This is a genomic window from Paenibacillus sp. FSL M8-0228, from assembly GCF_038007385.1.
Lineage (GTDB): Bacteria > Bacillota > Bacilli > Paenibacillales > Paenibacillaceae > Paenibacillus > Paenibacillus polymyxa_D.
On record NZ_JBBOXA010000001.1, the window covers coordinates 588,701 to 645,030 of the forward strand.

The window sequence follows — 56,330 nt, forward strand, 5'->3', positions numbered from 1 at the left end:
CAGAGCAGGGTGCCAAGCCGGATGGTGTGATTGCCGATACATCGACTGTCGGCATTAACCGCATGATTTCGTTTGATGCCGAGGCTGTGCTGGGTGATACAACTTTGACGATGGAGGAACTGGAAAGCATTGTCGCCGCTAATTTGCCGTATGTACGTCTCGGAGGGGAATGGATCGAGGTCGATCCTAAGGAAATTCGTCAGGTGCTGCGCTTTATCAAGCGCGGTGAGAACGGTGAGATGAGCTTGTCCGAATGGATGCATCTGGCCGCAGAAAATGAAAGTGCAGGCGAGGCCTCATGGAAAGGCTTGTCCATCTTTGGCGCGGAATCCGCCGGATTGCTTGCGTCTTTGGCTGAGGGCGGCGTACTTCGTTCGGTAGAGCCGCGACCTGTGCCAGAGACGCTGCACGGCGCATTACGGCCCTATCAAGAGCGCGGCTTTCAATGGCTGGCCGCGATGCGTGGATTAGGTTTTGGCGTCTGCCTTGCGGACGATATGGGGCTTGGTAAAACGATTCAGGTCATCACCTGCCTACTCGACGGTGGCATCGGCGCAGATGATCAACGTCCGGCGTTGATCATCTGTCCAACGTCCTTGCTCGGCAACTGGCAGCGCGAGTTGAAACGCTTTTCACCGGATTTGTCACTGTATATTCACCATGGAAACCAGCGACTCCACGGCGAGCTGTTTCAGGAAAGTGTACGTGAGTATGATATCGTCCTCACTACCTATCATTTGGCGGGACGGGACGGTAGCGATTTATCTGCGGTATACTGGTCCTCCATCGTGTTGGATGAAGCGCAATATATAAAAAATGCACGAACAAAGCAAGCACAAAGCGTCATGAAGCTGTCTGCTCCACATCGGATTGCCATGACGGGTACCCCGGTAGAGAATCGGCTGAGCGAGCTGTGGTCTATTTTTCAATTCCTGAACCCAGGTTACCTCGGTACGGCGTCTTCATTCCGCCAACGGTACAGTCTGGCGGGAGAGGAGCGGGGGTCTGCGTTGCGTGAGCTTCATCGCCTCGTCTCCCCGTTCATGCTGCGTCGACTCAAAAGCGACCCAGATATACGCAAGGATTTGCCGGAGAAGCTGGAGTTGAAATCCTACTGTGTACTGACACCAGAGCAGGCCGGATTGTATCGGGGCGTAGTGGATCAATTATTGGGAACACTGGATGGGCAGATCGGTATAGCTCGCAAAGGGCTTGTTCTGTCTTCACTGACCAAGTTGAAGCAGATTTGTGACCATCCGGGTCTGATCATTCCGGGTCGGGCTGATAGTGGTAAAACGCAAAACTCGGGCAAAATGGAGCGACTGCTGGAATTGGTAGAGACGATTCGCGAGAACGGCGAATCGGCGCTGATATTCACCCAATATGTGTCGATGGGAGAATTGCTGGTCTCCCGTTTGGCCAAAATCTTCGGGGAAGAGCCGTATTTTCTACATGGAGGACTGGCGAAAACCAGACGGGATGAAATGGTTCACAACTTCCAGCAGGGAGAAGGGCCGAATATATTCGTACTTTCCCTGCGTGCAGGTGGTGTGGGCCTGAACCTGACACGTGCCAGCCATGTCATTCACTATGACCGCTGGTGGAATCCTGCAGTGGAAAATCAGGCGACAGACCGCGTATTCCGTATTGGTCAAAGCCGCAATGTACAAGTGCACAAGCTGATTTGTCAAGGTACACTGGAGGAGCGAATCGACGAGCTGATCGAGAGCAAAAAGGCACTTTCCGAGCAGGTTGTCGGCTCCGGTGAACATTGGCTCACCGAAATGTCTGATGATGAATTGCGCGGTCTGATAGCGTTGCAAAATGATGTATGGATTGAGTGAGCAGAGAAAGGATGAAGGCGATGACGAGGCCGCGAGTGAAGCTGAAAGTAACTGACGGTCAATGGATAGCGGAATTAGACAGAAATGGCTTGGAAGGCGAATCAACGGGTGTACCTTCCGCACATGCTGTCCAATGGATGGGTCCAGCGCCTGTACTAAACCCCGAACAGCGAAAGGCATGGCTGGAGCAGCTAAAAGCAGATCCTTTGGACATCTACCGCTTTTTGCAAGGGAAAACCTGTCTATCGCTGGATGAGATCGTTCAGCTAGCAGCTGAGACAGCCACTTCCAGCATGGAGGATGGCGTGGGTGTAGTCGACGATGTGAAGAAGGCTCTTCAGACCGGGATGGAAAGCGAGCCGCAGACCTGTCTGGAATTGATCGGAATGACGCGGGAAGAGCTGCTGGAGTACGTATTCAGTGCTTGGGCCGGAGAGTTATCTCATGTGCAGGGGACATCCCCCGCGCTTGAGTCTACCTCGCGGCCGGAAGGCGGACGCAGTGGATCGGCTGCGATTAGCGAATGGATTGCCGAGTCAGCGGCAGAAGGAGCATTACATCGTCCCGGTGCAGGTTTTCATGCGATTGAGATTCATCTGCCGCAGAAGCTTGTTCCTAAGAAGGAAGCGGATATTACGGCTTTGCTGCCGGGTTTACCCCGTGCGGAAGAGGCATTGAAACTCATACGTGAACGGGTAGCCGAGCGGGCCCGAGCTGCAATTCCGCAAAAACGTCATACTCCGTAACAATTCGGGTATATACTTCCTTTTTCGAGTCTATTCGCCTTCATCGAACGGGATAACGGCTTCGAAGAGTGTCCAAAGTTCAGTTACAATGGGGGAACGGAAAAGTCACTGCAAGTCATGTATCAATTGCAATATTGGAGGAGATACCAGCATGAAACGACATATACAACAGACGCGCACATCTCAGCGATGGACCAAAGCGCTCATTCCAGGGCTGATCCTGCCAGGGCTATTACTGGCAGCCTGCCAGCAGGGAGGATCAGGTGGACAGGAAAGCGAGCCGTTAAAGTCATCTACAGCGGTACAGGAGAATGTGCAGCCTTCCACCCAGCCGGATGCGGGCAATGGTAGCACTAGTGCTGGACAAGCCTCTGCGGGTACAGAAAGTGGACAAGCCGACCCAGTGATGGCGTTGCGGAGCCAGAGTGCGCTGCAAGCCACGGTTAAGGAAGAGGATGGAACCGCGATTGTCACCAATGCGACTTCGGATACAGTCGTTGTGAACAAAAAGCGCAGCTTGCCTGTGGGCTATGTCCCAGACGACCTGGTGGAGCCGCAGGTGCAATTTTCCTTCGAGGGACCGCACGAAAAGCGGCATTTGCGTAAGGAAGCGGCAGAGGCACTGGAGAAGCTGTTCGACGGTGCGAAAAAGGACGGCATCGAGCTGCGTGCGGTATCGGGATACCGTTCCTATAAGCGTCAGGTGTCTATTTTCGACAACAATGTAAAGACAAAGGGACAGGAATATGCCTCTAAAGTCAGCGCTGTACCGGGTACGAGTGAGCATCAGACGGGATTGTCCATTGATGTATCCAGCCCAAGCGTAGGTAATGCGCTGGAGCAATCCTTCGGAGCTTCCAAGGAAGGCGAATGGTTGGAACAACATGCACCGGAATACGGATTTATTATTCGTTATATGAAGGGTAAGGAAGATGTGACCGGCTACGTGTACGAGCCTTGGCATATCCGTTATGTGGGAATAGACATTGCGGAGGATGTAGCCAAGCAGGGGATGACGCTGGAGGAATATTTCGACGAGAACAATATCAAGCTGTAGCAGCTAAAATCAAGCCGTAATCCTAGGGATTGCGGCTTTTTGTCGTGTTTTTCTTCCAAATTGAACCTTTTCAAGGTAGAATCTCGTATAGTGATCAACGACAGAAGCGCTTTGATTTGTTGCAAACCTCATGACAGAAGCGTACAGGAAGGGAAGGGAATCATCATTTATTATTCATTAACGTATCGCGAATGGTCGGAAGACACTCAAAAGGAACTGCGCAGCCTGACACGGGAATCCGTATCGGGAGATGAGCTGTTTCTACGCAAGCTTGTAGACGCTACGCGTCTCCATGACAAACTATGGTCGCATATCTCGAATGAAAGTGAGGGACATACGGATCATTCCGTCTATGTGACTGAATTTACAGGGGAACGTGCAAAGCCTTACGGTGCGTCTATCACAGACCTCGTGCTTGCCAGTGAGGGAGGTTACACTTCCACATACAGTGCAGTGTACTGGATATGGCATGAACCTGCATTCCGTAGTATGGATCAGCGGGAAGGTTCGGTATTTACTTTGGAGTTGGCCCAACGGCTATTAGATCACTATACAGTACTGGGTGGCAAAACATATGAATTTATATATTCGGTACTGGACCCTCAGCTGAAAAAGGTGCATCTGTTTGTGAAGGAGGTCGATCTGTGATGGAGCATTCTTGGGAAAAAATGAAATCCAAGCCCGGCTCTCGTACACGGATGGCGGCCTTTGCCCTGATGTTGGCTGTCCCGGCCGCTCTGACGGGTTGCGGTGACGACGAGTATTATGACTGCGATGAGCTTCCTATATCGGAACAAACGGCGTGTCGGGATTCAGGCAGCAGTGGGTATTACTATGGCGGATCGACTTATTATAGTGGAGGCTCCTCATACCATAGCAGTCGTTCTTCTTCCAGCTCATACCGCAAAAGCTCATCCTCATCTTCCAGCTCACACAGCGGTTTTGGCAGCAGCGGCTCACGCAGCGGCTTTTTCTCTGGGGGTTAAGATGAGCATGCGCACGATTCGGCAATTGCCTTATGAACATGATGAGCTTTTTAAGGGTGAAATCAGCCGTATCATCCCGTATCACCGCATGTATGGCAAGTCCTATTGCGTGCCGGCCTTAACGGTATATCGGGAAAGCGAGCTGGCAGAGCTTCAGGTTGCTTCTGAGGCGGTACATCGTATTTATCGCAAGGTTCAGCAATTCGTTCAGCGCTATATGCCGGATGAATACCTGGTGGAACGGTTGGGGATTCATCCGGGCTTGCTGCGTGCTGCACGTATGGAGGCCGAGCCGGATGGGATAACCCGCCAGGACTGGATTGTGGGGGAAGCGGGTATCAAGTGCATTGAGAATAACACCGATACCCCAACCGGAATTCCCGAGGTGGCTTATCTCGAAGGAAAGCTGCTAGAGGTGCTGAGTAAGGGAGGAATGTCGGAGGATGACAATGCACTACATGGACCCTCAACTGGAATGGACGAGGCGATTCAGTCTGCCTTGACGGAGCTCATTCATTTTTATAGCCGCAAGGGATTAGGGACAAAGGTGTATTTCACTTGCTATGACTGGCACATCGAGGATCAGACGAACACCAAATATATTATGCGTTTATGTGAACAAGCCGGATTCGAAGTCGTTTATGCTCCTTTGGAAGAACTGGAGATTATCCCGAATGAAGGATTGTATCACCGGGGAGAGCAAATCCGCATTCTCTATCGCCTGTATCCGCTGGAGTATCTAATTGATGACCGGGAGGAGAATACGGGGCTTGAGGTGGGGCAGGCGCTAATGGATATGGTGGCAGACGGGAAAATAGGATTAATCAACCCACCGCAGCATATCATTACCCAGAGCAAAGGGTTCACCGCAACCGTATGGTCACTGTATGAGCGCAATGAGCAGACACCAGAGTTCTGTGGTTTTCGTTTGTTTGACGATCGCGAGCTGGAGGTGATACGAACCTACCTGCTGCCTACGTATTTTGAACCCTCGGTGTTTATGCAAAATAAAGAGCCCTATGTGGCCAAAGGTATATGGGGTCGGGAGGGTAAAGGGACGCACTTGATTGAACATACCGAAGACGAGGAGAGACTAGAAGGCGTCTTGGGAAAGGTTCAAAATGCGAAGACCGACCATCCTGATCTGCTTCACCAAGCTGATGCCCCACGAACGCCTGAGCAGGAGGAAGCCGCACATGTTGCCGCTTATTATGAAGGACAGCCTAAGATTTATCAGCGGCTGTGGCCGATGCAGACCGCAGAGGTACAGACCGAGGAAGGGCTATTTCACGGCTATGTGTTAACAGGCATATTTGTAATTGGGGGGCGTTTTGCGGGTGTCCTGCCGCGAATCGGTGAAAAGGTAACAGGTGATATGGCCTACTATTGCGCCGCCGCCGTTGCCACCGTACATCCTAATCCGCCGGTAGTATAAGCTAAATTGAAAAATATACAATATTCGAACATATCTGTTTCATTTTCACAAGTGAGGATTTTGCAAAATCCTGAAGTATCATAAGGAGGAAAAAAATTGGACTCTCATATCAGTTTGGGCAACGCACTGGGCAATGTAGGTATCGGCCTGCTTGTCCTGTTTGCCATCTTAATCGTAGGTTACTTTGTGTTCAGCTTACTGACACGTTATAACGATAATCAAGAAATCGCACACGGCAATGAGGCGGCAGGCATCTATATGGGGGCAAAGCTGCTAGGTCTGTGTATCATCGTGGGGATGGTGTCGTACAGCAGTCATTCATGGCTCGATATGCTGGCCTGGTCGGCTGTGGGCATTGTAGTGCTGTGTCTCGTCTATGTGATTTTTGATCTGGTGACGCCGCGTACCAAGGTGTGCGAGGAAATTGCCAAGGGCAATGTGGCTCTGGCACAGCTGCTGCGTTCAATCATCGTCGGGGTTTCTTTTGTGGTAGGTACATTTTTGATGTAGTCGATATAGAGAAGGAATACCAAGGATCTGCAACACCGGACAACGGAGCTGCAGATCCTTTTTTTATGAGACATTGTATTCACTACCGGCATCAGACTGTTGAATTAAGGGTTGCAACGATCACTTCCTGTGGGGACTATTCTACAAAGCAACGGGTGATACTGCATAGCAAAAGGAATTTGCTACAGAGTTCAAACCAAATTGAAGAGAAGGGAGTTCTGAACCTATGAGTACCACCACCTTCCCAACCAAACAAATTCGGATGGGTATCATTGGCCTGGGTCTTATCGCTGAATATCACATGAGATCACTGCACACCATCTCGGGGGTATCTATTGTGGCCGTTAGTGATGTGAATCCCCATCGCCTTCAAGCCATCGGAGAACAATTGCAACTGCCTACTTCCAAGCGGTACGCCCATTATGAAGCATTAATCCGTGACCCAGAGGTAGATGCGATTCTGTCGCTGACACCCAATGATGTGCATTTTGACATTATTCGTATTGCGCTGGAAAAACACAAAGCTGTACTGGCAGAAAAACCATTGACTCTCACATGGGAGGAAGCGGATCGGTTGAAAAAGCTATATACAGCGAATCCGGTGCCTGTGCTGGTTCACTATAAGCATCGCTACGGCGCGGCCTTCCAATATACCAAGCAACTGCTGGATGAGCAAAAGCTGGGTAAAATCTATAACATTCAATTCCGTTATCTAATGGATGCATTTGCGCCGTATCGTCAGCATCCGTATACATGGCGTCACAATTTGGCCAAGGCTGGTTCTGGAGTAGTGGGGGATACAGCCTCACATATCATTGATCTGGCCCGTTTTCTGGTGGGTGAATTTAAAAGTGTCGCAGCGCTGCTACATACCATTACACCCGAGCGGCTCGATCCGATCACGGGCCTGCCTGTAAAAGTGGATGTGGAAGATCTCGCTGCCTTTCATGGCATCATAGGCGACAATACCGTGGGAACCTTTATCACACATAAAAATGCCATCGGCATACGGCACGATATCGAAGTCGATATCTATGGAGAACTGGGTACGCTGCACGCCAGCCTCAGTAATCCGGAAAGTATCCGCATTGTGCTGCGTGACCTAGAACACCCGGATGCCGAATACGAGACTTGGACTGTCCCTGCAATCTATAATCATACGGCCTATGAAGATTTTGTTGAGCTGGCAAGGGGAGAGTCTGTGGATCGTGCCCCCTTATTCGAGGACGGCTACAAAAACCAGTGGGTACTTGAGAAAATACTGCAATCATGGAAAGAGAATGGACGTTTAGTAGAAGTGTAGGGACCCGCAAGAGGGTTCCTTGGAAAGAGCAGCCATCTTGCGGTTTAGCAATTCAATTACCTGTAAAGACATCTTTTTCATCATTTTCGCATCGCAACGCTTATAGGGCCTTCGCCTTCACACTCCTTTACCATCAATTTTGTTCCGCATGCATAGTAATGTTTCATGTGAGCTCCACCCTTGTATCCCATTTTTAAAATTGTAAATGTTACCTTTTATCCCTTTTCTTGCTGCGTTCTTACCCGTCTAGCCCCAATCAGCCGCCAGCCTGTTAACAATGCCGCCACAAGACAGATGGACGCAGACGTCATAAAGACTACATGCATGCCTGCCAGAAAAATTTCTGGATGACCCGGGACCAAGCCGGTGACCCGATAACCAGCCTCTTTACTCATAATATAAAAGAGGATTGATGTGGCCAAGGTGATCCCCACAACCATACCGACGTTGCGAACCAGCGAATTGACGCTACCGGCTGAGCCGAGCTGTGTGCGGGGTACCGTGGACATAATCAGCGAGTTGTTCGGCGATTGGAATAAACCACTGCCAATGCCCAGCATGGCAATCCACAGACCCACGAGCGGGATGGAGCTGCCTGCATGCAGTTGGGCCAATCCAATCTGGGCAATGACCATAACGACCAGCCCGGCGAATGTGAGCAGTTCAGACCCGATTTTATCGGAAAGCGCACCGCTGAGTGGGGCCACAATAACCATAGAGATGGGGAACAACATCAGCAGGAACCCGGCATGAAAAGGCGACAAGTTCAGCATATTCTGCGCATAAAAAGGTGAAATGATGTTAAAGCAAAAGTTAGCGACGAACACCAGAAAAGCACACAAAATACTGAGCGAAAATAACGGATTTTTGAATAGCGCGAGCTGTAGCAGTGGCTGTGGACGGCGAAATTCCAATCGAATAAACATGGCAAAAGCAACTACAGCCACCACCAGCGAAGCAACGATACGTTTGTCGCCATACCCGACCTGTTGTCCCAGCAACAATCCGACGAACAAAGTGAGAATAAAAATAGCAAATACCAAGCTACCGGGAACGTCAATTTTATCTTTCAACTTGATCAAATCCTTCGGCAGAAGCTTCCAGCCAAGAAAGACAGCGACCAACCCTATCGGTACATTGACCCAGAAAATGTACTGCCAGCCGAGTGAGGAGACAATAATACCGCCCAAGCTTGGCCCGGCGATACTACCTAGAGAAACGAAGGTTCCAATGAGGCCAAGTGCTTTGCCCCGTTCATTGGAGGGGAAGACATCTGTCACAATCCCCTGGCTGTTTGCCATGGTCATGGACGCCCCAATCGCCTGAATAATGCGGGAAATCAGCAGCATAGAGAGTGAAGAGCTAAGACCACACAATAGGGAGCCAAGAATGAATACGACTGTGCCGATTTTAAATATTTTGATTTTACCGACGATATCTCCAAGCTTGCCAAAAAATAAAATAGCGGTACATATCGCCATTAAATAGGCGGTTGTCACCCATTCAATCTGTGCTACGGGTAAATGTAATGTGCGAGACAACACAGGAAGAGCGATATTGACGATGCTTCCATCCAATGTGGACATAAATGTAAACAGATTCAAAACAATTAAAATCAGCCAACGTTTCTTCTGGACTTCGATATTCTCTTGATAGGTTGTAGCTGTTGTAGCAGTTGAACTCATCATTACACCTCGTTATCGTTGACAATTTTCATTTAGTTGCACGCGCAACTAAATGAACGGTTCTAGTGTACAGCAAATTAGTTGCGTGTGCAACAATATTATTGTAAACTTTGCTTTGGTCCCAACTGGGGATGTGTCATTTTTAAGCCAATGAGGTGTATTTGATGAGAAAAAAACAACCGATTGGAAAGCTAATTTCCCACCTGTACCGTCGTAATCAAAAAATATTGTCCAAAAAACTGACTCCTTACGGAATCGGCAGTGGAGGACAACACAGCTTTTTAAAGCTCATTTTGCAGCGGCCGGGCATTACACAAGAGCAGTTGACGAATGAACTTAAATTTGACAAGGCAACCACGGCGCGCTCTGTGAAACAATTGGAGGAATCAGGCTATATTGAACGGAAAACAGACCCAAATGACCGCCGTTCCCATCTTTTGTCTCCTACAGCCAAGGCGCTAGAGTTTTCCCCTGTCCTACAAGGAATATTGGACGAGTCCAATGTCAGCCTTGTCCACAATCTATCCGAAGAGGAAGAGGACCTTCTGATCGACCTGCTGCAAAAAATTAGTATAGACCCTGACGAATAAACAAATCAGGAACTAGCCAGAGGATCGTGGCAGGTAAAAGAAAAAGCAGCCCTCACAGAGGATACTCTGTGAGGGCTGCTTGATGCCACGTCATTCAGTCCAAGCCAATTCCTTTGAACGCATTCATGACTAATTGTCGTACATAGGAGTCGTCTAATGGATAACCGGTTACCAACAATCGATAAAAAACGGGCCCATAAATGAGATCGATACATAATTCAATATCGAGATCTTCCTTCAATTCTCCGCGCTCCATTCCGCGCTCAATAAGAAGCCTGGCCTCAAGTCGCCGAGGGTGGAAATATCGGGTCCGGTATGCCTCTGACAATCCTGAATCAAGTTGCCCTTCGCCTATTAACTCCGTAATGATTTTACCCTCTCGACTTATTAAGAACCGCACTAAATTCGTGGCATGAATGAGAATATCATCTAATACAGAGCCCGTGTCGGGCACGGGCAATCTTGCTATGGTGGCTGACAGGAAACCATCCATCACTACGGCAGCTTTGTTAGGCCACCATTTATAAATGGTGGCTTTGCTAACTTTCGCTCGTTCAGCAATTTTTTCTACCGTAACCGCCCCAAAGCCTTGCTCCAACAGTAAATCATAGGAAGCGTTAAGGATAGATTTTTGCGTCTCGACATTACGTGGACGTCCTCTTTTGCTCTGCACTGGAATGCTCACCTTCTTAATAGATATAAGTAACCACAAAAAATAAACTATACGTTCAGTATATCAAATGCCATGTAAAAATAAAAAGTTGATTTTGTCTATTTACAAAACGAAACGTTCAGTATATTATTCAACTATCGAATTAATGAACTATACGTTTAGTATTTAAATTAATGAGGAGGATTATCATGCAAAGAGAACAACAAGCCTTAGAAAGTAACCGTATCTCAAATTGGATGATGTTTTTGTTAGCAGCCGCATGCGGCCTTATTGTTGCCAACCTGTACTATGCTCAAACCCTTGTAGGACCTATTCATATTGCTATGGGCCTTTCTTCTACAGCCGCGGGCTTCATTGTCACCTTGACTCAAATCGGCTATGTGGTGGGATTGCTATTTATCGTACCGCTCAGCGACATTATCGAAAATCGACGGCTCATGGTCGTATCGCTAATCATTACAGTCTGTGCATTGGTTGTTGCCGCTTTTGCTACCAATGCCCCGTTGTTCCTGACCGCATCCTTGTTCATTGGAATTGGATCTGTGGTAGCCCAAATACTGGTGCCGTACGCCACCTATTTAGCATCCGAAGAGCAACGCGGCCGCGTTGTTGGGAATGTCATGAGCGGACTCTTGCTAGGCATTATGTTCGCACGGCCAGTAGCAAGCTTTATCACCAGCATCTGGGGGTGGCAAGCCGTATTTATTTTGTCAGCCATTGTCTTGACGCTGTTGACGATTCTGCTCTCGCGAGCTCTTCCAGAACGCAAGCCTGTGCCTACGGTATCTTACAGTAAATTGATTTTCTCGTTAGGTACTCTTCTAAAACAAACGCCTGCATTGCGTCGCCGTGCCCTCTATCAAGCCTGCCTATTTGGTGCATTCAGCCTATTTTGGACTGTTGTTCCTCTACGTTTGGCGGATGATTTCGGAATGTCCCAACAAGGGATTGCATTGTTTGCTTTAGTAGGCGTAGGTGGTGCAGTAGCTGCTCCGATTGCCGGGAGATTGGCGGATAAAGGTTGGAGTAAAGTATTAACCGGGTTAGCTATGATCATTGCAGCCTTGTCTTTTTTGCTCATCTATCTTTTTCAAAGTCATTCGACGGTTGCACTCGTACTTCTCTTTATTTCCGCGATTACACTGGATATGGCTGTATCGGGAAATCTTGTACTTGGACAGCGTGTGATTTACTCCTTGGGAAGTGAAGCGAGAGGGCGTTTGAATGGATTATTCATGTCTATTTTTTTCATAGGCGGAGCGATTGGATCATCATTAGGTGGTTGGTCGTATGCGTTAGGAGGTTGGAATTTCAGTGCTCTGATTGGAGTCGTCCTGCCTGTGCTGGCTTTGCTGTACTTTTTCACTGAGAAAGAAACGAGTGGAGACGTGCGAAAGAAACAAACCACCTGATAGAGGTCAGCTTTAAGCTATGCCGTACGCAAAAACATAATGATTAAAATGGCTGTTCCCAAGAGAAAACAAAGGGGCGAGTAGAGCATAGTGTCCCATTTTGCAAAAACGGTTCCTTTCTTTCTCTTGCAGAACCCTACCCATTTGAAATCTCCTATAGAACGTAAAATAAATACGCACGACAACAAGCCTGCACCGTAGGAATGAAAGGGCCTGAAAAACAGGAATTGTGTTACTCCACCTAGTTCTAGGACGAACCAAGCGGCTAAAGCTAGTAAGATGGCAACAATTGATGTCCCTATCTTGGAGGGGTTAAAGAGTAAATCCGTTCCCGTGCTTGGGATCGCTGCCTTAGCGCCTTTTTGTCCGCCGAATACCCAATATAAATGCATGCCGCTCAGTACCCATAGAATTCCGCCAACTGCCCATGTAAGTAATTCAAACATCCCACATCCTCCTTAATTGGGTTCATTCGAAATCCACTCTGTCCAAATCATGTGAATATGCTGTTGAATGGCTTCGTCACTTAATGTCTCTTGCTTGTGACGCTCATACCAGCCTAAGTAGTAATGGTACAACATCCATGATCTCTGAAAGGCTTTCTCTGGTTGCATTCCCTTCTGTATTAAAAGCTCTTTCATAAACTCCATTCTCATCTGTTCAACTTCATCGAGCAAGGAACGGTAACTATCATCCTTCAATGACAGTTTTCGCAGATAAAACAGAAAATCTCCTCGTTTCGTCTTCCCGAACATCTGGGTTAACAACTCTTTGATCCGCTCATCTGCAGCAGCATGGATGATGGACGCTGCAATCACCTGTTGTGTCGTCTGTTCCTTCCATGTCTCCACAATCTGTCTAATGTAGCTGCTGCGATTGTTAAAATACCAATAAAAACTGCTCTTACTGCACCCCAAAGAAACGGCCATTTTTTCAACTACGAGTTGATCAATTCCACCCTGTTCAAAACGTTCGATTCCTTTCCGAATCCATTGTTCTTCTGTGACAATAATTCTAGGCATCTCTCCTTCTCCCTTTCTGTACGGTGTCGTCTAGATAAGTGTATATTATAGTGTTTTCAGAGCTGTGTAAATATGGATACATAAACGCCCACTTGAAATACCTGCGAATTTGATCTATAATGCTGTAGCATATAGTGATATTCAAGGCATTGACCAAAGACATGATTTCCTTGAAGGGCCGTTCAGAGAGAAAAGACGAGGCTGAGAGCTTTTCCGGCAACCGCATGTGAAGTTACCCCTTTGTAGCCGTGACGTTGAACATGTAGCTGTGCAATCTGGCAGTGACATCAGTAAGCGCCTACCGCTTTATCCCCGTTAACGGATACCAATGGAGGGTCACGCATGTGTGCATGAGCATGTTCCGATGAACATGAATGTACGCACAGGAGCGGGCCGAACTAGGGTGGAACCACGAGCTGAACGCACTCGTCCCTTGAGGGAGAGAGGCGTTTTTTTGCGTTCAATTTTTGATATAGCACACAATTTGAATGGAGGCTTTAATCGTGAGTATTCAAGTGAAATTGCCGGATGGAGCCGTACGCGAGTACGAGCAGGGCGTAACGATCGCCGATGTGGCGGGTTCGATCAGCTCCGGGCTGAAAAAGAACGCCGTAGCAGGTAAAGTGAATGGGAAGGCTGTAGACCTGAACACCGTTTTGGACCAGAACGTTGACCTTGAAATCATTACGCTGGACGGTGCAGACGGTCTGGAAATTTATCGCCACAGTACAGCGCATTTGCTGGCACAGGCGCTCAAACGCATTTACGGTGAGAAAAATGTGAAGCTGGGTATCGGTCCGGTCATCGACAGCGGCTTCTACTATGACATTGATATCGAAAACCCCTTGTCCGTTGACGACTTGGCCAAGATTGAGAAGGAAATGACGAAGATCGCACAGGAAAATCTGCCGATTACACGTCGTGTGGTCAGCCGTGAGGAAGCCACTCGTATTTTTGGAGAGTTGGAAGACCCACTGAAGCTGGAACTGATTCGTGATTTGACGGAAGAAGCGGAAATTACAATTTATGACCAAGGCGAATTTTTTGACCTGTGTCGTGGCCCGCATTTGCCATCTACTGGCCGCATCAAAGCTTTTAAACTGTTGAGTGTAGCGGGTGCATACTGGAGAGGCGATTCCAACAACAAGATGCTGCAACGTATCTACGGAACAGCATTCCCGAAAAAAGCACAACTGGATGAGCACCTGCATTTGCTGGAGGAAGCAAAAAAACGTGACCATCGCAAGTTGGGTAAAGAGTTGGAACTGTTCATGTTCTCCGAAGAAGCACCGGGTATGCCGTTCTACCTGCCTAAAGGTATGGTTGTCCGCACTGCATTGGAAGATTACTCCCGTGACATTCAACGTCTGCATGGCTATGAGGAAGTACGTACACCGCTGATGATGAACAACCGTCTGTGGGAACAATCGGGACACTATGAGCATTACAAGGAAAACATGTACTTCTCCGAAGTGGATGAAACTACATTTGCGCTGAAACCGATGAACTGCCCAGGGCATATGCTTGTGTTTAAAAATGAGCTTCATTCTTATCGCGATCTGCCAATTCGTATAGCCGAATTTGGACAAGTGCATCGCCATGAGCTGTCCGGTGCGTTGAACGGTATGATGCGTGTTCGTACATTCTGTCAGGATGATGCGCATATTTTTGTCACACCAGGTCAGATTGAACAAGAGATTTCAGACGTAATTAAGCTGATTAACGAAATGTATAGTGTGTTTGGCTTTGACTTCACAGTGGAATTGTCCACACGTCCAGATGACTTTATGGGCGAGCCAGCACTGTGGGATCAAGCGGAACAAGCTCTGCAAAACGTGCTGGATCACCTGGGCATCAACTACCGTATTAATGCGGGAGATGGAGCATTTTACGGTCCAAAAATTGACTTCCACATTCTCGATGCGCTCAAACGCAGCTGGCAGTGCGGAACGATCCAATTGGACTTCCAAATGCCTGAAAAATTCGACCTCACTTATGTGGGCGAGGACAACCAAAAGCACCGCCCAGTCGTTATTCACCGTGCCATCTACGGTTCAATTGACCGCTTCATGGGCATCCTGACTGAGCATTTTACAGGTGCATTCCCATTATGGTTGGCTCCTGTTCATGCGAAGCTGTTGCCAGTATCCGAGAACTATATCGAGACTGCTAATGAGATACAGGATGCGTTGCTGAAAGCGGGTCTGCGCGTCGAAGTGGATACTCGCAATGAGAAGCTTGGTTATAAAATCCGCGAGGCGCAACTAGAGAAGGTTCCATATATGTTCGTTATCGGGGAAAATGAAAAAACAACCGGTACTGTAGCGGTTCGTAAACGCGGCGAAGGCGATCTGGGATCACTCAGCATTGCGGACATCGTTGAGAAAATCAGCACAGAAATCCGTGAGAAACAGTAATATTTGATCGAAAAAATGTGTAAAAGAGCCATCAAAACCATGATGAACGTGGTTTTGATGGCTCTTTTTTTGTACATTACAGAATTCAGCGTAAGACTGAACCAACGTTTTTGCAGCCTCGACGGAATTCTTAAGTTATCTTACACACAAAAACTTAGCAGGTTTGTGGCCGTGAAGTGGCGTGATCTGCGGGGAGGGAGAGTGTCTTCATGGACGACTCTTCGGATGGTTTCTCCGGGGTTTCCTCCGCATCCTGTTCCTCGCTAAGCGATAAAATTTCGCCGCGCAACTTCAGCATTTTCTGATCCAGCTCGTAGGTTGCACGTGCGGCTTCGGTCAATCCATTAACGACATGTTCAGGCACTTTCTTATCGAACTTATAATACAAAATATGCTCCATACTGGCCCAGAAATCCATAGCCAATGTACGCAATTGAATTTCAACCTTGATCCAACGTGTGCCCTCAAACAGGATCAGTGGAATTTCCACAATGACATGCAGGCTCTGATAGCCGTTGGGCTTAGGATGGGCTATATAGTCCTTGACCTCCAGAATACGAATGTCTTCCCGAGTGTGTAGATGATCCATCAGACGATAAATATCTTTCACAAAGGCGCATACCACACGCATCCCCGCGATATCATGAATTTCACGCAATATATTGTCCAAGGTCACTTCATGCCCTTTGCGCCGAACCTTTTCCACGATGCTGTGGGGCTCTTTGATTCGGGTTTTAATATGTTCAATCGGGCTAAAACCGTCTAACAGCTTCCATTCCGTCTGGATCAGCTTAATTTTATTCTTTAATTCTTCCAGAGCCAGCTGATAAAGGACGGGAATCTTTCTCCACTCCTCTAGTTGCTTGGCGTCAACACTGTTTTGATCCAGCTGTAGCTGAAATTCCTGCAAGGGTAATGGGACAGCATTCAGGTGCTTCCAATCCGGTTCATTCACAGAGCATTCTCCTAAATGAGGCTTATGATGTCCTCGATCTTTTTCGTAAAAATGCATTATCGTATACATTGTACACTATGTCAAAACCTACAGGCAAAGGAGAGACGGACAAAGAAAAAAAGAAATACGACAAGAATTATAGTGGTAAAACCGAGTAATCCGATGTATAATTACAAAAATGCTGATTTGGGGCATTTAATTCTTTGAAAAAAATCACAAATGTAGAGTATCCATCATTAGATTAAAAATATAAATTACAGAAAAGAGGAAAAGAAAAATGGCAAAAGTAGAAAGTTTTCAATTAGATCACACGATTGTAAAGGCTCCTTATGTAAGAGCAGCGGGAGTAGAGCATGACGAAAAAGGAAGCACAGTACAAAAGTATGACTTGAGATTTTTGCAACCCAATGAAGATGCACTTCCGACAGCAGCTGTACATACGCTGGAGCACTTATTAGCCACGTATCTGAGAGATGAAATCAAAGGAATTATTGATATCTCTCCTATGGGATGCAGAACGGGGTTCTACTTGATTTTATGGAATGAACATGAGCCTGAGGAAATTGCACTCGCTTTGGAAAAAACCTTGAAAAGAATTCTGGAAACGACAGAGGTCCCGGCTGTTACTGCTTTGGAATGTGGGAACTACAAGGACCACTCCCTTTTCTCTGCGCAGGAATATGTGAAAATTGTATTGGAAGCAGGCATTAGCCGCGATCCTTTCGAAAGAGTATTGTAAAATCTATGATTTCGATTGACCTATCTCATCAGACAGCGGTAGTGACAGGCGGTAAGTCAGGCATAGGCAAGGGAATTGTAGAGCTTTTCATTCAAAGCGGAGCTAAAGTGATTTCTGCTGATATCTCTTATGAAGAGCTGTATAGAGTGGTCAATCCACAGTTGGTTGAAACTCAATTGGACATATCCAAACCGGATGATATTGAAAGATGGTGCGATCTACTAATCAGCGAAGCGGGAGTTCCTGATATATTGGTGAACTGCGCGGGTACTTCTACGATGGATTATGTCATTGATAGTGAGTTAGCTGATTGGGAGAAAGTATTTTCGATCAATTCAACCGGATTATACGTAACGTCCAAGCGTTTTGCCAAAGAAATGGTGGCAGCTCGTAAATCAGGGCGAATTATTCAAATGGCTTCGCAGGCTGGAAAAAATGGATATCGGGCCATGGGCGGATACTGTGCTTCCAAACATGCGGTTCTTGGCTTGACCAAGGTGATGGCTATTGAGCTTGCCCGGCAAAATATTTTGGTAAATGCGGTCTGCCCCGGCATTGTAGAAACGCCGATGAAGCATCGTGAACGGATTGAAGGGGGCGTCATTCGCGGAATGACCGCTCAAGAAATATACGAAGAAGATTGTTCACAGGTACCTTTGGGGAGAACGGCCGAGGTGGAGGATGTCGCCAATGTGGTGCTGTTTCTGGCCAGTCCGCTCTCAGCATATATGACAGGACAAGCGATTAATGTTACAGGTGGAATGACGATGCACTAGCATACATGATCTGGGGGAAAACAACATGAAGAAATCGTTCGTTTTACTATTAGGGATTAGTTTATTATTGGTTGCCGCAGGATGCGGTAATAAAAGTTCAGACAGCAATGGCTCCAGCGCCGCTTCCGGTTCGGAAACGCAAAAAGTAGTCATCGGCTCCATGGGCTCTGACGCCCAGATCTGGAAGCATATTGCCCAGTCTCAGGCCGCCAAGGATGCCAAGCTGGACATTGAAGTGAAAGAAATTAACGGCGGAATCGAAACGAACAATGCGACCAAAGAAGGCGAAGTAGACGTGAATGCATTCCAATCGTGGGCGTACCTGGTTAGCTATAACAAAGAGAGCAAAGCTGATTTGAAGGCTATAGCCACAACCTACCTGGAACCCATGGGGATTTATTCGCAAAAATTCAAAAGCATCGATGAAGTGACCGACGGGGCTCTGGTAGCTTTGGCAGATAACCCAGCCAATACGGCAAGAGGTTTAAAGTTATTGGAAGCATCCGGTTTGATTAAGCTTAAGGCTGACTTTAATGATGCCTTGGGTACAGTCAATGATATTACTAGCAATCCTAAAAACCTGAAATTTGAACTAATTGATGACAAAACAGGACCACGAGTGATTCAAGATGTAGGCTTGGTGCTAATTGGGAATACGATTGCTTTAGAAGGGGGCCTAAATGTACTGAAAGATTCCTTGTTCCATGAGGAGATCAGTCAGGCAACCAAAAATAATATTAACGTTCTGGTTACTTCATCTGATAAGGCGAATGACAAAGGGCTGCAAAAGTTAGCGGATCTCTATCATAACGAGGATACTCAAAAATACATTAAAGATGAATTTGGCGGCACCAAAGTAGAGGTTAAAGAGCCGGTTTCTTATTTGGAAGGACAAACTACAACAAAATAAACTTATGAGATCAGCCAGTTTTTCTGGCTGATCTTTTTTGTTCGTAAGAGCCCCGTACCGGTAGTCGGGTAGAAGTCATCTCTGCTCTTAGACTCCACGCCGAATATGTGACAAGCGTTGAGTTGATGTCTCCCATCTTCCACATGAGCCAGTGATTGTATTTTTAGTAGTCGACTTGAGTTTGAGTATGGGTTTCGGTTCGATAATGTTTGGGGGAGAGTCCCTTTACCTTTTTAAAAATTTTTGAGAAGAGTAAAGGGTCGTTATAGCCGACTGAACGGGAAATATCACCGATCGAAAGTTCAGCGTTTCCCATCATTTCACATGCTCTGTTGATCCTATAGCGAACCAAATAATCCTGAATACTTGTGTTCACTTGTTGTTTGAATAACGAACATAAATAGCTTCGATTGAGTCCGATAAAATTTGCAATGTGCTCAATGGTAATTTTCTGAGCATAATTCATTTCGATAAAATCCTTCACTTTTTCCACGTAAATTTCCGACCGGCTTTCCTTTTGTTCGAGAGGTGTTACCGGACCGAATTCTATAAGCTCCGATATCATTAAGCAAAGCAGACCGGTCAGTCTGGTTTCCCGAGCTTTATGGCATTCACTTGATTCGTTCATTCGCTGCAAATACTGATGAATCAAATGGTCTCCTTCAAAGTTGAGGATTGGACGCGTCATCGTTAGACCTGCTTGCTTGAGGAGTGTTTCTGCCAGTGCCCCGTCAAATCCAAACCAGCAATAAGACCAAGGATTCACTACATCGGCTTGATAATAAGTAATGACCTGGGGGCAGATTAGAAACCACTGTCCTTTCCGCAAGCGATAACTGAACCCACCGACCTCGAAGGTACCTTCTCCGTCCAAAATATAATGAAGCAGATAGTGATCTCTTATCGCAGGTCCAAAAAAGTGACTCGGTATGCATTCCTCTATGCCAAACTGAGTTAGATACAATTCAGAATGCTGTTTACTACGCGGCAAATATTCTATCACGCTAAATCTCCTTATGTAAATTATCAAGCATTATAACATAAATAGTGAGCACCATGCCATGTACTTCATATCTAAAGTTAATATATCATTTCTATAGAACCTATTGCGAATATTATGAGGAGATTATCAAGCTTTACACCATGTGAACTTAGTTGATGGCTGCTACAAAAAGGTTCTTCTATGTACCTTTTTAGGTGCGGATTTCCGAGAGGTATGATCTAGAGGAAGGGGTTATTTTTCCATGGGTATCATTGTTCAAGAGCAAACGGGGCTGTTTCATTTGCAGTCGTCGGACATGAGTTATATTATTCAGATTGTAGATGGATTTCCTGTACATGTATATTGGGGAGGCAGGCTGAAGCACCGTGAACCCATGGCCGATCTATTGCTTCACACTCCTGCGATGGTTGGATTGGATCGGTTGCCGCAAGAATATCCGCAGTATGGGAGCGGGGACTTCCGTAACCCGGCGTATCAAGTAGAGCTTGAGGATGGAACTCGTATCACGGAGTTAAAGTATAATGGCTACCGAATCACTAAGGGAAAGCCATCATTAACCGGGCTTCCGGCCGTATATACCGAAAATGAAGGCGAAGCGGATACGTTGGAACTGGAGTTACAAGATGACTTTTCAGGCCTTAAAGTTGTTCTTCTTTATACCGTCTTCACGGATCGAAACGTAATCGCTCGTTCGGCTCGTTTGAGTAATGCGGGAGCCAAGAATCTTCGGCTTCTCCGTGCTCTAAGTGCCAGTGTCGATTTTTCAGGTAAAAGCGATTTAGAGTTCATGTATCTTTCGGGAGCATGGGCTCGGGAGGGGAATATTACCCGCAAACCGATTCTTCAAGGTGAAACCCGAATTGATAGTAAAAGGGGCATGAGCAGCCATCAACTCAACCCTTTTGCTGCATTGGTCACTCGGGGAACAACGGAAAGCTATGGTGAGGTATTCGGCTTTAGCCTCGTGTACAGCGGGGGCTTTGAGGCGGGAGCAGAAATAGATTCATTCGGCTCTACACGGTTTAGCATCGGCGTGAACTCCTTTGATTTTTCGTGGTTACTGAGCCCAGGGGAGAGCTTCCAAACGCCAGAAGCCGTTATGGTTTACTCCGGTCAAGGACTGGGAGATATGTCGCGGACGTATCATCGCTTGTATCGGACTCGACTTTGCCGAGGGAAATACCGGGATGAAGAACGCCCTATTCTGGTCAATAACTGGGAAGCTACCTATTTTGACTTCAATGCAGATAAGTTGGTATCGATAGCGAAGGAGGGGGCAGAGCTAGGCATCGAACTTTTTGTCTTAGATGACGGTTGGTTCGGAAAACGGGATTCCGACAATTCGTCTCTCGGCGATTGGTACGAGGATCGTCGGAAGCTGCCAGACGGACTCGCGGATGTCGCGAACCGTATCAATCGGCTGGGCCTTAAGTTCGGGCTCTGGTTTGAGCCAGAGATGATCTCTCCAGACAGCGAGTTGTACCGGGAGCATCCAGATTGGTGCCTTCACGTTCCAGGACGGCGACGCAGTGAAGCCAGATGGCAGTTGGTGCTGGACTATACTCGCAAGGAAGTACGCGATTACATCTACGATTCGCTGGCTGCCATTTTCTCCAGCGCCCCAGTTTCTTACGTGAAATGGGATATGAATCGCTGCCTGACGGAAATCGGTTCCGCAGCTCTGCCGCCGGAGCGCCAATCTGAGACTGCCCATCGCTATGTTCTTGGATTGTATGAGCTGCTGGAGCGCGTCACCACCGAATTTCCGCATATTCTTTTCGAGAGCTGTTCAAGTGGCGGAGGACGTTTTGACCCAGGCATGCTTTACTACATGCCTCAAGTCTGGACTAGTGATAATACCGATGCGGTGGAACGCCTGAAGATTCAATATGGAACTAGCCTTGTCTATCCTGTAAGCGCCACCGGAGCGCATGTGTCAGCAGTTCCGAACCATCAAGTTGGACGCATAACACCCCTTGATTTTCGAGGTGATGTGGCCATGTCCGGAAATTTTGGATATGAGCTTGATCTCACGAAATTCACCGATGAGGAAAAAGAGACGGTCAAACGCCAAATCGCAGTATATAAGCAGATACGTGGCTTAGTTCAGAAAGGTGACTTGTATCGTCTAAAGAGCCCGTTTGAAGATAACGAATCGGCTTGGATGTTTGTTTCTGAAGACCAAGAGGATGCCATCGTCTACTATTTCCAAGTGATGGCTGTTCCGAACGCGCCTTGGCGAGCCCTGCGCCTTGACGGACTAAATCCAGAGCTCGAATATGAAGTTAAGTCAGGAAATAGCGGGCAAAAGTCTATCCATGGGGGGGATCGGCTTATGAAGTTGGGCCTCCCTCTTCTCTACAGACAAAAAGACTATGAAAGTGGATGGTTCAGGCTTCGGGCAATAAAGCCCGGTAAGGCTTAAAGGACAGTACAACTGCCGAAAGAGAAAAAATCGATTGAGTTATGCCCCTTTTTGTATGAAAAGGGGCATTTTGCGTGCAGCAGCAGTACTGATCGAGGAGGGGGAAGCCATGTTTTTCATACGAATGATGAATGACATGAAACTGAGGAAGAAGATGACGCTTACATTTATTTCGGTAACTGTTCTTCCCTTGCTGTTATGTGGTCTGTTTCTGACTGGGAAGCTTCGAGAGATCGCCATTAAGGACGCCTTTATGCAAGTGTCCAACAATGTCGAGCGGGTCCGAAATCGTACAGAAGAATTGATCAAAGTGCCGCTGGACATCTCGTACCGGCTGACCAATGACAATCGGATGAAAATGGTAGCCAGCCAGAAGTATGACAGCTACATCGAAGTCATTCAGGCATACCGGGAGTATACAGGTATTCGTGACTACCTCCAGTTGTACAAAGAGATATCCGGCATCCGTGTCTATGTCTCTAATCCTGGAGCACTTAATAATTGGGAATTTATCCAACCGGATGATAGGATCACAACCGCAGATTGGTACAAGGAGGCCATCGCGCAGAAAGGATTGGCCGGCTGGAATTTAATCAAGGATGAGAGGGACGATGCTGATTATCTCAGCTTGATTCGTTCATTTTCAGTGGATTCACCAGGGCGAAAAGGGATTCTGGTCATAAATGTTAACCAGCGCCAATTAAATTCAATCCTGAATCAGGAATCGTTCCCTACCTTAATCGTGGATAACCGGAATCAGATTGTCGCGTCCAATGAAGCAGAGTTGTTTGGGAAGAATCTTTCTGAAATTCATGCCGACGAAAATATACTTTTCCAACAGGAAGGAAGTTACAACACACTCATTAACGGAAAAGCATCGAAAGTGGTGATCGCAAATCTAACTCCACAGAACAGTTGGAATGGACTTCGCATTATTTCCATTTTTTCCGTTTCTGAGATTACCCGAGATGCTAATCAAGTGATATGGCTTGGCGGAATCGCGATCACAGCCAGCCTGATATTTGCAGCCTTGCTTATCTATGCTTCTGCTTCGCTATTATCCAGAAGGCTTCTTCGCTTGAGCAAGCATATGACCCAAGTAGGGGCGGGCTCATGGGAAACCTATCTCCATATCGATGGGAAAGATGAAGTGGGGCTATTATCGAGGGAATTTAACGCGCTCGTCAGTAGCGTGAACGATTTGGTTCAGGAGGTTCAAGAGACGAATCGCCAGAAAAGTCTCGTGGAGCAAAGACAAAACGAGATCAAGTTCAAAATGCTGGCAAGCCAGATCAATCCGCATTTTCTCTTCAATTCTTTGGAGTCTATCAGAATGGAGGCCCACATTCGCCAACAGGACGATATCGCTAAAGCAGTCTGGCAGTTGAGCGCGTTGTTGCGCAGCAGTCTGGAGGCTGGTAACGACAAGATTCCACTGCGTAAAGAGCTTGAGCAAGTGTGCTGTTATCTTGATCTTCAAAAGTTCCGATATGAAGACCGTTTGAATTATCGTTTAACGTTTGATCCGAATTTGGAGGAGATGTTGGTCCCGCCGTTGATTATCCAACCATTGGTGGAAAATTCCATTGTACATGGTCTGGATAATCAAGCAGAAGGAGCTGTCATTGAAGTGAAAGTTAAGGAAATCCCGGAGGGGGTTCGAGTTATGGTATGTGACAACGGCGCTGGTTTCACGGCCGATCGTCTCGCCCTAGTACAAGCAGAGCTTGCTGCATCCGTACATGAACAGGAGGTCCAGCGAATTGGACTACGAAACGTAAATGATCGTTTAGTCTTACTGTATGGGACCTCAAGTGCTTTACATATTGAGAGCGAGCCTGGTAAAGGCACTTGTATTCAGTTTTTCATACCTGGAGGTGAATCCAAATGATTAAGGTAGTCATCGTTGACGATGAGCCGAAGCTTCGTCAAGGGCTTCAAACGCTGATCCCATGGGAAAGCCTCGGATTTATCGTTACAGCTACGGCAGCCAATGGAAAAGAAGCACTGGAAGTCATCGAGGAAAAAGCCCCTGATGTCGTAATCGTCGATATCCGCATGCCGGTTATGGATGGCCTACAGTTGATTGAGCACTTGAGATCCAACGGTCATCATTTGCACTTTATGATCCTCAGTGGATATGCCGACTTTGAGTATGCCAAACAAGCGATCAAATATGGGGTATTCGGCTATCTCGTTAAACCGGTCGACATTGATGAAATGTCGTCCAGTTTAAAACGGATACGCGAGCGGATCGAAGAGGAGCGTCTTCAAGGGGAGTGGCGTAAGAGAGAGGTTATAAATCGGGATTTATACCTGCATAGCCTGCTCGTCCCTCAAGAGAGAACTGAAGATCCGGCCAAGTTGAGAAGTAAGGCAATAGAAGCGGATTTGTTGTGGAGCAACTACGAAGTCGTGGTCGTCTACCCGCGTGTTTCTGAAGTGGACCGTTCTGATGTCGCATACCAGCTTTCGAATGGATTGAAGGCAAAGATCGAGGGGCAGATGATGGGGCTTGTCACAGTAATCCCACCGTATACAGTCCTGTTGCTCAACGCGCCGTTGCGTGGAAGAGAACGGCGTGAAATTCTGCACAATGAGATTCGTAATGCTGCGGATAATGTTAGGTTCGTCGCTGCAACCGGAGGGGCAGTATCTGCTCCTGAAGATATTTGTAAATCTTTTTTAAAGGCCCAGGAAGCGGTAAAACAATCCTTTTTCAGTGAGAAGAACCGACTGCTAGGTCCGTATCCTTTCTTTTCTACTGCGCTGGATTCCCCCCGATTATCTGCTGATAAAGCTGAGGAAACGATGGAGGAATTCATCTTCCGCCTGTATTACAGTCTGGAAGTAGGAAACCAAACCGCAATACTGCCATTATTGAACGAGGCGGCTGCATTTTTTCTCCAACAGGGGCAAGATGAGAAGTCAATCAAAGAGTCGTTCTTTTTTATGTCAAATGCGGTCATTCATAAGCTGACCGCGGGTTTCTGTATCGAGTTGAAAGAGACGGAGGAAGTTTCCCGTTTTTTGAATGGGATATACCAGCATGATCATTTACATGATCTTTTGGAAGAGACCTACCGTTTCCTGCTAGCTTTGGCGAAAGACTCCGAACCTCGTGGAAAGGAGCAGGAATTCAAAAAAATGATCGACTTCATTCACAGTCATTATACAGACAACCTGAAGCTGGAAACGCTGGCTGGACTACTAAACTATAGTACTGCCTACTTAGGCCAGCTATTCAAGAACAAGACTGGGGAGTACTTTAACACCTATCTGGACAGAGTCCGTATCCACAAGGCAAAGGAGTTGCTGGACCAGGGAATGAAAGTTTACGAAGTCGCTGAAAGCGTCGGCTATACAAGTGTTAACTACTTTTATAGCAAGTTCAAAAGGTACGAAGGCTGTTCACCGTCGGAATATAGAAATCCATAATTTGTGGATGATTTTTCCCGAAATCCGTTGTATGGGCTCTGACTCTCCTCTGTTTTATGATGGATTTAAGAGAGGGGATGAAAAAAATGAAAGCGGTAACAGCAAATTCGGAAAACGTATACAAAAAACCGAAGCGGAATGCTTGGAAGGTATTTAAAAGCCAAAGGTATCTTTATTATATGTCCATTCCGTTTGTGATCTGGGTCTTCATCTTTCAGTATTTGCCGCTATGGGGCTGGACAATGGCATTTCAGAAATACAGACCTGGTTTGAGTTTTTTTGAACAGAAGTGGGTGGGCTTGGAGCATTTTCGTACTTTGTTCCAAGATGATCATTTCTACCAAGTACTGCGGAACACGCTGGCTATGAGCCTTATGGGACTGGTCGCTGGTTTTATTGTACCCGTTGTCTTTGCTCTATTGCTCAACGAGGTCCGCATACAAGTGATAAAACGATTTGTTCAAACCGTATCTTATCTGCCGCACTTTGTTTCATGGGTGGTTGCTGCAGGCATTGTCACCAAAATGCTTTCAGCGGATGGCGGTGTCGTAAACGATATGCTCATGGGTCTAGGCATCATCGATCAGCCAGTCCAGTTTATGGCCCAAGGTAAATTATTTTGGTGGGTTGTAACTTTCGGAGACATCTGGAAGGAAACGGGGTGGAACGCCATTATTTATCTGGCTGCCATCGCCGGTATTGGTCCTGAATTATACGAGGCTGCGCGGGTGGACGGCGCTAGCCGATTACAGCAAATGTGGCATATCACGCTGCCGGGGATCCGGCCGACTATTATCATTCTCCTAATTATGTCTATTGGTCATCTGCTCGGTACAGGATTCGAGAAACAATTTCTGCTGGGCAATCACCTGGTCATTGATTACTCTGAAGTACTTGATTTATATGCGCTTAATTATGGTCTGGCAATGGGACGTTACTCTTTCGGAACGGCCATTAATATTTTTAATTCGGTGATAAGCCTGATCCTATTGTTTGCAGCTAATGGAATCTTTAAGCGCTATACCAACGAGAGCATTATGTAAGGAGGAGAATGGACATGGAGGCTGTCAAAAGCACTACGCCGGTCGGCGGATTAAACAACAAGCTTCAGGCGAAATCACTACAAGACCGAATCCTGGGGGTAGTTGTTTATGTTTTCATGATTGTGGTCACCGTTCTGACGATCTACCCGTTCTTAAATGTGCTAGCTATCTCTTTTAACGATTCGGTAGACACCATTAGAGGTGGGATCACCATCTGGCCAAGGCAATTTACGTTGAAGAATTACGACTTGATTTTCACCTATGAGGGGTTAATCACTGGATTCAAGATCTCCTTTCTGCGAACCGTCATTGGCACCGTAGCGGGCTTGGTCAGCGGCTCGATGCTTGCCTATACGCTTGCACGAAGTGATTTTCAAGCTAGAAGGTTCATCTCCATCTTTCTGGCCGTCACCATGTATGTTTCTGGAGGGTTGATTCCAGGTTTTATCCTGATGAAGGAATTGCATTTAATTGATACATTTGCCGTCTATATTTTACCAGGTCTTGTAAGTGCGTTTAATGTCTTCATTATTCGATCCTTCATTGATGGTCTGCCTTATGCGTTACAGGAATCAGCCAAGCTGGATGGTGCCAACGATTTCACGATCTACTGGCGCGTTATTCTTCCTCTTTGCAAACCGGCATTAGCGACCGTAGCGCTCTTCTTGGCAGTTGGGCAATGGAACTCTTGGTTCGATACTTACCTGTTTAATGGGTCCAACGAATCGTTGACGACCCTGCAATATGAATTGATGAAAATTCTGCAAAGTACGACAACAAGCGCAACCAATTCCCAGGACGCTGCCAATATGGCGGAGCGTATGGCACAGGTATCCCCGGAATCGGTCAAAATGGCAATCACCATCATTGTTACTGTGCCAATTCTTATTGTCTATCCTTTTCTACAAAAATATTTTGTTAAAGGTATGACGCTCGGGGCGGTAAAAAGCTAACACGACGCAACATTCATTATAATGGGAGGTTTTGCTCCATGAAGCCAAGAAAAAATAGAATGGTCGTATCTTTCGTAATGTCACTGACTTTAGTCGCGACCCTTGCAGGGTGCAGCGGTAATAATCCGTCTGAGGCTACCAAGGCCGTAACAACAGGAGACATCACACTTACTTATTTCTCGGAAGACTCCAGCACAAATTGGAATAGCATGAAGGATGAAGTCGGTAAGGTCATCGCTGAAAAAACCGGAGTAACTCTAGATGCTGAATTCGCTGTCGGAGACCCGGTCCAAAAGATTTCGTTGATTGCAGCCACAGGAAACTATCCTGATTTGATCGCTGCTAAGGCGGATGTCGGCAAACTTGTCGATGCTGGCGCAATCATTGATTTGACGGATTTGATCGACAAGCACGCACCGAACATCAAAAAAATGCTGGGTGACAAGCTTGTTCGGACAAAGTACAGTTTGGACGACCCATCGATCTATGTGATTCCGACCTGGTCCGCTGTCGAGGAGAAAAAAATTAAACCCGACGTAGGATTTAAACTCCAGCATCGTGTCGTCAAGGAAGCGGGATACCCCGACATTCGTACGGTACAGGATTTTGAAAAAGTCATTAAGGACTATATCACCAAGCATCCGACGGACGAAAATGGCAACAAAAATATTGGACTGTCCCTAAATGCGGACGATTGGCATATGTACCAGGTAACGAACTCAGGATTCCAAACGACCGGGGGGCCAGACGATGGCGAATACTACATCGATCAAAAAACACACCAAGCGACTTATCATTTCCGCCGACCGGAAGAAAAGGAATATTTCCGCTGGTTGAATCACATGAACTCCATTGGATTGCTGGACCCAGAAAGCTTCGTACAGAAGACAGACCAGTTTAAAGCGAAGATAGCTTCAGGACGTGTACTGGGCTTGGCCGATCCAGAGTGGGACTATGGCGACGGACAAAATGCGCTGAAAGCGGAGGGCAAATTCGACCAAACATACGGTCATTATCCAGTCACCATGAGCAAGGAGTATAAGGATACCAATTTCTGGCTTCCTGGCTTTGATGGGGGGTACGGAATCTCAATCTCTAGTAAGTGCAAGGATCCGGTACGCGCTATCCAGTTTCTCGACTTTCTAGCATCGGAAGAAGGGCAAGTCCTGAATAACTGGGGAATTGAAGGAAAGCATTACACGATTAAAGACGGCAAACGGACGATTAGTCCGGCTGTACTTGAACGGATGAACAATGACAATGCAGCTTTCCAAAAAGAGTCTGGAATCGGTCTATATTGGAACTTGTCGGTCCATTATGGTGATGGCATCAAGGATTTAACAGGCAACTATTTTACTCGTAGTTATCCGGAACTGCTAACAGCGACTTACAACAAATCGGAGAAGGAAGTCCTGAAGGCCTATAAGATCGAGCACTGGAAAGATCTATTCCCAAAAGAAGAAGAATTCCAACCGAGAGCATACGGAGCAGCCTACACGATGTCTCTCCCCAATGACGATCCGGCTGTTATTCTCGGAGCCAAGATGAAGGATATTACATGGAAACGAATTCCGGAGGCTGTCATGGCTAAGCCGGAAAACTTCGATAAGGTTTGGGATGCCTATATGGCAGAGCTGGAGAAAGCCGGAGTACAAGAAATGGAACAATCCTTTACCAAACATATTCAAAACCGGATTAAGCTATGGTCCACCAATTAATTCGTTTTGCATAAAGAACGGGTCCGTTTCCACTTTCCAATTGGAGAGGAGACGGTCTTTTTTCATTAAGGTTTGCTATAGATTGCATTCGTTCAAGTTACAAACCAACAGCGGCCACCCCGGTTACTTTCTGGGGTGGCCGCTGTTCTTTAGCGACAGGCTTCTACGCTGCTTCATAGTGCTGGGTGGAACGGTACGGTGAGTCCCGTAGGAGCGCCTTACTCCGCTTCATTCTTGGAGGAAGTAAATAGGTCTTGAGGCAGCTCATCTCTCGTGATCACGTAATCGCTGTTGAACACTTTTATGAGATGATTCAGGGAGTTATATTGTCCATTGCGGACGAAATCGCCCGTCCATGTGGTGAAAAAGAGCCAATGTGCTGAATATGCTTGAAGCAATTCGGGATCGCCAATCGGGCCGTTTTCGGACAGACCAACCAGCTTCTTGTCTTGCACGAGATTTACCAAGCTGTCGTACTTGCCGATACTTGGACCGTAATTAGCCGCCGGGTTGTAGATATCCACACTTACAATATCGACGACATCGTCCCCCGGATACCATTCGGGGCTCTCGGAGTTCCATACCCAGATCAGATTGTTCAGGTGATGGTAGTGTGTTAGACGGTCGTACATGATACGGTACAGCTGCTTTGCGGAGTCTGGCCCTTGGGCGCCCCACCAAAACCATCTGCCTTCCGCCTCGTGCAGTGGTCTCCACAGCACCGGAACGTGAGCGTCTTGAAGGCGTTTCAACTGAGCGGCAATGGCATCAATGTCCCGCTGGATAAGCTGATATTCTTCCGACTCGGGATGATTAAGCGCATATTGAACGTCGAATGTAGTCGCCTCGGTGTAAAATCCGCGGTACCATTCTTTGCCTGGAATGTCATGTAGACCCTTAGGGGCATTCCAGTGCCATACAAACGTGACAATTCCACCTTCTTTGGCCCATTGGATCGCCTTGTCCACCTCAGTTGAAGTGGCACCGTGCTCGACGCGAGAGGGGGAGTAATCCATCATGTCCGTTGATAACATGGCAGGGTACTTTCCGGTGTGGTCTTTAATCCACTGGGCATCCTCCAGAGTGTGCTGACCGGAAAGAATGTTGCTCCCGTAACCCTCGACGAGATAACTCATGAGTGCCTTGGTTTCCATAGTCGCATTCGGGTTTACCGGCTTTTTCTCAATCTGATGCAGTTTCGGGGGGAGCACTGCTGACAGCTTGATGTAGTCGATATGATACTGGCCCAAGTCGACATTGAACTGTATTGTATTGTTTCCCGAATTCAGCATGATTTTACCGCCGGATACCTCGGTATAGCTTTCTGTTGTCGGAAGGGATATTTCGCTTGCCTGACCGTTGACCACCATATGGGTCTTTTTGTCACTATTAGGATTACTGTAACCGATTGCAAGATTGTAAAGACCACTTGAAGCTGCGTTATAGGCAAGGGTTAACGACCCTGTGCCTTTAAAGGCTGCGTAACCGGTACCAGAATAGCCCGTGCTGGCGGTTTCAGTGCTGACCTTACCAGTAATGACTCCGTCTTCGGCTTCAATTTTGATGTTTGTAGCAGGCAAACTGGCGAATTCAACCTTCACGTATTCGATCCCGTAATATCCCCAGCCTCTTGAAAAAGTAACCTCGTTTGTACCGGCATTCAACATGATCTTGCTTACCAACTTCTCGTTTACAACCGCACCTCCCGGAGGGGGAACCAGCGTTATGCTTTCAGCCATTGTACCATTGACCTCGAAGCTGGTATCCTTGGAGCCGGTGTCCGCCGGAATATAGTAACCGAGGCTCAGCTTATATAGACCTGCTGTCGGCACATTCACTTTAAACGTAGCCGTCCCGTCAGACTTGCCCGAATTTGGGTCATAATCATAAAAGAAGGATACATAACCGTCGCCTTTATAAAGTGTATCGCCGGTATAGGGAGTATCCCGTTTTTCTACGCCGTAACCTTGAATAATTGCATCCTTGGAGCTGACAACTGTAGGAGGAGATTTGCCATTAGTGGATAAATCTTGACTTGCACCCATCGTCGTTTCATCTTCAACTTCGGTGACCAAGTTAGTTGATTCTGCTTTTGCTAAGCTTGGAATTAAATCGAGAGATACCAACAAAAAACATAAGAGAACAAAACTAAGAATACCAAAAAACCTTCTTTTCCACGGATCTGGCATATGACTCACTCCTTGAATTAGATGTTACCGTCTTAATTGTCCTGCGGCGCAGCTTGAAGAAATCGTTTTCAAAAATAAAAAATTAAATAATAAACAACTGCTTCCATAATCCCATCTTTATTTGTATGCGTTTTCAATATTTCCTTTTAAGTTTTTTAGTTCATCACCTCGCTTTAATTTCATCATAAATTAGAGGCGAGGCAGGAACCATACAATGAATTTCGGAAGAAATCATCCTTAAATTATGGATTTTTAACTCCGATGGTAAACAAACTTCATATCTTCTGAATTTGTCTGGGCGAAATTTGCTGAACGAATTCTTCCTTAATTGATGAATTCATTTCTAAATTTCCGGAATTCTTTAGGTGTTTTTTTATGATGTTTCTTAAAAGACTGAATGAAGTGATTTACATGATTGAACCCCACTCTGTGGGCTATTTCAGTTATTGTAGAATCTGTTGAAATTAATAACTCGCTGCTTTTCTTGATACGGTACTTAATTAAGTAGTCGTAAGGTGTCATATGAATAGTTCTCTTAAAACTACGAGTGCATTCCGAAATACTTAAATGTGCTATAGCAGCAATTTCTTGCAGTGTTATATTGTCTGAGTAGTTTTGATGGATAAAGCTGAGCATTAATTGAAGTCGCTCCTGTTGCAATTTTATGTATTTAGGTGCTTCCTCAGAAGACAGCGAAATATTAGATATTAAGACTAACCATAATTGTACCGTTTTGATGGAAACCTCGTATTCCCAGCCCCATTTTTTTTTCATATCAAATTTCTGCTTCATATCCCAAAGCATTTGCAGTATTTGAATTTGCCATTCAACATCTCCTTTGATTACGAATGACAATAAGAGAGAGTTTGTATAAGGCAGTACATAATTTTTTTCCATCGCACTATCTGCATAAAAGGCCAACAGCTTCTCAGGGAAATTAAAACTGACATATTGACCGTTATGTGTAAGGTGTGTAGTAACGTGAAGAACACCCTTATTAATCAAAATGGCCTGACCTGTTTCTAATTCATGATCAATCCCGTTAACTTGTATCACTAGCTTTCCTTTGGTAACCAAAGTGATTTGTAGTTCCTCATGCCAATGTAAATCGTTGAATCCTCTACCTTCAGGACTACTTGCATGAATAGTATGGGTGTACATGATGTATGGAAATGAAACATCGGGATATAGAATGGTCTCATGCAATTGTTTTTCCATTTTAGCGAGGTCCTTTCTGATGACGATATTTCTATATAAATTAAAGATATAGTTACACAAATAAAATAAAAGTGGTGATATTATTATACCAGATCTTCGGCTTATCATTACAATCCTGTGCACAGGCGATTGGATAAGACATCTTGGAGGCGTACATGTGAAAATAAATCAATCGTCGTTACCGTTTCATCCGTATATTTTGCTTTTAATCAGCATACTGTCTGTTTCTATCTCATCCATCATGATAAAATCCTCAGATACTCCAACCTCTGTGGCTGGGATGTACAGATTGTATATGTCAGTACTCATAATGCTTCCCTTTGTACCTTGGAAAATGTTTCGTTCCTTAGAAATGAACAAAAAAGATTGGAGTACTGTTTTCATAGCTGGTCTTTTTCTCGGGTTGCATTTCTTATTCTGGATGGAATCTTTAGTATATACCTCAGTTGCGAGCTCCATGGTCATCTTATCCTTGCAGCCTTTATTTGTAATGCTGGGTTCATACTTTATGTTCAGAGAACGAGCAAATATATTAACCATTCTTTGTTTAATCGCCGCTCTTGTCGGTTCAATCATTATAGCTTGGGGAGACATAGGGATTTCGAGAGAGGCATTAATCGGAGATGGATTATCTTTAGTAGGAACAATCTTGGTTTCAGCATATATGTTGGCAGGACAGAAAGTAAGCCACAAAATAAATGCAAATGTATATAGTGTTATTGTTTTTTTTATTGGTGGCAGCGTCATGCTGGTCTACAATTTGTTGAATCATTATTCCTTGATCGAATATGACTCGTCGGATTGGATGTATTTCTCTTTACTTGCAGTAATCCCAACTATTTTTGGACAATATATTTTTAATTTGTTGTTGAAATCGATGGGTGCAACTACGGTCTCAGTTGGTATTATTGGAGAGCCTGTTCTTGCCATAATTCTCGCCTACTTATTCTTGGGAGAAATAATCTCTGCATTTCAATTCATAGGTGGAATCATGACTTTATTCGGTATGGGGATGTATTTTTGGGCAAAATCTTTAAAGTATACTACGGTTGCAAAATATTAAATTTGAAATTCATTATCGCGAAATTGAAGAAAATAATCGATGAGGAGAATGTTTAGATGGCAACGATTGATGATTTTTTGAAACTAGATATTCGAGTTGGAACCATAATTAAAGCTGAGTTTTTTGCAGAAGCAAAAGTACCTGCTATTAAACTTGAAATTGATTTTGGACAAGATATCGGAATAAAAGCTTCGAGTGCACAAATTACAAAAAGATATGTGGCTGAAGATATTATAGGGGAACAAATCATAGGTGTAGTCAACTTTCCACCTCGACGGATAGCAGGCTTTAATTCAGAGGTATTGGTCCTTGGAGGAATTCCCGAAAAGGGGGATGTGGTTTTATTGAAACCAGGTATCAAACTACCTGATGGAACACCTATTGGATGATTGATCGGCTGTTTAATCCGTAAAATATATAACTTCACAACAGGCAAGGCATTGAACTAACGGGATACGATTCTTCAATAGCAAGTTGAAATAGATAGCGGCAGACTAGGACTTTATTTTCACGTCCTAGTCTGCCGCTTTTTCTTTTATTGGTCTGTCTAAAGCTTATTTGATTCATTAAAATCTGCAACAATTAGGCTGGAAATCCCGAGTGTCACCAATCCAGTAAAAGCACAATTCTCCATACCAGCTATACGCCTTATACCTATCTGGCTGGGATGCTGCGTGTCCCCTCTGTCATCGGGGAGGAGCAGAGCGGGCATACCGGCGGCGTGCCTGTGCTAGCCGCGCTTGTACGGCGTCCGCTTGTTGTGTCGCGCCGCATCCACGCCTTGCAGGCGCCGTCGGTGCATTTCCACACGGGCACGTTGATACGTGGCTCTGCCGAAGACCCTGCCACCGACGAGGTCGTCCGTGCCGTAGCGCTGCTTGGTCCCGGCCTGCTGCTCACGCGGGTCGCTGTGCCAGACGCTGGCGATCCAGCGCCAGCACGGCTGCTATACCCGGAAGCACCCTTCGGTTGGCCGAAGCTGCTGCGGCGTGCTTCTGGCTTGGAAGCCTCAGGGGTGATCCCATAGGCTTCCAGCAGGAAGCGTGACACGGCGGCAGGCTTGCCATGATTAGAGGCGGGAGAGGTGATGTACAGCAACTCCTTCGCCCGGGTGACGGCCACGTAAGCGAGGCGGCGCTCTTCTTCAAGCGCTGCATCGTTATCCACAGCCGTAGTCGGGGCGGCGCCTGCCCGCCGATCCTCCGGCAGCTCGCTGTGCAGCGCCGAGCTGTGCGGCAGAATGCCTTCGCTGGCTCCGATCCAATATACGCAAGGGAATTCCAGCCCTTTGGCGCGGTGGATCGTCATGAGCCGAACAGCATCGCTGTCTTCCTCTCTGCGCAGCGATTCCATTTGGCGGTGACGCTCGGAAAGCTCGTCCGCAAAGCTGACGAACGCCTCCACGGTGTCAAACCGCTTGGCTGCCGTTTCGAGCTCCTCCAGACTTTCTTGCATCGTTTCCTTATAATGAGTCCACGCGCCCGTATCTCCGCTCTCCAAATATTTATCATAAAAGATGCGCCGCATTTCTTGAATGGCATAGGCAGGTTTCATTGTAGTGAGACTGCGAATCAAACGAATACGCTCTTTCACCTGCTCACGCTGAAAATCACGTAGTCGATCCCAGCGGCTGAGATGAATCAGCGGGTATTTTTTAGCCTGCTGTTTCTCCTCGCGCATAATCCATTCCATCCCCGCCTCACGGGATACGTACAGCGGCCCGAGGGTGCTCGGAATGGATTCCATACGCCGGGGATTTAGCGACAAGCGCAGGTGATCCATTAAGGGACGAATCAGGGACTGATCATAAAATACAGCCCCTGCTCCGTACTGAATAAATGGGACATCCCGCATAATTAATTGCTCAAAAATAGATCGGCTTCCGCTGGCTGTCCGGTGCAAAATAGCGATATCCCGGTAGCGCAGCCGACCTTCCTCTACCTGCCCGAGTAGATGAGTAACAATATGCCCCGCTTCCTCCTCGGGTCCGGATGGGGTGGCAAACTGCGGCGGCAAGCCTTCACGCCCGGCAGCCGAAAGACGTTTGGAGCGTCGATGGACATTTTTGGCGACAATGTTAGAGCCCAGCCCCAAAATCCGCGCATCGCTGCGATAATTAATATCCAGGGTAATGACCTTTGCATCCTTATAAACCTTGTCAAACTCCAGAATGGATTCCTGGCGTGCCCCATTAAAGGTATAGATCGTCTGATCATCATCCCCGACGACCATCAGATTGCGATGTCGGGCAGCCAATCGCTGCACCATCTCATATTGCAGGGCATTCGTATCCTGAAATTCATCGACCATGATATGTGAAAAACGCCGCTGAAGCGGCTGAAGCACATCCGGGTCACGCAACAGTGCGGAGGCACGCAGCAGAATATCGTCAAAATCCATTTTATTGCGTTCCTGTTTCCACGCTTCATAAGCGAGCATGGCACGTTTGGCATCCGATTCCTCGCGCACGCTTTCCGGCAGCTCGTCCGCGCTGCGGCCTTCCGCTTTCCAGGCGGAGAGGGCAGACAGCAGGCTTTCCGGCTGGAAAGCCTCGCTGAGCCCAAGCTGACGCAGCATCATTTTCATGACGGTATGCTGGGCCTGCGTTTCACCGAACACTTCATCTTGCACGCCACGATGACGCAGCATCGCCAAAGCGAATGAGTGAAACGTGCGTGCCTGAACTGCACGTGCAGCGGCAGGGCGCACACCGGGTAATCCTGCGATGCGCAGTTTCATTTCGGCAGCTGCCTTGCTGGTGAAGGTCACCAGTAGAATGGACGATGCAGGGACATCACGCATCGCCATGAGGTAGCCTGCGCGGGCAGCCAGCACTGTGGTTTTGCCGCAGCCCGCCCCTGCAAGGGTCAGAAGGGGGCCTTTGCCGTGGCGGACGGCCTGGATCTGCGGGCGGTTCAGGTGAATGCCGGCGTTCTCTAAAGCACGAAAATAGGCAGAGTCTTGGTCGGTGTCGGGCACCAGCGTCATACTGGTATCCATGGAAGCACGACGTGCCTGAGGGCTCGACGTTGAATAAGGAACCCCGATGGGTCGGGGGTAAAAAGAAGGATTTGGGTCCATAATCCTGAAACCCCTTTCGTTCTTAAAATCTTCCATTTTCACAAATGGGGGTAGTTTTTGGTATGATAGAGTTCTAGTCAGCTTTAGCTGACGATAAGAACAAGGCGATGGACTAAAATAATGCTGAAATTCATGCGGATCTTGCCGGAGCGACAGAACGTCAATACGTTGACGCTAATGCCTATAGCCTTCAACCAGGCGATATGACCGCATTCCATTATACAGGAGTTCGAGGTTAGCCAACAGAAAAAAACTTTGGGATATACGGACGGTACAGTGAAATCCGGCTGGATATGGGGAGGAAATAACGATGAAGCTGATTCAACGTATAAAGGAAGGCGCTAATCGCGCCACAGAAAAGGCGCAGCATGCTGTCGAGATTAGTAAGATCAATTCACAAATTACAACGATTCAGCAGGAAATGGATGTTCATTTCTTACGAATGGGTCAGATCTTTTACGAAGGCTACCGAGCATCCGACATGTCGGTGGCAGAAACCGAGATGACACAGCTATCCACCGCATGTGATGAGCTTCAGGATGAAATTGACGAGCTGCGCAGTAGAATTGCAGAATTGAAAAACGCTCATTTATGCACCTGTGGAGCGGTTGTGCCTCTGGATGCGAACTTTTGCCCCAAATGCGGACGCAAGCTCAATGAAGGACAGGCTGCTTCCAAACAAGTGGCTGCTGTGCGTGAAGAGGTGCCAACGGACGTCTATTCTTTTGATCTGCGCAAGCCAGAGGTAGTGAAGGATGCTGCACCTGCTTACACGGAGTATGCAGAACATGAAGTAGTCGATCGGCATGAACAGGAACAGGATGAGCGGTATGAAACACACGAACCAGCGGGACTAGACCGCGATTACACAGTGTCTGATTTTACACCGGAAGAAAAAGCGGCATTCGACGCTGAGTGGGAGCGCCGTCGTCAGGAAGAGCTGGAAAAAGAACACCGTCGTCTTGAAGAACTGGCACGTGAGCGTGAGCGTCAGGAAGAGCTGGACGAGCGGATTCGATATTGGAAGGCCAACAACTCCGGGGCTGATAAGCCGGCAACGCCGTCTGCACAAGTACGTGAAAATGTAAAATGCCAAATCTGTACTGCAGAACTACCCAAAGGGTCCAAATGGTGCCCGCGTTGCGGAGCTGAACAGATTTGACGCAGCCGAACAGGCTGCTGCAGGACACAGACATAACGCCGGGCAGCATAGGGGGAACAGAATATATGGAGCGTTTGCTGCATCATCTGCGGAATCTGGGTTTTACGGAAATGGAAGCCAAGGTTATGGTCGAGCTTTCGAGGCAAAATGCGGCTTCCGGCTATGAAGTGGCTAAGCGTCTGGGTGCATCGCGTTCCAACGTGTACGCGGCTTTACAGCGTTTGGCCGGGCAGGGATACCTCAGAACCAGTGCTGGAGAGCCTGTTCGTTACAGCATGCTGCCACCGGGTGAACTGACTCGGATGATCGAAGGGCAGATGCAGGAGTCCCTGCGTGCGGTGGAGAAGGAAATGCCCCGAACAGAACCAAGCAAGCCGACCTTTTATAACGCGGAAGGCGATCGGAAGGTACTGGAAAGTCTGACACGTGAATTGGAACGGGCAGAGCATGAGATTGTGTTGGATTTGTGGCGCGAGGAAGCCGAACTGCTGCGGACAGAGTTGGAGAAAGCCGAGAGTCGAGGTGTGCGTCTGCTCTGGTCCTGCGATAACGGAGAAAGCATGATGGGACCGTGGTTACCGCTTAGGTCTGGTACAGACGGACAGGAACCAGCAGGGCGCAAGTTTTCTTTTGTTATTGATCGGCGTTGGTGCATGCTGGGTATGCGGGGAGAGAATTGTCCGACACAGGCGCTTATCACCGAGCATCCGGTAATGACAGGTCTGCTGCTTAATCATTTTGCTCAGGATCTTATTCTGTATGAGCTGGAGCATGATATGGGCAGAGAGCTGTCGACCCGGTATGGCTGGCGGTATGAAGGCATTATCGGCAAATATATGTCAGCTGGAGAATAGCTAAAGATTACCGGGTAGGAAGTTCCATCAGTGCCCGGCATATAGATGTAATATAGCCCGCCTTATGAGGCACGAATTGATCCGATGTAATCAGGCGGCGAGTTTTTTCTGGGTTCGGCCCTGACGTAATGCCTTGGGCTTCGATAAAGGGAATATGGCCTTCAAAAAGGGCCAGTGCTTGGTTAAGATCTGCTTCGTACAGTCCGGCTACTTCTTCTTGCTGGAGGTGATAAGCTTCCAATGGCTGGTTCGATAGCAGTCCAAACACCGAGCTAACCTCCCGGTCCCAAAAAGAGATACCCTGTGCGGTACCTTTGCTTTCATACCGAACGGTCATCAGCGGTGTTAATGAGGTAAAGGGAACATGAATGCCCAGTTCTTCCTCCAGCTCACGAGCCGCCTGAGACATATCTTCGCCTGCCGTCAAGTGACCGGCTGCTGTAATATCGTAGCATCCGGGGAAGGTGTCCTTCGTATCCTGACGCTGTTGGAACAGCAAGCGACGGCCTGTCGAAGTGTCTCGTGCTAGCCAGCAGTGAAAGGTATGGTGCCAGTATCCCTTGGCATGTGCGTCTTGTCGCGAGGCTGTGCCAAGAGAGTTGTCTTCATCATCGTAGATATCTAGAAGCTCGCTAGTCATCGTGGTTCCTCCTATAGTAAGCAGAAATTCAAAGGTCTACTTTACAGTATAACGTGTTTTCTGTCCTGACGATATGAAGGCGGGTGTGGAATGTGGAGTGGCATTTGGGGTATGCTGGGAACATAAGGATTTGCAACATTACACAGGTTTATGATTGAAAGGAGCGATTTTACATGGAATGTATAGTACATTTTCGAGTCATGCATCCGGAGGAACCCAAGGAACTTCGTGGGTTAATTATGCTGGAAAGTGGGGGCAAGCCGGGGATTGATCAAATCACGGATATGTTCAAAAATATGGGCTATGATGTCCGCCCAGACAATCCGGACGAATTGATTTTTAAACCAGTCGATGTCAGAGCCAATTATACATATATCCGGGTTATTGAGCTGGATACGGGTGAGGAAGTCTACCAGGAAGATAGGGATTTGCGCGCGATTTTGGAAACTTTGCTGAATAAACGTTAAAGATCAGGAGAACTAATCGATGAAATGAGATAGAGCGATCCTGTCGCCATTCATAGGAACGGAGAACAATGATGAGATTGTATATTATCCGACACGCTGACCCCGATTACCCCAATAACACCATCACACCGGAGGGACATTTGGAAGCCCAGGCACTAGCCAAGCGGCTTTCCAGTCACGGACTGGATCGAATTTATGCCTCTCCTTTGGGGAGGGCTTTGGATACGATGCGCTACACCGCCGACTCTCTGGGTATGACTCATGAAGTAGAACACTGGACGCAGGAGCTGGCTCTAAAGCTGGAGGAAACCCCATACGGCCGTCTTTCCCATTGGGATTTGCCTGGTGAAGTGATCCGTTCCGAGTTGCCCCTGCCCACTCATGACTCTTGGCAGGAGATTTCCTATTATCAGGGAACGCAAAGCCCTGAAACCTTCGAGCGGCTGAAGCTTCATTCCGATGAGTTCCTGAAACGGCAAGGCTTTGAGCGGGTGGAGGGCAGGTACCGGATTCTGAAGCACACTGAAGATCAGGTGGCGGTATTTTGTCATGGCGGCTTCGGGCTGACCTGGCTTGCTCATCTGTTGGAGCTGCCATTGCCCTTGGTCTGGTCCGGTTTTTGGATGCCGCCTAGCTCCGTAACCACGATCTTGTTTGATGAGCGCTCCCAAGAATGGGCAGTTCCCCGTTGCATCGGCTTCGGTGATGTTTCCCATCTGTACGCTGAGGGCTTGCCCGTCAGACCCCGTGGCATTATCACCAATTTCAACTAATTGGATTTTTTATACCATGCCAAAACGGCTTAAGACGATACACCGTCTTAAGCCGTTTATTGTAGTCATATAAATGGGTTGAGTCAGCGTGCTTCCACGTACCCTTCCAGCTTGGAAGTGCAATGTGCGCAACGGGTAGCGGCTACAGGAATTTCGGATAGGCAATGAGGACATTCCTTGATCGTTTTTTCCTGAGGAGGTTTTTCTTCCTCTTTGCGTTTCAGCATGTTAATCCCTTTGACCAGCATGAACACACAGAAGGCCACGATCAGGAAGTCCAGCAGGACGTTAATGAACTGACCATAGGCGAGGACCGCAATCCCTGCTTCTTTGGCCTGTGCCAAAGTCATGCGTGTACCGTCAGCATTTAAAGGACCGGCATTTTGTAAAGCTACATACAAGTCTGGAAAATTCATGCCGCCCAGAAGTTTACCAAAGGGTACACAGGTACAAATTATGCGAAAGCTATTCCTTTAATTCCCCATTCTTTCCCCTCTTTTAGAATAGTGATTTCTTGGAACAACTCTTGAATTAGTTGCTTTTGTGTTGATCGTTCCATGTACCACCAATTATCTTGGATATCTTTCATTACGCTTATCACTTCTGCTGGGTCAAGCGTCGATACTACAGCTCCAGGTAATCCGCTTAGTTTTTCCTCAAGCTCAACGACACGTTGCATCTCTTCCTTCATACGTTTGCTAAAGTCTTGATATGGCATAAACCCATCGCCGTATGCCATTTGCCAACGCTCCCGTCTTTCTTCGCTTGCTTTGATCGCTCTTCTAATTTGCTCTTCCTCAGAGTTATTAGATTCTTTTACATCATCTTTCCAAAATAGATCCTGGTTATCCATATCAAGAGATTTAAATAACATTTTTACGAGTTTTGTTTCTGATATAGACGATTGATCGCAGGTATGATAACGTTCTTTGTTCGAACAAACATAATTGTAGGTTAATGTGCCGCCACTAATTGCGTATTTGCCCTTGTATCGTCCTCCGCATTTACCACAACATAAGACACCACCGAATGCATAGTTGTAGGAATTACGTGATCTAAATCCGTCTCTACGTCGTTGTATCCAACGTTGTACCTTATCGAATGTTTCTTGATCAATGATTCCTATGTGAGATCCTTTTCTTATTATCCGGTCTTCTTCTTCTTCTTTTTTGCTCTTCCAGGTTATATTTCCAACGTAGTGTTGGTTTTCTAAAACGTCCATAACCTTTGTCTGGCTCCATCTACCACCACGAGCTCGGCGAATGTTCAAATTGTTAAGTTCTTTTGCTATAGTGGGAGTTCCCTTACCATTTAAATACTGTTCAAATATCCATCTTACCCATTTAGCTTCTTCCTCATTGATAATAAGTTCGCCCTCTGGAGTACGAGTGTATCCAAACATATTTACAAATACATTTGGCAGACCTTTTTTAGCTCTAGCGCGCATTCCTTTTGTGACTTCCTCAGAAAGGTTCTCTCGGTACCATTGAGCAAATATACCCAACATAAAGACAAACATACGCCCCATAGCGGTATCTGTATCAATTTTTTCGGATATAGACACAAACTTAATGTTATATTCATCAAACATTTGGAGCATCTCATATAAGTCTTTTATATCACGGGTCAAGCGGTCCAATTTATGAACCACCAATGCGTCTAAGTTTTTGCTTTTAATCTCTTGTATCAATCGTTTCACGTCTGGTCTGTTCAGGTTTTTACCTGAGTATCCGGGGTCCTCAAAATATCCAGACAATATCCACTTTTCATTTTCTATATATTTTAGGTTGAATTCTCTCTGAGCATCGAGAGAGTGACCTTCGTTAGCCTGCTCTTCGGTACTCACCCGTCCATACCCAGCAGCTCGTATCATTTTTAGTGTAGATTCCATCTTGTGCACCACCTGTTTAGTGTTTGTTTGTATTGTAGGTGACTATTAACAAAATAAAAAGCCCTCTTAATAGAGGACTAATGTGGTATAATCTGGGTTGTACAACACACCTTGAGTGGACGCACCCTCCGAAAGGAGGTGATGCGATGCACATTTCGTTCGGTGAAGTGCTTACTTTCGGGATTTTCCTGATTGCTTTGCTTACTTACATTGATAAACGAAAGTGACCCACTCACAGGTTCGCGCCAGTGTGGGTCACTCTTTCTGATTAGGCATTAACTCAGGAGGGCTTCCCCACTCAAGTTGTTTGTACTAGGGACGGTTGGTGCACCGTCCTTATTTCTATTCTTATGGTAACACATTCATTTTATTCATTGCAATTCAATTTCCATTTCCGATACAATGAAATGAATAGATGTTATATTTAGGAGGATGAATAAATGGATACACCAGCAATTGACCCTAAAGTTATTAAGCTTACATATAATTTAAGTGAAATTGGATTAAGCGAACAAGATATTGCAGAATTACTGAATAAGCATGGTGTACCAAAAACAGAGCAAGGGACCTACAATCTTGATGACCACTTGAGTGATATTTACCTATCGGCATACAAATTAAAATTATCCAAAGTCATAAATGAATTTGAAGAATCTACTGAACACATACATACTTTACTTGACGACAAACATTATGATGAGTTCCGTAAAAGTACAGAAGGAATTTTGAACGCCGTTAGGAATATCATTAAGTAAAAAAACGAAGCTCTGCCGACCCATTAAGGTTAGCAGAGCTTTTATTCATTCAGACAAATCATTATTCTCAGGCTTTACCCAACCCTCGTTAAATCTGAAATACGTTGTTTCTCCAGTAATCCGGTTCACTTTGACCAATGTTTCTTTTGAATGTGTATATAAATATGGTGTCGGATAAACATAGTAAAATATAAGCAGTAAAAGCATCAGTATAAATGCGTATTTGAAAACATCCTTTATTGCTATTACTGCTAAATTCTTGTCTTTTTCTTTTGAAAAAATTAATGAAGCAGTACCAATGAGTCCTAAAATAATAAAGATGGATGTTAATCCAATTACGATATAGATAATAGTAGTAATCAATAGGTCAACTCCTTAGTTACTGGTTATTTTCTTCCAGCTTAGTTATTGTATTTTTATATGACTCCATATTTTGTCTGAAATCAGCGAATGCTAATCTAGGTTGTACTTTTCTCCCGCGGATCGCTTCGTATCTACTGATTTTACCGTCACCATCAGTGTCATCAATTTCTGGTTCTGGCTGTTCTGTATTTTCAATGATAAGACTATAAGTATAATTTAGATTATTATATGCAGAATTCAAGTCACTAAGAGCACTACCAACTACTTTATCATCTTGCCACTTTGGAGTTAGTTCCACTAACTTTTCATTCATCGGTTTAAGAATTTCCACCTTGGATAATGCTTCTTCATAGGTTACATTATCAACCATTGTATTAATGCCATCTCCAAGCGACTTTAGTTTTTTATACATTTCTTCTGTATCTTTTGTAAAGTCATCAATAACTTTCTTGTTCTCGGTTTTTTCTTTCTTTTCTTTTGCTTTTTTCATCAATGCAATTGCATCTTTGTTGGTGGGTTCTTCAATAAGTGCATTATCAATGTTTTCAATGGCTTTATTGTAGTCGTTGTTTATCAGTGCATCTTTACCCTTTCTCATATATGTGTCAAATGAACTGTCGAAACATCCTGAAAGTAATAGCGCTAGCATTATAATAGTTATTATTGGCTTCATTATTTTCATCTCGCTTCTTTATCTAATCTTATATATTATCGTCATTTCCCGATATTTCCAATAGGTTTTTTCTCGCCAGAATTCACCAATATATGATATGTTTAACCTGTAGCGCAATATTAGCGCTTCACAGTACGTGAATGAGTGTACTGTTACCCCGGTCAGAGCGACTTTCGTCACTCATCTGCTACTGCTATCTATGCGTTCGTACAGATCTTCCATGTGACAGCCAATAGCCCCGGCAATGGTCATGGCTGTTCCGTAAGACATCATTGTTCGGTTTGTTGCGTAATCGGATATTTGTGATTTGCTCATTCCGATCTGTTCGCATAACCATTGTTGAGTCTTACGGATCTCTTTTAAACGTATAGTTAGCAGGCAGCGACCAGGCTTAAATACCATGATCATGCCTCTCTTTTATTAATTATTATTTTTTGGTTGAATAAGAACAGTTGTTCCCTTACAATTATATTACCAAAAGGCAATCTCTCAGAAGGGTAGCTGACATCAATGGAGAATCAAAAAAAAATAATAATAAATATAAAAAATATTTTTAATGATATATCTGATCTTCCAGAGGAGCTTCAATGTAAAATTACTGATTTTCTTTTAAAGCTCGACGAGCGGAAAAAATCCCTCGAACAATAGCTAGAAATTCTATTTTTTCTTCAGTAGTCAATTCCATTCCTTCATAATATAAATCTAAATTATCTAATGTGTTTTCATCAGCTAAATCAATTTTTGTTTTTTTTGCAGGAGAGAATACGACTTTTTTCTTTCCATTATCGTTCACTACAATTAAGTCGTGTCCTAGGTTAGTTATATTAAAAAACATAGAGATCTTAGTATCTAAGCTTAGATCATCAAAAAACTTTCTAGGATCGTCTATTTCTAAATCGTTGTCATTATTTTTCAGATAACCTACTAAAAAATCATCAACAAAATCTAAAAAATTTTCGCCAGCTGCTTCAAGTAATTCAGAAGGAAGATTTTTTTTGAAATCGTCTAGATATCCTGACCTGTCCATTAACTCTTCGTAAGTGACTCCTAGAGGTTTACAAATCTTTTTCAATATTTCTGGCTTAGGTATATTTCTTTTTCCGTTTTCAAGTTGAGAAATATATGCATTTGATACACCAGAATAAAGAGAGAGTTGCCTTATGCTCATATTTTTATCTTCTCTTAAAGACTTAAGATATTCCCCAAAACTGTTTGTGTCCAAGTTTAAACTCCTCCTTAATTGATAAGTATAACCATAAAATTAGCAAAAGTTATCTTTTTGATACTTTTTATAAAATATTCTGCTTGCAATTGTTATCAACTTGTTATACAGTATAAATATCAACTGATAACAAAAGTTAACGGCAGAATGGGGGGATAATTTTGATTAGTTTCATTGATGTTGATTCTTTTCTATTAGAACTTATAAAAAAGGGTTATACGCAAAGAAGTTTTGCGAGAAAAATTGGAATTTCTAGTCCATATATGAGCCAAATCATTAATGGATCAAGGAATCCAGGGCCAAAAGTTGCAAAAAAGGTATGTGACGGATTAAGTGTTTGCTTTGATGAAATTTTTTTTATAAAAATGGATAACAAAAGTTATCAAGAGAAAACTGCTTGATTTTTTTAAAATAAATGATAACAAAAGTTATCAAAGGAGAGAAAACATGAACCAATTAAAAGTAATTGAAAAAAACAATCAACGTGTACTGACAAGTGCTCAACTTGCTGAGTCTTATGGAACGGATGCTAAGTCAATTAGTCACAATTTTTCAAGAAACAAAAAACGGTATACAGAAGGCAAACATTATTTTGTTCTCGCTGGCAAAGAACTCCGTGACTTTAAAACTGATCATCAAATTGGCGACCAGTCAAAACACTCTCCTCTTATGTATCTCTGGACCGTTAAGGGTGCACTACTTCATGCAAAATCACTTGGAACGGACAAGGCTTGGGAGGCATACGAAAGTTTGGTAGACGATTACTTCAATAAAGTAGAACGTCTTAAAAATCTTCATGTACCGACAACAGTTCCAACAACGATTGAAGGAATTCTTGAACTAGCGGTGCTCAATATGAAAGATCTTAGAACTGAATTAAATGAAGTTAAGCAAGATAATCATCGTTTGCAACTTGTAGTAGACAATGAAATCTGGTTAACAGAGAACCAAAAAGCAGATGTCCAAGAAGCTGTAAACGCACGTGTTGGTTTCCTTATGAAGAAAGGGTACGACGCACATTTCCAAAGCATTTACCGCGCATTGAAATCTCACTTCAATGTAGCTAAATACGATAAGATCAAACGTTCCGACTTTGAACTTGCATTAGACCTGATACGCGGTTGGTATCCCAAAAAGAAAGAGGAAGCCAACTAATGATATACCTCAAAACTGAAGTTGATGGAAAAGTCAGAGAAATTGAGATATACGGTACCGAGATTTTCACAACTTGCTTCAAGTGCAGTAAAGAATTTCAAGTCGATGAAGACTTACAAAGAGAAATCCTAAAAGATGAAGGTTCCTTTAGCGGAGTAAGTCTTAGCTGTGGATGTAATACCGAGAAACCAAATTTAATAAGGATTAAATAACAACATCTTGACGGATATGTAAGAACAACCACAACCCATTGTACATCTTGTATGTTAACCATGAAAGTGAATTTTTCCCACAACATTTAAAGAAGCGGAGGAAAGAGTATGAGCACCATGTTTCTGCACAATCTGCCAGATAAGGAAAAGCCAAAATTATCACTAAACAAGCTATCATCTGCGCTCATGAAACAAATAGCTTTAGATGTTAAAAAGAACAAGTTGAAGGGGGAGAAGAAAAGTGGCTAAACATCCAAGAGAGATTGAAAACCGAGTAGTTACCCCGTTCCCGTTTAAACGTCCTGAATCAACCAATGCAGTGATCTGCAAATGCGGATGCGGCTGTGAGATTCACACGAGCATGGACAGCTATGTAATTATCGACGGTGATTTGTTTTTGGACGATGGATGCGTAACAAATTGGCTCATTAAAGAAGCAGGAGGGCGGCGAGTATATGGCGGGGCTTGCTAACATGACCAGAACTGAGTACATCGCTTATCTGCGAGACCAATCATTTTGGCTCAGTCAACTAGCTGACGAAATGGAGAATGGCAGGCAGGATAGTCGGTGGGCAGTGGATTTTGATTTAAAGCGTCCTGATGTTATTTACGAACGGCGTGCCGTTGAATTGGACAAGATGTTTCACCCAGAGGAACGGGAGGGCAAACGCACAGCATGAGGTTTCGCAACGTAGACGATATTTTAAAGCATTACGGTTGGGGAGGTGAGGTCAAACTTGTGGAGGTGAAGAAGGATGACGGATCGCAGGGTGTTTCTGGAACTGGCAAAGATAGCAAAACAACGCGGAACGCTGACAAAAACGTTGCTAAGGGTTTACCTACGGAACATGGTGATAGCTTATAAAAAAGAAAAAGCCGCCGAAGCAACGGCAGCCTAGTTGGAGCACTTAGGAAAATAATTGAGTTCATTATAACAACAGAATGGAGGAATAGCAATGGTTACTAGATACCGTTATGTACCACAACATAAGAATGGACACTTCATCAATATATATTCTGAACCTACAGAGGATTTTATGAAGGCAGCACACTTTTCCCGTGAAGATGATCTGAATATATGGATATTAGGTCGCTATGGTCCCGATGATCCGCAAAACTTCCATGTAGTACCGGTAAAAGTCACGTACGAATTGGAAGCAGGAGAAATCCATGTGCAATAAGAGCGAATCAATCAAAAATATTGCCATGGCACTGGTCAAATTCAACGGGGAAATTGAGAAAATCCAAAAGGACAGCCTGAATCCACATTTTAAAAATAACTATGCCAGTTTGGACAACATCATAGATGAAGTAAGACCGATCTTACAAAAGCATGGTTTATCCATTATGCAGTTCCCAGGTGGTGACGGCGAAAGGTTCAGCATGACCACTATGCTACTTCACGAATCAGGCGAATGGATAGAATCACAGCCCATTGTAATGAAGCCTGTAAAGAACGATCCGCAAGGTATAGGCAGTTGTACAACCTATGCACGTAGATACAGCCTTAGTGCCTTCCTATCACTTAACACAGGTGAAGATGATGATGGGGAAAACGCAAGCCATTCAACTGTATCATCATCTAACAACGCACAAACAATACAAAGTCATGGGTATTCTGGTGGGTTTGCAAGTGAAGGACAAACCAAAATGCTATATGCAAAGCACAAGGCTACAAATTGGCCCAGCTACAAAGAAATTAATGATTTTCTGAATTATGAAATTACCAAATTTGCAGAAGTGCGGTCGGCTGACGTAACCAAGCTTGCTCAGTATCTAGATAAAAACAAGGCGGCGTGAATATGAACAAATATGACCGTGATAAAGACCCATTCTACGACGATGGTGGCCCCTTACCCGATCCCATTGACGGACCATTTTAGGAGGTAGCTATGGCACTCGCGAAAAGAAAGAAACCTATACCAGAGTGGCGCCAGAGTATTCTGGCCCACCATAACCGCCGGGATCGGCCTACAAAGAAGCGTGCTCCTGTTGATCCAGAACCTATGAGCAAGGAAAAGGTACGTGCTGCTGTATCAGAACGAGATGCCACCGTAAGCGCTCATAATTGCTGTCTGTTGAGTGGTAGACCGGGACCCGGATTACACTTACACCGCATCATTTACGGATCACAGGGAGGCAAATACGAGGTAGACAATTGCGTATTGCTCTCATATGACATGCATGCATTGGTGCACAGCAATAAGCGAGTATGGCAACCCATATTACTAGACCATATCAAAGCAATGAAATATGCACCTGATATGACACCAATATATCAAGCAAGGAATCTATAGCCCCCAAGGGCAGAGAGGACAAACACATGGATAAAGCAATTTTAACCCAAGCGCAGGCGGAGGCAATTGATTATTTTCTAACTGCTTCACACTGGACGTCTGAAATGTTTGTACGCAAACATGTAGAAAATCCACATCGTTGGTCTGCACCTCGAGATGTACTCAACGGAGTTCCTTTGGATACCATTATCCGAGCTTTATACATCGGATATGAAGTAAGGCAAACGATGGAAGAACGGATGCTTGCACATTTCAAAGAACCAAAAGGTTATTTAGCTGAATATGACACGGAGAACGTAATATATCGAAAAGGTATGGCAAAGGCTCTTGAAATAGCAGGTATTAAGGTGCCTGGCATTAACGATTAAGCCCCATAGGGGATAAGAAGGAGGCTTAGCCCTCCATAAGGGGGAGAGACATATGAATGTTATTTCGCTTGGCGTTGGTGTTCAATCCTCTGCGATTGCTCTTATGGCGATGAAAGGTGAGATTCAACCCCCGCCCGATCTAATTGTCTTTTCCGATCCGGGATGGGAGACCAAAGCGACCTATCAATATGCACGCTGGCTCAAAAGAACATTGGAGACTGGCGGCATGAAAGTCATATATACGAATAATGGGAACATAAAAAATGATTTGCTGAAGGCTGCAAAATGGGGAACGAGAGTAGCGTCATTACCTTTCTTTACTCTCTCTAAAGAAGGAGATACAGGTATTGTAATGCGGCAATGTACGTCTGAATACAAGATAAACGGCGTACGCAAGGCAATTAAGCAATACAGAGGCTTCAAGACAAGCAGGGGATTTGCAGACAAGGAGATTAAGCTTTGGATGGGTATAAGCACGGATGAAATACAGCGTGTGAAGCCCTCACAGGAACGTTGGATAGAGAATATATACCCGTTAATAGACAAGGGTATGAGTCGGATGGATTGCATGAGCTGGCTTGAAAGAAACGGTTATCCAGTGCCTCCAAAAAGCAGCTGCATCGGATGCCCATTCCATTCCGATCGCACTTGGCTAGAAATGAAGAGGCATGACCCGGAATCGTGGAAAGATGCTGTAGAAGTCGATAAGGCGATTCGGAAGATGCCGAAAATCAAAGGTCAGGTATTCCTTCACCGGAGTTGCAAGCCCCTGGATCAGGTAGAGCTTAACGAAAACCAACTGGAATTTGATTTTGATGGGTTCGGGAACGAATGCGAAGGATTTTGCGGAGTTTGATATAAGGGGGATACACCCCCTACTACCTATAAAGGAGAGATATACACATGAGAAACTGGAAATATAGCGAACATGATGGTAAACATATCATCAACGACGATCGAGGTGTATTGGTTGCAATGGTCGTGGATGCTCAAACAGCAGAATTGATCGTTCGACAACACAAGAGGTTGGCAGACGAACGAATAATTACTTTGCCAGATGGTTTGGAGCCTATGTCAGGGGATGATTTGCAAACGATTTGGAACAAAGCCGACAATGCTCGGGGTGACCAAGCTCATCTAAGTGATGATGTGTTCGATTTAGTCAACGCCCTCGAAGCGGCTTATGCACAAATAGACTCACTCCAGCATCAGTTAATCCAGAAAGACCGTGAAATGTCACATGTATCTGAAAGACTTAAATTCATTGACGATGGGATGGACAAGACTGTTGCTGGTTTTGATAGGGTTGTTGCGCAACGGGATGATCTCAAGAAGCAGCTTGCAGAGAGGGACCGGACAATAGCCCGGCTGTCTGCCGATCTAGATTCATCCGTTTCAAGTCAAATAGACATGACAGACAAAGCCTACAGATTCCAAAAGGCACTGGAATTTTATGCAGATAAGGAAAACTATAAGCTTACAAGACCATTTAGAGACGATGAACCAACATGCGGAAATGTATCGGAAATTGAATATGACAACGGTAAGTTAGCCCGTCAGGCATTAGGGGAGTAACCACAATACAATACGCTCTGTCACCCAGACGGAGCGTTGGAAGGATGATAGATATGTTGGATATGACAGACCAGGAGCTAAATAGAGCGCTGGCAGAGTTCATGGGGTACAGATTGCAGACACTGGAATTTGACGACATCTACTACAGCGTTGCCAATCCGCATGGTTTCCCTGGGCCGTATCGTTACACGGTTGATGATGCATTTCTTTGTGCCGCACCCGAATATTCATCCGATCCTGCCGCCTCTCTGGAGGTACAGGCAGTAGCATGTGAGGTTCATCCAAACACATATATCCGTTACTTGGAAAAAATTAAATGGGGGCAATCGACCGGATGGAAGGTGAGCAACCGCGTGGTAGCACAATTGTGCAACGCCAGCCCGCGAGAGAGGGCAGAAGCTGCCTATTTAACATTATCCATTAAGGATTAAACCAATACAGGGGATTGACAAAAGCTTGTTGCAACTATCTCACTAAAAAAACGTGTATTTTGCAACCAAAAGATATTCAGGGTGTAGGTCCTACACCCACTAAGGGAGGATATAAGATGTTCGAATATTTGAAGAAGAACCCATCTCCATTGTGGGAGCTTGAACAAAAGGAAAAATTTGAACAAGCGCTTAAAGAAGACAAATGGGACATGAGAAATCCACCAATCACCACTTACTTTATGTTGGCGCAAGCGAAAGCAGAAATGGAAAAGTTGCAAAAGGAAATAGAGATAAGTCGTAGCCCAAGAACGCTTGACGAGTGGGGAGAGGATTATGGAGACGTTCTTTGGTGGAAATTCCCGATTGATGAACCACCGTATTGCGGTACTCCATTGGATGCAGACTGGCCCGATTATCATACGCATTGGACTCCAATAACTATACCCGTTTTAAGGGAGGAACAACAATGACAGATAAACACTATGTAGATAAAAATAGTATCCGAAATTGGATTATTAGTGAAAAGACAGAGTTTAAAGATGGGGAATCCAATTATACAAGAGGTAGAGTGGATGGTTTGGAACTTCTATTGCGGCTTTTAGATGGAGGCAAGTTCGATCCAGACCCACCACAGCAGCCAGATATACAGGTAGGGGATGTGCCTCAACATATCCTAAGTGCGTACAAAGAAACAAACAGCTTCCTGCATTATAACGGAAAAATTTATCGTGTTACACAGCGGCTTACTGGCTTTGAATGTGTTTCAAACGGTGGAGACACTCCATGATAAGAGCCTATACCTCTATATTATGCGCATTACTGTTATATGTGGGTGTAGTCAGTATAGATAGGTACATGTTGATTGAGCATATCGAACCGAATACTTTGAGCATAGGGAGAGTTGCCCATGAGTGACGCTATACGCCCGTCTCACTACGATGTAGGAGTTGAGGGAGAAGTGGAGTGCCTTGATGCTATAAAGACCGCTACAAAGGGCCTGAGTGGCTTAGAAGCTTATACCACAGGTGCATGCATTAAATACTTGTGGCGATGGAAGCGAAAGAATGGAGTAGAGGACCTACGAAAGACGGTTGAATACATTGAACGGCTCATACAAGACTTGGAGGACAACGAAAATGGCAGCAAACAGCGATTACACACTACTGAAAATTGACCTCGCCTATGCTGTAGAGAAGCGAGACGAGGCCGACAGATACGGTAATTATGCGGATGTCATGCACTACGAATGGCAGATAGACCGCATCAAGCAAGCGATGTAGGCGGTGATCCTATATGGCTGCTCAGCTAGAGAATGGTTACACCCTGATAGCGCATGAACTATTAGAAGCACTTTATAAAACGAGGATAAATGGTTCCCAAGCAAACATAATCATGTTCATCTTTAGGTTCACATATGGATTCCATCGAAAAAGCCATGAACTAGGGAATGCATTTATTGCAGAGGGGACAGGCATCCGAAAGGATCAGGTTAAACGAGAGATTAATAAGCTTATTGATATGAAGATCGTGAAAGTGTTTGAGGAAAGTACACATGTTAAAGCACGAGTGATTGGAATTAATACGAATACTGCAGAATGGGATTCTAACAAAAAAAGTACCCAGGGGGCTAAAAAGACCCCAGGTAACGAAATAGAACCCACTGTGGGGGCTAATCAGTCACCACCCCCAGGGGGCTATTTACCCCCCCAAGATATATATTCTTTTAAAAATAATCTTAAAGATATTACTACTGACGAAAATAATGATTTTGAAAAAGTAAACAAAGAATATGGTCGCATTCATCAGTGTATGGGTTTAAAACCAGCAGAATGGCCTACTGTTACTGAATTGCTGAACAAAGGAGTCCAGGTTGACCTGATTATAGAGGTGATGGAAGAGAAACATGCTAAAAAGATTGAAGAAGGCGGAAAGGTTCATTCATTTTCCTTTTATACCAATGCTATTAAAGAGAAACATAAAGGTATCGGAGTAAAAAACAGTCGCATGTCTATATTTGATGAATTAGAAAGGGAGCTGGGGTAGATGGAAAAAAGGGAAGCTATTGATATCGTAAAGAAAACAGCAGCATATTTCCCAAGCTGGAAGATTGATAAGTCGGTCGTAGATATTTGGGTGGATAAACTCCAGCAATATGACTTCGAAACCGTAATGGCGAACTTGACCGACTACTTAAGTTTGGGAAAAGACTTCGCCCCTGGCATACCTACTCTAATAAAAGCGAACGAGAGAATTGAAGCTAATAAAGAAATCGAGAGAACGCGTGAGATGATCCGCAGGCAGGATGAAGAACGCAAAGATATACCGAAAGATCCGCCGTGGGTCAGGGAAGGTATAACCAGACAGGCTTGGATGCAGAGGTTGCTGGCAGAGAAACGGGCTGAGGCTCAATGAGTTACTTCAGCCTAGAGGCAGAACAATCTGTACTTGGCTCCATCCTGTTAGCTCCAGATTTGATATACGAGAGTCTATTAATGCCAGATGCATTTTATCACGAGGGACATAGGGTCATATTTGAAAACATGCTCTCATTACGGGAAGAAAATAAAAAGATAGACGTTGTGTCTATAACTTCACGTATGGGACAGGTTTTGCAGGATGTCGGCGGTATGAGCTATTTGGTTGACCTGAGCAAGTCGGTTCCATCCGTTTCGGACTTCGCTTCCCATGAACGTATTGTGAAGGAAAAGTATTTAATGAGAACTGGATTGATTGCTGTCAAAGAAGTATATAGCGGTGGTCATGAAGATCCTACCGAATTTGCGGCAGAGTTAATGAGTATTGCTGAAAAAATCGGTGACCAGTCTCGAGATAAAGAAGGCTTCTCGCATATCAAAGATGGACTCATGAACCACTTCGAACTTTTGAATGACAAGAAGTACAACGGACAGGCATTAGGAGTCAGTACAGTTGGCACAGAGTTGGATCGGATAACAGGCAAATGGCAGAAGCAGACACTCAATATAGTGGCTGCAAGACCTTCTATGGGTAAAACAGCCTTCCTCCTAAACAACGCCGTTAGAAACGGTAAGGAGGGCCTTACAGTCGCTATATTCAGCCTAGAACAGCCTGAGATGCAATTGTATGACCGGATGATAGCCGCCGAGTGCTACATAGACGGTGAACGCATCCGAACCGGACAGCTGCGAGACGACGAGTGGGAGACATACACTCTTGGATTATCAGTGCTGACAGAAATGAATGTGTTTATAGATGATCGTCCGGGACTGAGTATTCAAGAAATACGTGCAGCTGTCAGAAAGCTGAAAAAGAGGCATCCTGATTTGATTGTATTTATCGACTATCTGCAACTCATAAAAGGCGGGAAAAAGTTCAGCAGCCGCAATGAAGAGGTGGGTTACATCAGTGCCAGCCTTAAGCAGATGGCACGTGAAAATGATTGTCCGGTTATATCACTGGCTCAGCTCAGTCGTGGAGTGGAGCAGCGTCAGGATAAACGGCCAATGATGAGTGACTTGCGCGAGTCTGGAAACATCGAGCAAGACGCAGACACCATATCCTTCTTGTACCGGGACGACTATTACAACCGAGATACTGAGAAAAAAAACATTATCGAAATCATTGTCGCCAAGAACCGTGAGGGATCTGTAGGAACTGCGGAAATGATGAATCTGAAGCAATACGGTAAATTCAAGGATTTTGACTATAGACTCCAATAAGAAGGGAAGAAGATACCCTATGACCAGAGATGAAGTAATAGCTAAATGGGATGAGATGCCGGAATGGGAACGAAACATTTGGATTGCTACGGATGTGATGGGCTTAGAAAAAAGTAGAGTGCGCGCAGGATGGATTAGAGTGGGGAATTTTGAACACTACCCCAAGAATTATTGTAAAGACATGTCTGCAGCATGGGAAGTGATTCAGAAGATGAAGAGCAAAGGGTTCTCTTTTACTCTCGGTGAAGCATCTGAGAAAAGTGGATCAGTCATTCTAGGTGAAGCAAATTTAGGAGACCAAATGTGTAATTTTCATATCGTAACTAAGAACATATTCATCCATGTGTTTAAAGAAACGATGCCTGGAGCCATCTGTTTAGCAGCTCTAATAGCTCAAGGAGAGGGGATAGAGGAATGAATGACAGAGTGAGAACCCTGAACGACTTGATTGAATTATTGATTAAAGAACGTGATATATACGGAGGAGATATGAAAGTGGAGATTGCCCGCGAAAGAAACGGCGATGTGGATTGCGAAGCGATAGGCGGTGTTTGCGAGCTTGCCGACACGGACGGGACCAGCACAGTAGTCATATACGGGATA

64 protein-coding genes and 1 pseudogene (2 of these 65 running past the window's edge) are annotated in these 56,330 nt (G+C 45.4%); 49 read left to right on the top strand and 16 right to left on the bottom strand.

The window, feature by feature from the left end; translation table 11 throughout:
* The 8 genes from MKY98_RS02630 to MKY98_RS02665 form a co-directional block, all read left to right on the top strand.
* Positions 1-1,844 carry the 3' portion of a DEAD/DEAH box helicase gene (locus MKY98_RS02630; protein WP_069010809.1) on the top strand. It extends 1,282 nt beyond the left edge of the window, so only the last 1,844 of its 3,126 coding nucleotides appear in the window; the start codon falls outside the window, past its left edge; the stop codon is at positions 1,842-1,844.
* Positions 1,845-1,864: 20 nt separating this feature from the next.
* Positions 1,865-2,590 (top strand): hypothetical protein, encoded by a 726-nt coding sequence (locus MKY98_RS02635; protein WP_029515984.1) that lies wholly within the window; start codon positions 1,865-1,867, stop codon positions 2,588-2,590.
* 151 nt (positions 2,591-2,741) lie between these two features.
* A complete protein-coding gene (locus MKY98_RS02640; protein WP_029515983.1) occupies positions 2,742-3,647 on the top strand; it encodes a M15 family metallopeptidase in 906 nt (301 codons plus the stop codon).
* 90 nt (positions 3,648-3,737) lie between these two features.
* Positions 3,738-4,295, top strand: a complete 558-nt coding sequence (locus MKY98_RS02645; protein WP_256026046.1) for a hypothetical protein — start codon at positions 3,738-3,740, stop codon at positions 4,293-4,295.
* Positions 4,295-4,633: a hypothetical protein gene (locus MKY98_RS02650; RefSeq protein WP_069010810.1), complete on the top strand. Its 339-nt coding sequence runs from the start codon at positions 4,295-4,297 to the stop codon at positions 4,631-4,633. Before MKY98_RS02645 ends, MKY98_RS02650 begins: the two co-directional genes overlap by 1 nt.
* A 1-nt stretch (position 4,634) precedes the next feature.
* Complete coding sequence (locus tag MKY98_RS02655; RefSeq protein ID WP_049816912.1) at positions 4,635-6,068, top strand: glutathionylspermidine synthase family protein; 1,434 nt, start codon at positions 4,635-4,637, stop codon at positions 6,066-6,068.
* A 96-nt stretch (positions 6,069-6,164) separates the two neighbouring features.
* Positions 6,165-6,578 (top strand): DUF350 domain-containing protein, encoded by a 414-nt coding sequence (locus MKY98_RS02660; protein WP_208332386.1) that lies wholly within the window; start codon positions 6,165-6,167, stop codon positions 6,576-6,578.
* A gap of 226 nt (positions 6,579-6,804) precedes the next feature.
* Positions 6,805-7,881 carry a Gfo/Idh/MocA family protein gene (locus MKY98_RS02665; RefSeq protein WP_069010812.1) on the top strand — a complete coding sequence of 359 codons (1,077 nt, stop codon included), beginning with the start codon at positions 6,805-6,807 and terminating at the stop codon, positions 7,879-7,881.
* A 215-nt stretch (positions 7,882-8,096) separates the two neighbouring features.
* On the opposite strand, the gene MKY98_RS02670 is transcribed toward MKY98_RS02665, so the two are convergent.
* Positions 8,097-9,566, bottom strand: coding sequence for an MFS transporter (locus tag MKY98_RS02670; protein ID WP_069010813.1), 1,470 nt, complete (start codon positions 9,564-9,566; stop codon positions 8,097-8,099).
* 164 nt (positions 9,567-9,730) lie between these two features.
* Here MKY98_RS02670 and MKY98_RS02675 point away from each other — a divergent pair, with 164 nt between their 5' ends.
* A complete protein-coding gene (locus tag MKY98_RS02675) occupies positions 9,731-10,156 on the top strand; it encodes a MarR family winged helix-turn-helix transcriptional regulator (RefSeq protein ID WP_029515975.1) in 426 nt (141 codons plus the stop codon).
* A gap of 94 nt (positions 10,157-10,250) precedes the next feature.
* Here MKY98_RS02675 and MKY98_RS02680 read toward each other — a convergent pair whose 3' ends face one another.
* Complete coding sequence (locus tag MKY98_RS02680) at positions 10,251-10,829, bottom strand: TetR/AcrR family transcriptional regulator (RefSeq protein WP_039270372.1); 579 nt, start codon at positions 10,827-10,829, stop codon at positions 10,251-10,253.
* Between the two features lie 188 nt (positions 10,830-11,017).
* On the opposite strand from MKY98_RS02680, the gene MKY98_RS02685 reads away from it, so the two are divergent.
* Positions 11,018-12,241, top strand: coding sequence for an MFS transporter (locus tag MKY98_RS02685; protein WP_029515973.1), 1,224 nt, complete (start codon positions 11,018-11,020; stop codon positions 12,239-12,241).
* Between the two features lie 17 nt (positions 12,242-12,258).
* Here MKY98_RS02685 and MKY98_RS02690 read toward each other — a convergent pair whose 3' ends face one another.
* Complete coding sequence (locus MKY98_RS02690; protein ID WP_069010814.1) at positions 12,259-12,687, bottom strand: DUF3995 domain-containing protein; 429 nt, start codon at positions 12,685-12,687, stop codon at positions 12,259-12,261.
* Between the two features lie 12 nt (positions 12,688-12,699).
* Complete coding sequence (locus tag MKY98_RS02695) at positions 12,700-13,263, bottom strand: TetR/AcrR family transcriptional regulator (RefSeq protein ID WP_069010815.1); 564 nt, start codon at positions 13,261-13,263, stop codon at positions 12,700-12,702.
* A 503-nt stretch (positions 13,264-13,766) separates the two neighbouring features.
* Here MKY98_RS02695 and thrS point away from each other — a divergent pair.
* A complete protein-coding gene (thrS, locus tag MKY98_RS02700) occupies positions 13,767-15,680 on the top strand; it encodes a threonine--tRNA ligase (protein ID WP_069010817.1) in 1,914 nt (637 codons plus the stop codon).
* Between the two features lie 154 nt (positions 15,681-15,834).
* On the opposite strand, the gene MKY98_RS02705 is transcribed toward thrS, so the two are convergent.
* Positions 15,835-16,635: a GTP pyrophosphokinase gene (locus MKY98_RS02705; RefSeq protein ID WP_029515968.1), complete on the bottom strand. Its 801-nt coding sequence runs from the start codon at positions 16,633-16,635 to the stop codon at positions 15,835-15,837.
* A 277-nt stretch (positions 16,636-16,912) separates the two neighbouring features.
* On the opposite strand from MKY98_RS02705, the gene MKY98_RS02710 reads away from it, so the two are divergent.
* Genes MKY98_RS02710 through MKY98_RS02720 form a run of 3 tightly spaced genes read left to right on the top strand, consistent with a single transcriptional unit; the run spans position 16,913 to position 19,060 of the window.
* The gene (locus MKY98_RS02710) at positions 16,913-17,374 is read left to right on the top strand and encodes an S-ribosylhomocysteine lyase (protein ID WP_029515967.1); all 462 of its coding nucleotides are present in this window, start codon (positions 16,913-16,915) and stop codon (positions 17,372-17,374) included.
* Between the two features lie 5 nt (positions 17,375-17,379).
* Positions 17,380-18,150, top strand: a complete 771-nt coding sequence (locus MKY98_RS02715) for an SDR family NAD(P)-dependent oxidoreductase (RefSeq protein WP_069010818.1) — start codon at positions 17,380-17,382, stop codon at positions 18,148-18,150.
* A 25-nt stretch (positions 18,151-18,175) separates the two neighbouring features.
* On the top strand, positions 18,176-19,060 hold the full coding sequence (locus MKY98_RS02720; RefSeq protein ID WP_023986814.1) for a MetQ/NlpA family ABC transporter substrate-binding protein: 885 nt from the start codon (positions 18,176-18,178) through the stop codon (positions 19,058-19,060).
* 163 nt (positions 19,061-19,223) lie between these two features.
* Here MKY98_RS02720 and MKY98_RS02725 read toward each other — a convergent pair whose 3' ends face one another.
* Entirely contained in the window at positions 19,224-20,063 is an 840-nt protein-coding gene (locus MKY98_RS02725; protein ID WP_069010819.1) for an AraC family transcriptional regulator, read from the bottom strand.
* A gap of 241 nt (positions 20,064-20,304) precedes the next feature.
* On the opposite strand from MKY98_RS02725, the gene MKY98_RS02730 reads away from it, so the two are divergent.
* The 6 genes from MKY98_RS02730 (at position 20,305) to MKY98_RS02755 (ending at position 29,640) form a co-directional block, all read left to right on the top strand.
* The gene (locus MKY98_RS02730) at positions 20,305-22,488 is read left to right on the top strand and encodes an alpha-galactosidase (protein ID WP_069010820.1); all 2,184 of its coding nucleotides are present in this window, start codon (positions 20,305-20,307) and stop codon (positions 22,486-22,488) included.
* A 109-nt stretch (positions 22,489-22,597) separates the two neighbouring features.
* A complete protein-coding gene (locus MKY98_RS02735) occupies positions 22,598-24,379 on the top strand; it encodes a cache domain-containing sensor histidine kinase (RefSeq protein ID WP_069010962.1) in 1,782 nt (593 codons plus the stop codon).
* Positions 24,376-25,926, top strand: a complete 1,551-nt coding sequence (locus tag MKY98_RS02740) for a response regulator transcription factor (RefSeq protein WP_069010821.1) — start codon at positions 24,376-24,378, stop codon at positions 25,924-25,926. Before MKY98_RS02735 ends, MKY98_RS02740 begins: the two co-directional genes overlap by 4 nt.
* Positions 25,927-26,012: 86 nt before the next feature.
* The gene (locus MKY98_RS02745; RefSeq protein WP_069010822.1) at positions 26,013-26,969 is read left to right on the top strand and encodes an ABC transporter permease; all 957 of its coding nucleotides are present in this window, start codon (positions 26,013-26,015) and stop codon (positions 26,967-26,969) included.
* Between the two features lie 14 nt (positions 26,970-26,983).
* Positions 26,984-27,922, top strand: a complete 939-nt coding sequence (locus tag MKY98_RS02750; protein ID WP_064796667.1) for a carbohydrate ABC transporter permease — start codon at positions 26,984-26,986, stop codon at positions 27,920-27,922.
* A gap of 38 nt (positions 27,923-27,960) precedes the next feature.
* Complete coding sequence (locus tag MKY98_RS02755) at positions 27,961-29,640, top strand: ABC transporter substrate-binding protein (protein ID WP_208332384.1); 1,680 nt, start codon at positions 27,961-27,963, stop codon at positions 29,638-29,640.
* A 218-nt stretch (positions 29,641-29,858) separates the two neighbouring features.
* On the opposite strand, the gene MKY98_RS02760 is transcribed toward MKY98_RS02755, so the two are convergent.
* Positions 29,859-31,829: a glycosyl hydrolase gene (locus tag MKY98_RS02760; protein ID WP_069010825.1), complete on the bottom strand. Its 1,971-nt coding sequence runs from the start codon at positions 31,827-31,829 to the stop codon at positions 29,859-29,861.
* A gap of 324 nt (positions 31,830-32,153) precedes the next feature.
* Positions 32,154-33,047: an AraC family transcriptional regulator gene (locus tag MKY98_RS02765; protein ID WP_069010827.1), complete on the bottom strand. Its 894-nt coding sequence runs from the start codon at positions 33,045-33,047 to the stop codon at positions 32,154-32,156.
* Positions 33,048-33,204: 157 nt separating this feature from the next.
* Here MKY98_RS02765 and MKY98_RS02770 point away from each other — a divergent pair, with 157 nt between their 5' ends.
* Positions 33,205-34,110, top strand: a complete 906-nt coding sequence (locus MKY98_RS02770; RefSeq protein WP_069010828.1) for a DMT family transporter — start codon at positions 33,205-33,207, stop codon at positions 34,108-34,110.
* A 56-nt stretch (positions 34,111-34,166) separates the two neighbouring features.
* Positions 34,167-34,499 carry a chaperone CsaA gene (gene csaA, locus MKY98_RS02775; RefSeq protein WP_069010830.1) on the top strand — a complete coding sequence of 111 codons (333 nt, stop codon included), beginning with the start codon at positions 34,167-34,169 and terminating at the stop codon, positions 34,497-34,499.
* A 265-nt stretch (positions 34,500-34,764) separates the two neighbouring features.
* Here csaA and MKY98_RS02780 read toward each other — a convergent pair whose 3' ends face one another.
* A complete protein-coding gene (locus MKY98_RS02780; RefSeq protein ID WP_069010832.1) occupies positions 34,765-37,191 on the bottom strand; it encodes a UvrD-helicase domain-containing protein in 2,427 nt (808 codons plus the stop codon).
* 310 nt (positions 37,192-37,501) lie between these two features.
* Between MKY98_RS02780 and MKY98_RS02785 the strand changes: the two genes are divergently transcribed.
* A complete protein-coding gene (locus tag MKY98_RS02785) occupies positions 37,502-38,353 on the top strand; it encodes a zinc ribbon domain-containing protein (RefSeq protein WP_069010833.1) in 852 nt (283 codons plus the stop codon).
* A 65-nt stretch (positions 38,354-38,418) separates the two neighbouring features.
* Positions 38,419-39,207, top strand: a complete 789-nt coding sequence (locus MKY98_RS02790; protein WP_069010963.1) for a TrmB family transcriptional regulator — start codon at positions 38,419-38,421, stop codon at positions 39,205-39,207.
* 7 nt (positions 39,208-39,214) lie between these two features.
* On the opposite strand, the gene MKY98_RS02795 is transcribed toward MKY98_RS02790, so the two are convergent.
* Complete coding sequence (locus tag MKY98_RS02795; RefSeq protein WP_069010834.1) at positions 39,215-39,847, bottom strand: NUDIX hydrolase; 633 nt, start codon at positions 39,845-39,847, stop codon at positions 39,215-39,217.
* 173 nt (positions 39,848-40,020) lie between these two features.
* On the opposite strand from MKY98_RS02795, the gene MKY98_RS02800 reads away from it, so the two are divergent.
* Together MKY98_RS02800 and MKY98_RS02805 are read left to right on the top strand one after the other, a co-directional pair.
* Positions 40,021-40,314: a hypothetical protein gene (locus MKY98_RS02800; RefSeq protein ID WP_025719794.1), complete on the top strand. Its 294-nt coding sequence runs from the start codon at positions 40,021-40,023 to the stop codon at positions 40,312-40,314.
* Between the two features lie 71 nt (positions 40,315-40,385).
* Entirely contained in the window at positions 40,386-41,087 is a 702-nt protein-coding gene (locus MKY98_RS02805) for a histidine phosphatase family protein (protein ID WP_025719795.1), read from the top strand.
* 83 nt (positions 41,088-41,170) lie between these two features.
* On the opposite strand, the pseudogene MKY98_RS02810 reads toward MKY98_RS02805, so the two are convergent.
* A pseudogene (locus MKY98_RS02810) lies at positions 41,171-41,527 on the bottom strand (MscL family protein); the annotation flags it as partial.
* 14 nt (positions 41,528-41,541) lie between these two features.
* Positions 41,542-42,978 carry a recombinase family protein gene (locus MKY98_RS02815; protein ID WP_341010606.1) on the bottom strand — a complete coding sequence of 479 codons (1,437 nt, stop codon included), beginning with the start codon at positions 42,976-42,978 and terminating at the stop codon, positions 41,542-41,544.
* 440 nt (positions 42,979-43,418) lie between these two features.
* Between MKY98_RS02815 and MKY98_RS02820 the strand changes: the two genes are divergently transcribed.
* The gene (locus MKY98_RS02820) at positions 43,419-43,733 is read left to right on the top strand and encodes a lipase chaperone (RefSeq protein ID WP_069010837.1); all 315 of its coding nucleotides are present in this window, start codon (positions 43,419-43,421) and stop codon (positions 43,731-43,733) included.
* A 45-nt stretch (positions 43,734-43,778) separates the two neighbouring features.
* On the opposite strand, the gene MKY98_RS02825 is transcribed toward MKY98_RS02820, so the two are convergent.
* From MKY98_RS02825 to MKY98_RS02840, 4 genes are all read right to left on the bottom strand, one after another.
* Positions 43,779-44,096, bottom strand: coding sequence for a hypothetical protein (locus MKY98_RS02825; protein WP_069010838.1), 318 nt, complete (start codon positions 44,094-44,096; stop codon positions 43,779-43,781).
* A 16-nt stretch (positions 44,097-44,112) separates the two neighbouring features.
* Positions 44,113-44,769, bottom strand: coding sequence for a hypothetical protein (locus MKY98_RS02830; RefSeq protein WP_141695462.1), 657 nt, complete (start codon positions 44,767-44,769; stop codon positions 44,113-44,115).
* Positions 44,770-44,949: 180 nt separating this feature from the next.
* Positions 44,950-45,171, bottom strand: a complete 222-nt coding sequence (locus MKY98_RS02835) for a helix-turn-helix domain-containing protein (protein WP_341010607.1) — start codon at positions 45,169-45,171, stop codon at positions 44,950-44,952.
* Between the two features lie 193 nt (positions 45,172-45,364).
* Positions 45,365-45,991 carry a helix-turn-helix domain-containing protein gene (locus MKY98_RS02840; protein WP_341010608.1) on the bottom strand — a complete coding sequence of 209 codons (627 nt, stop codon included), beginning with the start codon at positions 45,989-45,991 and terminating at the stop codon, positions 45,365-45,367.
* Positions 45,992-46,152: 161 nt separating this feature from the next.
* On the opposite strand from MKY98_RS02840, the gene MKY98_RS02845 reads away from it, so the two are divergent.
* The 22 genes from MKY98_RS02845 to MKY98_RS02945 all read left to right on the top strand — a co-directional run.
* Complete coding sequence (locus tag MKY98_RS02845) at positions 46,153-46,392, top strand: helix-turn-helix transcriptional regulator (RefSeq protein ID WP_341010609.1); 240 nt, start codon at positions 46,153-46,155, stop codon at positions 46,390-46,392.
* 46 nt (positions 46,393-46,438) lie between these two features.
* Positions 46,439-47,146, top strand: a complete 708-nt coding sequence (locus MKY98_RS02850; RefSeq protein ID WP_341010610.1) for an ORF6N domain-containing protein — start codon at positions 46,439-46,441, stop codon at positions 47,144-47,146.
* 320 nt (positions 47,147-47,466) lie between these two features.
* Complete coding sequence (locus MKY98_RS02855) at positions 47,467-47,607, top strand: hypothetical protein (protein WP_157136298.1); 141 nt, start codon at positions 47,467-47,469, stop codon at positions 47,605-47,607.
* Positions 47,600-47,830 (top strand): hypothetical protein, encoded by a 231-nt coding sequence (locus tag MKY98_RS02860; RefSeq protein WP_069010853.1) that lies wholly within the window; start codon positions 47,600-47,602, stop codon positions 47,828-47,830. The genes MKY98_RS02855 and MKY98_RS02860 overlap by 8 nt, the downstream gene beginning before the upstream one ends.
* Positions 47,814-48,038 carry a hypothetical protein gene (locus tag MKY98_RS02865; protein WP_069010854.1) on the top strand — a complete coding sequence of 75 codons (225 nt, stop codon included), beginning with the start codon at positions 47,814-47,816 and terminating at the stop codon, positions 48,036-48,038. The genes MKY98_RS02860 and MKY98_RS02865 overlap by 17 nt, the downstream gene beginning before the upstream one ends.
* A 75-nt stretch (positions 48,039-48,113) precedes the next feature.
* Positions 48,114-48,257, top strand: a complete 144-nt coding sequence (locus MKY98_RS02870) for a hypothetical protein (RefSeq protein WP_341010611.1) — start codon at positions 48,114-48,116, stop codon at positions 48,255-48,257.
* Between the two features lie 57 nt (positions 48,258-48,314).
* Complete coding sequence (locus MKY98_RS02875; protein ID WP_341010612.1) at positions 48,315-48,539, top strand: hypothetical protein; 225 nt, start codon at positions 48,315-48,317, stop codon at positions 48,537-48,539.
* Complete coding sequence (locus MKY98_RS02880) at positions 48,529-49,158, top strand: ERF family protein (RefSeq protein WP_341010613.1); 630 nt, start codon at positions 48,529-48,531, stop codon at positions 49,156-49,158. The genes MKY98_RS02875 and MKY98_RS02880 overlap by 11 nt, the downstream gene beginning before the upstream one ends.
* Before the next feature lie 92 nt (positions 49,159-49,250).
* Entirely contained in the window at positions 49,251-49,655 is a 405-nt protein-coding gene (locus tag MKY98_RS02885) for an HNH endonuclease (RefSeq protein ID WP_341010614.1), read from the top strand.
* A gap of 26 nt (positions 49,656-49,681) precedes the next feature.
* Positions 49,682-50,023 carry a hypothetical protein gene (locus MKY98_RS02890; RefSeq protein WP_341010615.1) on the top strand — a complete coding sequence of 114 codons (342 nt, stop codon included), beginning with the start codon at positions 49,682-49,684 and terminating at the stop codon, positions 50,021-50,023.
* 52 nt (positions 50,024-50,075) lie between these two features.
* Entirely contained in the window at positions 50,076-50,879 is an 804-nt protein-coding gene (locus tag MKY98_RS02895; protein WP_341010616.1) for a hypothetical protein, read from the top strand.
* Between the two features lie 47 nt (positions 50,880-50,926).
* The gene (locus tag MKY98_RS02900; protein ID WP_341010617.1) at positions 50,927-51,598 is read left to right on the top strand and encodes a hypothetical protein; all 672 of its coding nucleotides are present in this window, start codon (positions 50,927-50,929) and stop codon (positions 51,596-51,598) included.
* A gap of 53 nt (positions 51,599-51,651) precedes the next feature.
* On the top strand, positions 51,652-52,029 hold the full coding sequence (locus tag MKY98_RS02905) for a hypothetical protein (RefSeq protein ID WP_341010618.1): 378 nt from the start codon (positions 51,652-51,654) through the stop codon (positions 52,027-52,029).
* 116 nt (positions 52,030-52,145) lie between these two features.
* A complete protein-coding gene (locus tag MKY98_RS02910; protein WP_341010619.1) occupies positions 52,146-52,499 on the top strand; it encodes a hypothetical protein in 354 nt (117 codons plus the stop codon).
* Positions 52,496-52,816: a hypothetical protein gene (locus MKY98_RS02915; protein WP_341010620.1), complete on the top strand. Its 321-nt coding sequence runs from the start codon at positions 52,496-52,498 to the stop codon at positions 52,814-52,816. The genes MKY98_RS02910 and MKY98_RS02915 overlap by 4 nt, the downstream gene beginning before the upstream one ends.
* Before the next feature lie 120 nt (positions 52,817-52,936).
* Positions 52,937-53,203, top strand: coding sequence for a DUF3310 domain-containing protein (locus tag MKY98_RS27015; RefSeq protein ID WP_445671402.1), 267 nt, complete (start codon positions 52,937-52,939; stop codon positions 53,201-53,203).
* Positions 53,166-53,309, top strand: a complete 144-nt coding sequence (locus MKY98_RS02920; protein WP_341010621.1) for a hypothetical protein — start codon at positions 53,166-53,168, stop codon at positions 53,307-53,309. Before MKY98_RS27015 ends, MKY98_RS02920 begins: the two co-directional genes overlap by 38 nt.
* Positions 53,310-53,322: 13 nt before the next feature.
* Positions 53,323-54,072: a replication protein gene (locus MKY98_RS02925; protein WP_341010622.1), complete on the top strand. Its 750-nt coding sequence runs from the start codon at positions 53,323-53,325 to the stop codon at positions 54,070-54,072.
* Positions 54,073-54,441 (top strand): replicative helicase loader/inhibitor, encoded by a 369-nt coding sequence (locus MKY98_RS02930; protein WP_341010623.1) that lies wholly within the window; start codon positions 54,073-54,075, stop codon positions 54,439-54,441.
* Complete coding sequence (dnaB, locus tag MKY98_RS02935; protein ID WP_341010624.1) at positions 54,438-55,727, top strand: replicative DNA helicase; 1,290 nt, start codon at positions 54,438-54,440, stop codon at positions 55,725-55,727. The genes MKY98_RS02930 and dnaB overlap by 4 nt, the downstream gene beginning before the upstream one ends.
* Positions 55,728-55,746: 19 nt before the next feature.
* The gene (locus MKY98_RS02940; RefSeq protein ID WP_341010625.1) at positions 55,747-56,145 is read left to right on the top strand and encodes a BC1872 family protein; all 399 of its coding nucleotides are present in this window, start codon (positions 55,747-55,749) and stop codon (positions 56,143-56,145) included.
* Positions 56,142-56,330, top strand: the 5' portion of a protein-coding gene (locus MKY98_RS02945) for a hypothetical protein (protein ID WP_341010626.1). It continues 15 nt past the right edge of the window; only the first 189 of its 204 coding nucleotides appear in the window; it begins with the start codon at positions 56,142-56,144; the stop codon falls past the right edge of the window. The genes MKY98_RS02940 and MKY98_RS02945 overlap by 4 nt, the downstream gene beginning before the upstream one ends.

Bases quoted from the DNA above. Each gene is read 5' to 3' on its own strand.
- MKY98_RS02635 (WP_029515984.1), top strand. From the start codon at position 1,865: ATGACGAGGCCGCGAGTGAAGCTGAAAGTAACTGACGGTCAATGGATA.
- MKY98_RS02710 (WP_029515967.1), top strand. From the start codon at position 16,913: ATGGCAAAAGTAGAAAGTTTTCAATTAGATCACACGATTGTAAAGGCT.
- MKY98_RS02905 (WP_341010618.1), top strand. From the start codon at position 51,652: ATGTTGGATATGACAGACCAGGAGCTAAATAGAGCGCTGGCAGAGTTC.
- MKY98_RS02835 (WP_341010607.1), bottom strand. From the start codon at position 45,171: ATGGTATTTAAGCCTGGTCGCTGCCTGCTAACTATACGTTTAAAAGAG.
- MKY98_RS02720 (WP_023986814.1), top strand. From the start codon at position 18,176: ATGAAGAAATCGTTCGTTTTACTATTAGGGATTAGTTTATTATTGGTT.
- MKY98_RS02890 (WP_341010615.1), top strand. From the start codon at position 49,682: ATGGATAAAGCAATTTTAACCCAAGCGCAGGCGGAGGCAATTGATTAT.
- MKY98_RS27015 (WP_445671402.1), top strand. From the start codon at position 52,937: ATGAGTGACGCTATACGCCCGTCTCACTACGATGTAGGAGTTGAGGGA.
- MKY98_RS02870 (WP_341010611.1), top strand. From the start codon at position 48,114: ATGACGGATCGCAGGGTGTTTCTGGAACTGGCAAAGATAGCAAAACAA.
- MKY98_RS02910 (WP_341010619.1), top strand. From the start codon at position 52,146: ATGTTCGAATATTTGAAGAAGAACCCATCTCCATTGTGGGAGCTTGAA.
- MKY98_RS02690 (WP_069010814.1), bottom strand. From the start codon at position 12,687: ATGTTTGAATTACTTACATGGGCAGTTGGCGGAATTCTATGGGTACTG.
- MKY98_RS02920 (WP_341010621.1), top strand. From the start codon at position 53,166: ATGGCAGCAAACAGCGATTACACACTACTGAAAATTGACCTCGCCTAT.
- MKY98_RS02790 (WP_069010963.1), top strand. From the start codon at position 38,419: ATGGAGCGTTTGCTGCATCATCTGCGGAATCTGGGTTTTACGGAAATG.
- MKY98_RS02805 (WP_025719795.1), top strand. From the start codon at position 40,386: ATGAGATTGTATATTATCCGACACGCTGACCCCGATTACCCCAATAAC.
- MKY98_RS02900 (WP_341010617.1), top strand. From the start codon at position 50,927: ATGAGAAACTGGAAATATAGCGAACATGATGGTAAACATATCATCAAC.
- MKY98_RS02655 (WP_049816912.1), top strand. From the start codon at position 4,635: ATGAGCATGCGCACGATTCGGCAATTGCCTTATGAACATGATGAGCTT.
- MKY98_RS02765 (WP_069010827.1), bottom strand. From the start codon at position 33,047: ATGGAAAAACAATTGCATGAGACCATTCTATATCCCGATGTTTCATTT.
- MKY98_RS02640 (WP_029515983.1), top strand. From the start codon at position 2,742: ATGAAACGACATATACAACAGACGCGCACATCTCAGCGATGGACCAAA.
- MKY98_RS02780 (WP_069010832.1), bottom strand. From the start codon at position 37,191: ATGGACCCAAATCCTTCTTTTTACCCCCGACCCATCGGGGTTCCTTAT.
- MKY98_RS02820 (WP_069010837.1), top strand. From the start codon at position 43,419: ATGGATACACCAGCAATTGACCCTAAAGTTATTAAGCTTACATATAAT.
- MKY98_RS02785 (WP_069010833.1), top strand. From the start codon at position 37,502: ATGAAGCTGATTCAACGTATAAAGGAAGGCGCTAATCGCGCCACAGAA.
- MKY98_RS02685 (WP_029515973.1), top strand. From the start codon at position 11,018: ATGCAAAGAGAACAACAAGCCTTAGAAAGTAACCGTATCTCAAATTGG.
- dnaB (WP_341010624.1), top strand. From the start codon at position 54,438: ATGAGTTACTTCAGCCTAGAGGCAGAACAATCTGTACTTGGCTCCATC.
- MKY98_RS02875 (WP_341010612.1), top strand. From the start codon at position 48,315: ATGGTTACTAGATACCGTTATGTACCACAACATAAGAATGGACACTTC.
- MKY98_RS02800 (WP_025719794.1), top strand. From the start codon at position 40,021: ATGGAATGTATAGTACATTTTCGAGTCATGCATCCGGAGGAACCCAAG.
- MKY98_RS02730 (WP_069010820.1), top strand. From the start codon at position 20,305: ATGGGTATCATTGTTCAAGAGCAAACGGGGCTGTTTCATTTGCAGTCG.
- MKY98_RS02850 (WP_341010610.1), top strand. From the start codon at position 46,439: ATGAACCAATTAAAAGTAATTGAAAAAAACAATCAACGTGTACTGACA.
- MKY98_RS02665 (WP_069010812.1), top strand. From the start codon at position 6,805: ATGAGTACCACCACCTTCCCAACCAAACAAATTCGGATGGGTATCATT.
- MKY98_RS02815 (WP_341010606.1), bottom strand. From the start codon at position 42,978: ATGGAATCTACACTAAAAATGATACGAGCTGCTGGGTATGGACGGGTG.
- MKY98_RS02675 (WP_029515975.1), top strand. From the start codon at position 9,731: ATGAGAAAAAAACAACCGATTGGAAAGCTAATTTCCCACCTGTACCGT.
- MKY98_RS02650 (WP_069010810.1), top strand. From the start codon at position 4,295: ATGGAGCATTCTTGGGAAAAAATGAAATCCAAGCCCGGCTCTCGTACA.
- MKY98_RS02880 (WP_341010613.1), top strand. From the start codon at position 48,529: ATGTGCAATAAGAGCGAATCAATCAAAAATATTGCCATGGCACTGGTC.
- MKY98_RS02915 (WP_341010620.1), top strand. From the start codon at position 52,496: ATGACAGATAAACACTATGTAGATAAAAATAGTATCCGAAATTGGATT.
- MKY98_RS02750 (WP_064796667.1), top strand. From the start codon at position 26,984: ATGGAGGCTGTCAAAAGCACTACGCCGGTCGGCGGATTAAACAACAAG.
- MKY98_RS02865 (WP_069010854.1), top strand. From the start codon at position 47,814: ATGGCGGGGCTTGCTAACATGACCAGAACTGAGTACATCGCTTATCTG.
- MKY98_RS02715 (WP_069010818.1), top strand. From the start codon at position 17,380: ATGATTTCGATTGACCTATCTCATCAGACAGCGGTAGTGACAGGCGGT.
- MKY98_RS02940 (WP_341010625.1), top strand. From the start codon at position 55,747: ATGACCAGAGATGAAGTAATAGCTAAATGGGATGAGATGCCGGAATGG.
- MKY98_RS02760 (WP_069010825.1), bottom strand. From the start codon at position 31,829: ATGCCAGATCCGTGGAAAAGAAGGTTTTTTGGTATTCTTAGTTTTGTT.
- MKY98_RS02735 (WP_069010962.1), top strand. From the start codon at position 22,598: ATGTTTTTCATACGAATGATGAATGACATGAAACTGAGGAAGAAGATG.
- MKY98_RS02795 (WP_069010834.1), bottom strand. From the start codon at position 39,847: ATGACTAGCGAGCTTCTAGATATCTACGATGATGAAGACAACTCTCTT.
- MKY98_RS02895 (WP_341010616.1), top strand. From the start codon at position 50,076: ATGAATGTTATTTCGCTTGGCGTTGGTGTTCAATCCTCTGCGATTGCT.
- csaA (WP_069010830.1), top strand. From the start codon at position 34,167: ATGGCAACGATTGATGATTTTTTGAAACTAGATATTCGAGTTGGAACC.
- MKY98_RS02740 (WP_069010821.1), top strand. From the start codon at position 24,376: ATGATTAAGGTAGTCATCGTTGACGATGAGCCGAAGCTTCGTCAAGGG.
- MKY98_RS02670 (WP_069010813.1), bottom strand. From the start codon at position 9,566: ATGAGTTCAACTGCTACAACAGCTACAACCTATCAAGAGAATATCGAA.
- MKY98_RS02925 (WP_341010622.1), top strand. From the start codon at position 53,323: ATGGCTGCTCAGCTAGAGAATGGTTACACCCTGATAGCGCATGAACTA.
- MKY98_RS02885 (WP_341010614.1), top strand. From the start codon at position 49,251: ATGGCACTCGCGAAAAGAAAGAAACCTATACCAGAGTGGCGCCAGAGT.
- MKY98_RS02930 (WP_341010623.1), top strand. From the start codon at position 54,073: ATGGAAAAAAGGGAAGCTATTGATATCGTAAAGAAAACAGCAGCATAT.
- MKY98_RS02755 (WP_208332384.1), top strand. From the start codon at position 27,961: ATGAAGCCAAGAAAAAATAGAATGGTCGTATCTTTCGTAATGTCACTG.
- MKY98_RS02855 (WP_157136298.1), top strand. From the start codon at position 47,467: ATGAGCACCATGTTTCTGCACAATCTGCCAGATAAGGAAAAGCCAAAA.
- MKY98_RS02745 (WP_069010822.1), top strand. From the start codon at position 26,013: ATGAAAGCGGTAACAGCAAATTCGGAAAACGTATACAAAAAACCGAAG.
- MKY98_RS02830 (WP_141695462.1), bottom strand. From the start codon at position 44,769: ATGAAGCCAATAATAACTATTATAATGCTAGCGCTATTACTTTCAGGA.
- MKY98_RS02695 (WP_069010815.1), bottom strand. From the start codon at position 13,263: ATGCCTAGAATTATTGTCACAGAAGAACAATGGATTCGGAAAGGAATC.